General features: G+C 65.7%; 50 protein-coding genes, 1 tRNA gene and 1 pseudogene (2 of these 52 only partly in view). 21 read left to right on the top strand and 31 right to left on the bottom strand.

Annotated elements, in window-relative coordinates; genetic code table 11:
* Positions 1-319: the final stretch of a cellulase family glycosylhydrolase gene (locus I6F21_RS28375; RefSeq protein WP_225183856.1), read on the top strand. The gene continues 701 nt to the left of window position 1, outside the view; only the last 319 of its 1,020 coding nucleotides appear in the window; its start codon lies off the left edge, out of view; it ends in the stop codon at positions 317-319.
* A gap of 231 nt (positions 320-550) precedes the next feature.
* A complete protein-coding gene (locus I6F21_RS28370; RefSeq protein ID WP_225183855.1) occupies positions 551-1,390 on the top strand; it encodes an outer membrane beta-barrel protein in 840 nt (279 codons plus the stop codon).
* 36 nt (positions 1,391-1,426) lie between these two features.
* Here the strand turns inward: I6F21_RS28370 and I6F21_RS28365 are convergent, their stop codons facing one another.
* Complete coding sequence (locus I6F21_RS28365) at positions 1,427-2,053, bottom strand: GNAT family N-acetyltransferase (RefSeq protein ID WP_036009173.1); 627 nt, start codon at positions 2,051-2,053, stop codon at positions 1,427-1,429.
* A gap of 97 nt (positions 2,054-2,150) precedes the next feature.
* Complete coding sequence (locus I6F21_RS28360) at positions 2,151-2,786, bottom strand: TetR/AcrR family transcriptional regulator (protein WP_050991851.1); 636 nt, start codon at positions 2,784-2,786, stop codon at positions 2,151-2,153.
* Between the two features lie 317 nt (positions 2,787-3,103).
* On the opposite strand from I6F21_RS28360, the gene I6F21_RS28355 reads away from it, so the two are divergent.
* Genes I6F21_RS28355 through I6F21_RS28345 form a run of 3 tightly spaced genes read left to right on the top strand, consistent with a single transcriptional unit; the run spans position 3,104 to position 6,672 of the window.
* Positions 3,104-3,907, top strand: coding sequence for an SDR family oxidoreductase (locus I6F21_RS28355; protein ID WP_225183854.1), 804 nt, complete (start codon positions 3,104-3,106; stop codon positions 3,905-3,907).
* A gap of 38 nt (positions 3,908-3,945) precedes the next feature.
* The gene (locus I6F21_RS28350) at positions 3,946-5,076 is read left to right on the top strand and encodes a DUF5938 domain-containing protein (RefSeq protein ID WP_225183853.1); all 1,131 of its coding nucleotides are present in this window, start codon (positions 3,946-3,948) and stop codon (positions 5,074-5,076) included.
* A gap of 57 nt (positions 5,077-5,133) precedes the next feature.
* Positions 5,134-6,672, top strand: coding sequence for a long-chain fatty acid--CoA ligase (locus tag I6F21_RS28345; RefSeq protein ID WP_225183852.1), 1,539 nt, complete (start codon positions 5,134-5,136; stop codon positions 6,670-6,672).
* Between the two features lie 210 nt (positions 6,673-6,882).
* Here I6F21_RS28345 and I6F21_RS28340 read toward each other — a convergent pair whose 3' ends face one another.
* The 11 genes from I6F21_RS28340 to I6F21_RS28290 form a co-directional block, all read right to left on the bottom strand.
* Positions 6,883-7,803: an FAD binding domain-containing protein gene (locus I6F21_RS28340; protein WP_225183851.1), complete on the bottom strand. Its 921-nt coding sequence runs from the start codon at positions 7,801-7,803 to the stop codon at positions 6,883-6,885.
* Positions 7,800-10,487, bottom strand: coding sequence for a molybdopterin-dependent oxidoreductase (locus I6F21_RS28335; RefSeq protein ID WP_225183850.1), 2,688 nt, complete (start codon positions 10,485-10,487; stop codon positions 7,800-7,802). Before I6F21_RS28335 ends, I6F21_RS28340 begins: the two co-directional genes overlap by 4 nt.
* Positions 10,484-11,125: a TetR/AcrR family transcriptional regulator gene (locus I6F21_RS28330; RefSeq protein WP_225183849.1), complete on the bottom strand. Its 642-nt coding sequence runs from the start codon at positions 11,123-11,125 to the stop codon at positions 10,484-10,486. Before I6F21_RS28330 ends, I6F21_RS28335 begins: the two co-directional genes overlap by 4 nt.
* A 216-nt stretch (positions 11,126-11,341) precedes the next feature.
* Positions 11,342-11,614 carry a DUF1150 domain-containing protein gene (locus I6F21_RS28325; protein ID WP_011083553.1) on the bottom strand — a complete coding sequence of 91 codons (273 nt, stop codon included), beginning with the start codon at positions 11,612-11,614 and terminating at the stop codon, positions 11,342-11,344.
* Positions 11,615-11,664: 50 nt separating this feature from the next.
* Complete coding sequence (locus tag I6F21_RS28320; RefSeq protein ID WP_024338612.1) at positions 11,665-12,090, bottom strand: Hsp20 family protein; 426 nt, start codon at positions 12,088-12,090, stop codon at positions 11,665-11,667.
* 269 nt (positions 12,091-12,359) lie between these two features.
* Positions 12,360-13,448, bottom strand: coding sequence for a sn-glycerol-3-phosphate import ATP-binding protein UgpC (locus I6F21_RS28315; RefSeq protein ID WP_036009161.1), 1,089 nt, complete (start codon positions 13,446-13,448; stop codon positions 12,360-12,362).
* A 108-nt stretch (positions 13,449-13,556) separates the two neighbouring features.
* Positions 13,557-14,405, bottom strand: coding sequence for a sn-glycerol-3-phosphate ABC transporter permease UgpE (gene ugpE / locus I6F21_RS28310; protein WP_036024416.1), 849 nt, complete (start codon positions 14,403-14,405; stop codon positions 13,557-13,559).
* Positions 14,405-15,286 (bottom strand): sn-glycerol-3-phosphate ABC transporter permease UgpA, encoded by an 882-nt coding sequence (ugpA, locus tag I6F21_RS28305; RefSeq protein ID WP_036009149.1) that lies wholly within the window; start codon positions 15,284-15,286, stop codon positions 14,405-14,407. Before ugpA ends, ugpE begins: the two co-directional genes overlap by 1 nt.
* A 46-nt stretch (positions 15,287-15,332) precedes the next feature.
* Positions 15,333-16,649 (bottom strand): sn-glycerol-3-phosphate ABC transporter substrate-binding protein UgpB, encoded by a 1,317-nt coding sequence (gene ugpB, locus I6F21_RS28300; RefSeq protein ID WP_036009146.1) that lies wholly within the window; start codon positions 16,647-16,649, stop codon positions 15,333-15,335.
* A gap of 282 nt (positions 16,650-16,931) precedes the next feature.
* Entirely contained in the window at positions 16,932-18,134 is a 1,203-nt protein-coding gene (locus tag I6F21_RS28295) for a CaiB/BaiF CoA-transferase family protein (RefSeq protein WP_036009143.1), read from the bottom strand.
* Between the two features lie 180 nt (positions 18,135-18,314).
* A complete protein-coding gene (locus I6F21_RS28290; RefSeq protein ID WP_036009140.1) occupies positions 18,315-18,740 on the bottom strand; it encodes an organic hydroperoxide resistance protein in 426 nt (141 codons plus the stop codon).
* Positions 18,741-18,895: 155 nt separating this feature from the next.
* Here I6F21_RS28290 and I6F21_RS28285 point away from each other — a divergent pair, with 155 nt between their 5' ends.
* Positions 18,896-19,354, top strand: coding sequence for a MarR family transcriptional regulator (locus I6F21_RS28285; RefSeq protein ID WP_074447577.1), 459 nt, complete (start codon positions 18,896-18,898; stop codon positions 19,352-19,354).
* 4 nt (positions 19,355-19,358) lie between these two features.
* Here the strand turns inward: I6F21_RS28285 and I6F21_RS28280 are convergent.
* The 3 genes and pseudogenes from I6F21_RS28280 to I6F21_RS28270 all read right to left on the bottom strand — a co-directional run bounded on the left by I6F21_RS28280 (position 19,359) and on the right by I6F21_RS28270 (position 20,333).
* Positions 19,359-19,594, bottom strand: a pseudogene (locus I6F21_RS28280) (GIY-YIG nuclease family protein).
* A 158-nt stretch (positions 19,595-19,752) separates the two neighbouring features.
* Positions 19,753-19,828 (bottom strand) — tRNA-Ala (locus I6F21_RS28275).
* 97 nt (positions 19,829-19,925) lie between these two features.
* Positions 19,926-20,333, bottom strand: coding sequence for a TIGR02300 family protein (locus tag I6F21_RS28270; RefSeq protein WP_036009126.1), 408 nt, complete (start codon positions 20,331-20,333; stop codon positions 19,926-19,928).
* Positions 20,334-20,491: 158 nt separating this feature from the next.
* Between I6F21_RS28270 and aroA the strand changes: the two genes are divergently transcribed.
* From aroA to I6F21_RS28210, 12 genes are all read left to right on the top strand, one after another.
* A complete protein-coding gene (gene aroA, locus I6F21_RS28265; protein WP_225183848.1) occupies positions 20,492-21,829 on the top strand; it encodes a 3-phosphoshikimate 1-carboxyvinyltransferase in 1,338 nt (445 codons plus the stop codon).
* Positions 21,826-22,464 (top strand): (d)CMP kinase, encoded by a 639-nt coding sequence (gene cmk / locus I6F21_RS28260; protein ID WP_036024437.1) that lies wholly within the window; start codon positions 21,826-21,828, stop codon positions 22,462-22,464. The genes aroA and cmk overlap by 4 nt, the downstream gene beginning before the upstream one ends.
* Positions 22,465-22,730: 266 nt before the next feature.
* The gene (rpsA, locus tag I6F21_RS28255; protein WP_036009120.1) at positions 22,731-24,437 is read left to right on the top strand and encodes a 30S ribosomal protein S1; all 1,707 of its coding nucleotides are present in this window, start codon (positions 22,731-22,733) and stop codon (positions 24,435-24,437) included.
* Between the two features lie 377 nt (positions 24,438-24,814).
* Positions 24,815-25,795 carry a signal peptide peptidase SppA gene (sppA, locus tag I6F21_RS28250; protein ID WP_036024439.1) on the top strand — a complete coding sequence of 327 codons (981 nt, stop codon included), beginning with the start codon at positions 24,815-24,817 and terminating at the stop codon, positions 25,793-25,795.
* 172 nt (positions 25,796-25,967) lie between these two features.
* Positions 25,968-26,273, top strand: coding sequence for an integration host factor subunit beta (locus tag I6F21_RS28245; RefSeq protein ID WP_025032949.1), 306 nt, complete (start codon positions 25,968-25,970; stop codon positions 26,271-26,273).
* Between the two features lie 82 nt (positions 26,274-26,355).
* Complete coding sequence (locus I6F21_RS28240) at positions 26,356-26,748, top strand: lipopolysaccharide assembly protein LapA domain-containing protein (protein ID WP_036009133.1); 393 nt, start codon at positions 26,356-26,358, stop codon at positions 26,746-26,748.
* A gap of 67 nt (positions 26,749-26,815) precedes the next feature.
* The gene (locus I6F21_RS28235) at positions 26,816-27,487 is read left to right on the top strand and encodes a phosphoribosylanthranilate isomerase (RefSeq protein ID WP_225183847.1); all 672 of its coding nucleotides are present in this window, start codon (positions 26,816-26,818) and stop codon (positions 27,485-27,487) included.
* Positions 27,484-28,698, top strand: coding sequence for a tryptophan synthase subunit beta (gene trpB / locus I6F21_RS28230; RefSeq protein ID WP_036009112.1), 1,215 nt, complete (start codon positions 27,484-27,486; stop codon positions 28,696-28,698). The genes I6F21_RS28235 and trpB overlap by 4 nt, the downstream gene beginning before the upstream one ends.
* Complete coding sequence (trpA, locus tag I6F21_RS28225) at positions 28,695-29,531, top strand: tryptophan synthase subunit alpha (RefSeq protein WP_225113810.1); 837 nt, start codon at positions 28,695-28,697, stop codon at positions 29,529-29,531. The genes trpB and trpA overlap by 4 nt, the downstream gene beginning before the upstream one ends.
* A gap of 171 nt (positions 29,532-29,702) precedes the next feature.
* A complete protein-coding gene (gene accD / locus I6F21_RS28220) occupies positions 29,703-30,644 on the top strand; it encodes an acetyl-CoA carboxylase, carboxyltransferase subunit beta (protein WP_036009106.1) in 942 nt (313 codons plus the stop codon).
* The gene (locus tag I6F21_RS28215) at positions 30,641-31,984 is read left to right on the top strand and encodes a folylpolyglutamate synthase/dihydrofolate synthase family protein (protein ID WP_225183846.1); all 1,344 of its coding nucleotides are present in this window, start codon (positions 30,641-30,643) and stop codon (positions 31,982-31,984) included. Before accD ends, I6F21_RS28215 begins: the two co-directional genes overlap by 4 nt.
* Before the next feature lie 104 nt (positions 31,985-32,088).
* Positions 32,089-32,829, top strand: a complete 741-nt coding sequence (locus I6F21_RS28210) for a metallophosphoesterase family protein (RefSeq protein WP_225183845.1) — start codon at positions 32,089-32,091, stop codon at positions 32,827-32,829.
* A gap of 99 nt (positions 32,830-32,928) precedes the next feature.
* Here the strand turns inward: I6F21_RS28210 and I6F21_RS28205 are convergent, their stop codons facing one another.
* The 12 genes from I6F21_RS28205 to ubiE form a co-directional block, all read right to left on the bottom strand.
* Complete coding sequence (locus tag I6F21_RS28205) at positions 32,929-33,936, bottom strand: ATP-dependent DNA ligase (RefSeq protein ID WP_225183859.1); 1,008 nt, start codon at positions 33,934-33,936, stop codon at positions 32,929-32,931.
* 143 nt (positions 33,937-34,079) lie between these two features.
* Positions 34,080-34,400, bottom strand: coding sequence for a thioredoxin (trxA, locus tag I6F21_RS28200; protein ID WP_008540017.1), 321 nt, complete (start codon positions 34,398-34,400; stop codon positions 34,080-34,082).
* A gap of 70 nt (positions 34,401-34,470) precedes the next feature.
* Complete coding sequence (addA, locus tag I6F21_RS28195; RefSeq protein WP_225183844.1) at positions 34,471-37,980, bottom strand: double-strand break repair helicase AddA; 3,510 nt, start codon at positions 37,978-37,980, stop codon at positions 34,471-34,473.
* Complete coding sequence (gene addB / locus I6F21_RS28190) at positions 37,974-41,117, bottom strand: double-strand break repair protein AddB (protein ID WP_225183843.1); 3,144 nt, start codon at positions 41,115-41,117, stop codon at positions 37,974-37,976. Before addB ends, addA begins: the two co-directional genes overlap by 7 nt.
* 197 nt (positions 41,118-41,314) lie before the next feature.
* On the bottom strand, positions 41,315-42,037 hold the full coding sequence (locus tag I6F21_RS28185) for a nucleotidyltransferase family protein (RefSeq protein ID WP_225183842.1): 723 nt from the start codon (positions 42,035-42,037) through the stop codon (positions 41,315-41,317).
* A gap of 115 nt (positions 42,038-42,152) precedes the next feature.
* Positions 42,153-42,470: a PilZ domain-containing protein gene (locus I6F21_RS28180; RefSeq protein ID WP_036009083.1), complete on the bottom strand. Its 318-nt coding sequence runs from the start codon at positions 42,468-42,470 to the stop codon at positions 42,153-42,155.
* Positions 42,471-42,557: 87 nt separating this feature from the next.
* A complete protein-coding gene (tsaE, locus tag I6F21_RS28175) occupies positions 42,558-44,075 on the bottom strand; it encodes a tRNA (adenosine(37)-N6)-threonylcarbamoyltransferase complex ATPase subunit type 1 TsaE (RefSeq protein ID WP_225151980.1) in 1,518 nt (505 codons plus the stop codon).
* Positions 44,072-46,576 carry a PAS domain-containing sensor histidine kinase gene (locus I6F21_RS28170; protein WP_225183841.1) on the bottom strand — a complete coding sequence of 835 codons (2,505 nt, stop codon included), beginning with the start codon at positions 46,574-46,576 and terminating at the stop codon, positions 44,072-44,074. The genes tsaE and I6F21_RS28170 overlap by 4 nt, the downstream gene beginning before the upstream one ends.
* A 205-nt stretch (positions 46,577-46,781) precedes the next feature.
* Entirely contained in the window at positions 46,782-47,240 is a 459-nt protein-coding gene (gene dut / locus I6F21_RS28165) for a dUTP diphosphatase (protein ID WP_225183840.1), read from the bottom strand.
* Positions 47,237-48,679, bottom strand: coding sequence for a bifunctional phosphopantothenoylcysteine decarboxylase/phosphopantothenate--cysteine ligase CoaBC (gene coaBC / locus I6F21_RS28160; protein WP_225183839.1), 1,443 nt, complete (start codon positions 48,677-48,679; stop codon positions 47,237-47,239). The genes dut and coaBC overlap by 4 nt, the downstream gene beginning before the upstream one ends.
* 56 nt (positions 48,680-48,735) lie before the next feature.
* On the bottom strand, positions 48,736-50,310 hold the full coding sequence (gene ubiB, locus I6F21_RS28155; protein ID WP_225142412.1) for a 2-polyprenylphenol 6-hydroxylase: 1,575 nt from the start codon (positions 50,308-50,310) through the stop codon (positions 48,736-48,738).
* Positions 50,307-51,068 carry a bifunctional demethylmenaquinone methyltransferase/2-methoxy-6-polyprenyl-1,4-benzoquinol methylase UbiE gene (gene ubiE / locus I6F21_RS28150; protein ID WP_225113800.1) on the bottom strand — a complete coding sequence of 254 codons (762 nt, stop codon included), beginning with the start codon at positions 51,066-51,068 and terminating at the stop codon, positions 50,307-50,309. The genes ubiB and ubiE overlap by 4 nt, the downstream gene beginning before the upstream one ends.
* Positions 51,069-51,149: 81 nt before the next feature.
* On the opposite strand from ubiE, the gene mutM reads away from it, so the two are divergent.
* Positions 51,150-52,031, top strand: a complete 882-nt coding sequence (mutM, locus tag I6F21_RS28145) for a bifunctional DNA-formamidopyrimidine glycosylase/DNA-(apurinic or apyrimidinic site) lyase (protein WP_225183838.1) — start codon at positions 51,150-51,152, stop codon at positions 52,029-52,031.
* 234 nt (positions 52,032-52,265) lie between these two features.
* Here mutM and I6F21_RS28140 read toward each other — a convergent pair whose 3' ends face one another.
* Positions 52,266-53,009, bottom strand: a complete 744-nt coding sequence (locus I6F21_RS28140; protein ID WP_225183837.1) for a ParA family protein — start codon at positions 53,007-53,009, stop codon at positions 52,266-52,268.
* A 273-nt stretch (positions 53,010-53,282) separates the two neighbouring features.
* Positions 53,283-54,638, bottom strand: a complete 1,356-nt coding sequence (locus I6F21_RS28135) for a serine protease (protein ID WP_225183836.1) — start codon at positions 54,636-54,638, stop codon at positions 53,283-53,285.
* 261 nt (positions 54,639-54,899) lie between these two features.
* Between I6F21_RS28135 and moeB the strand changes: the two genes are divergently transcribed.
* Positions 54,900-55,703 carry a molybdopterin-synthase adenylyltransferase MoeB gene (moeB, locus tag I6F21_RS28130; RefSeq protein ID WP_225144095.1) on the top strand — a complete coding sequence of 268 codons (804 nt, stop codon included), beginning with the start codon at positions 54,900-54,902 and terminating at the stop codon, positions 55,701-55,703.
* Positions 55,704-55,712: 9 nt separating this feature from the next.
* On the opposite strand, the gene I6F21_RS28125 is transcribed toward moeB, so the two are convergent.
* Positions 55,713-56,720, bottom strand: coding sequence for an aldo/keto reductase (locus I6F21_RS28125; protein WP_225144094.1), 1,008 nt, complete (start codon positions 56,718-56,720; stop codon positions 55,713-55,715).
* A 112-nt stretch (positions 56,721-56,832) separates the two neighbouring features.
* On the opposite strand from I6F21_RS28125, the gene I6F21_RS28120 reads away from it, so the two are divergent.
* Positions 56,833-57,019 carry the 5' portion of a LysR family transcriptional regulator gene (locus I6F21_RS28120; protein ID WP_036040912.1) on the top strand. 725 nt of this gene lie beyond the right edge of the window, so 187 of the gene's 912 nt are visible here — the first part of the coding sequence; the start codon lies at positions 56,833-56,835; its stop codon lies off the right edge, out of view.

Genomic DNA, 57,019 nt, shown 5'->3' with positions numbered 1-57,019 from the left:
GTCGCCGACGTTCTCGCAAATAGGCCCGCTTGATTGGGGCACGCCGGAGGACGAACGGAAGGCGCGCGCCGATTTCGACAAGATCCGGTCCTGGTCCGAACGGGAAAAGCGTCCGATCTATCTCGGTGAGTTCGGCGTGTACGAGGCCGCGCCAGCCGAAGCACGGACGAGATATCTGTCGTTCGTGGCGCGAAGCGCGGAGCGGCTCGGCTGGGCCTGGGCCTATTGGCAATTCGATCATGATTTCGCAGCCTTCGACAGCGCGCGTCAAAGCTGGAAGCCGGAGATCATGCGGGCGCTGATTCCGGCGGGGCGCTGAGGCGGGGGCGTGACCTGAACTCAGCCGCGCCGGCGTGAAGCCATCCGACGATCGGATAGTTCAGCCTGGAGCGCCGTCATCAGGCTTAAGGCGCCGTGTTGCGGCGCGTTGTGATCAAACAGTATCGAAGTACCAAATGTATCGGAGTGTTGCTCCTCGAATACAGCGCGCGGAGGCCGGCCGATGTACCTTACCGGAGATTTCTATCGCTGATTGCTTCGGGGGTGACGAATGAAACGACTGCTGCTGGCGACGTCGGCTCTGATTGTCGCAGGCTCCGCTCAAGGTGCCGATCTGGGAGCTCGTCCCTACACGAAAGCGCCGGTTGCGGCGGCCGTGCCTTTCAGTTGGACCGGCTGCTATGTCGGGGGTCATGTCGGCGGCGGTGCGAGTCGAACGGGCTTCACGGATCCCGGCATCGGAACGGGGGCGGTCATCTCGCCTGCAATGACCATAGGCAATGTGCCTGGTGATCGCATTGGGGTGAACGGAGACGTCGGAATTGTAGGAGGCGTTCAGGTAGGTTGCGACTACCAATTTGCCAGCAATTGGGTGCTCGGGATTGCCGGCGATTTCACGGCCACCGATCTTCACGGCACCGCCAACGATCCCTTCTTCGCCGGAAAGACCGGCGCGCCCGCCACTCTATCGAGCCGCACCGACTGGGTCGCCAGCGTCACGGGTCGGGTCGGCTACACATGGGATCGCTTGCTCGTTTATGGCAAGGGCGGCGTCGGGTTTGCGCATGACCGATACAATCTGAACAATTTCTCGTCGATTGGCGGCTTCTTTTGTCCCGGTGTGGGATTCCTCGTTTTTGAGCCCTGCAATTCAAGCGCCAACACCGATCGTGTCGGCTGGGTGGCAGGTGCCGGTGTCGAGTGGGCCTTCGCCCCGAACTGGTCGGCCTTGGTCGAGTACACTCACTACGGCTTCGACAGCAAGCGCGTGGGATTCGCCAATCCAGCCGCCGCCACCACCGCGTTGATCGATATTCGTCAGGACATCGATATCGTGAAGGTAGGTATCAACTATCGGTTCGGCGGGTCACCCGTCGTCGCGAAGTACTGATTGATCGCTTAAGCAGACAAAGGGAGCGGCCGGGGCTCAACCTCGCGCCGCTTCCATGCGATTCACGATCCGCTGCCCGATCGGGCTCTTCAACCAGGCCTGGAAACCGGGCCGGTCCCAGATCATCCGACGCAATACCAGAAGCGATCCATCCGTATGCGATCGCACCGGTTTTTCGGGTTCGGGCTCGAGCGTCCATCCGAGCTTGGACAGATATTGAATGGTCGTCTGATTGCGCTCCAGCACGAACGCGCGGATGCGGCTCAGCTTGAGATCGTCGAACACGAACCTGAGCAGCGGAATGAAGGTGTTCACCGTCGCTCCGGCATTGCGGTGCTCCTTTTCTCCGATCACGGCGCTGACGAGCGCCTCGCTCGCCGCCGCGTTGATGTCGAGGCGGATGAAGCCGACATGGATGCGGCTGCCGCGCTCGAATATCCCGAGCAGGAGCCGTTCGCGCTGATCGAAGGATTTGATGTAGTCGGCGATCTCCGCCTTGGTCATCGCGCGCGGTGACGTGTTGAGGACATGCACCGTCCAGGGATCGGACAACCAGTCCGCCCAGCGCTGCGAGGCGTCATCGCGCTTGATGGTGCGCAGAAAATAGCGCCCGGCCGGAAACCACAATTGCTGCTTGGGCAGACGTTCGACTTTCGGCGGCATGCCGCATCTAAGCAGTTTCGAGACGGACGATCAATTTGGATGGCGCTAACGTGCAGGTCTCGTGCGGCGACGCCTTCGTGGGCGCCGCTTCCGCGCTTCAGCAGACCGTCGGCAGCAGGCGCCGGACTTCGTCGAGCAGTTCGGGGACCGCCCTCTTGTCACCCGCGAGGTGCTTGAGCAGCGCACTCTGGAACAGACCGTCGAACAGCGCGTAGAGCGCGCCTGGCGACGACGCCGGCCGCTTGCCGCCGAGCTCGGCATAGCGCGAGGCAATGCGCCAGATCATCGCTTCCAGGCTCTTGTCGATCTCGAGGACATCCTTGCGAAACGCCGCCTCGAACATCGCCTGCGAGCGCAAATCGTACCAAAGCCGGTGCATGCGGGCTTCGTTCTGCAGCGTTGCTGCGAGCTTGGCGAGGAAGCCCTCCGTCAATTCGTCGCGGCTCGTCGCTGTCGCGACGACCTCGTCATAGCGCGTCACGCACTTGGCCTTGTAGTGGCGAACGCAGCAGCAGATCAGGTCGAGCTTGTCGCTGAAATAATAGTGGAACACGCCGTGCGTGAACGCCGAGTTCTGCGCGATCTCCCGCAGGCTGGTCCGGGCGAAGCCGAGCTCTCCAAGCGTTTCGAGCGCGGCCTCGGCAAGCTCGATGCGTCGCGCGTTGAACTTGTCGTCCCGCACGATCTCCGCCACGGCCTCTCGCTTCGCCGCTCCTGTCGCTTGCCGCGCCATCTTCGCGCTGTCTCCCGTCTCTTGGTCACCACGATCACGTCGTCGGTCATCGTCTACAAACCATCCTCTTTGACAACTGTCAAATTTTTTCCTTGACAACTGTCAAGTTCCGGGAGGAGTGTGCGCGCCAAGAAATTTGGACAGTCGTCAAGACGTCAGCAAATGGAGGAAATGCACCCGCCGGCGCCGCGCCGCCGGAACGGACTCGCATGCCGTTGCGCAACCGCGCCGGCACCGTGCTGCCAATCGCAGCGCGCACCGATCATCAGCGAACAGATCAGTCCAAAAGATCAGTCCAAGCAAAGGGAGGACGTGCGATGAGTGAGAAGAGTCTTGATGGCCGCAAAGCCCTGGTCACCGGCGGAGCCCGCGGGATAGGAGCGGCTATTGCAGAAGCACTGGCGCGCTCCGGTGCGGCGGTCATGATCGGCGACATTCTCGATGACGCCGGCAAGGATAGCGCCGGCGAGATCGCCAGGCTCGGAGTGAAGACCGGCTTCGTGCATCTCGATGTCGCCGACGATGCGCAATGGGAGAAAGCGACTGCTGCGACGGTCGCCACCCTCGGCGGCTACGACATCCTCATCAACAATGCCGGCATTGAGATCACGTCGCTGGTCAGCGAGATCAGGGCCGAGGATGCGCGGCGGATGTGCGACGTCAACATCGTCGGCACCGTGCTCGGCATGAAGCACGCCTTCCGCGCGATGCGGCCGGGTGGAGCGGCGGGCAAAGGCGGCGCGGTCGTCAACATCGCGTCTGTCGCGGCGACGATCGCCTTCCCGAGCATCGCGGTCTATTCCGGCACCAAATCCGCGGTCGATCGCATGACACGGGTCGCTGCGATGGAGGCCGGCAAGCTCGGTTATGGCGTCCGCGTCAACTGCATCTATCCTGGCTTGATCCCGACCGACATGGGCCTGCAGCTGGCCAACGACATCGTCAAGATTGGTCTCGCGCCCGACGTCAACGCCGCGGTCGGCTCGGTGGTGGAGCAGACGCCTCTCGGCAAGCTCGCGGAGGTCGGCGACATCGCCAATGCTGCGGTGTTCCTGTGCTCGAACGAAGCCCGCTTCATCACCGGCATCGGACTGCCGGTCGATGGCGGCATGGGAATGTGAGCTGCAAACCCGACAACGAACATTTCGGAGGAACGACAATGAGCGCGAAGAAGCCCGTCATCGTCTATGGCGCGTCCGGCTACACCGGCCGCCTGGTCTGCGAATACTTACGCGAGTACAACATCCCCTTCATCGCCGCGGGGCGCAGCGCGGAGAAGCTCAACGCCGCAATGAAAGCGAACGTGGCCGGTATCGAGACCGCCGACTACGAGGTGGTGGAAGTGCCGCACACCGTGAGCGCACTGACGGAGCTGTTCAACGGCGCCTCGGTGGTGCTCAACACCGTGGGCCCCTTCGCCAGGTTCGGTGCCGAGGTGGTGCAGGCTTGCTGGGCGTCCCGATGCCACTACACCGACACGACAGGCGAGCAGGACTGGCTGATCACGCTCGAGCAGGAATGGGGCACGAAGTTCGCCAATGCCGGCCTGCTGCTCGCGCCGGGCATCGCGCAGATGTACACCACCGGCGAGATCGCCGCGCAGCTGTGCCTGGAGACGCCCGGCCTCGATACGCTAGATATCGCCGTGTTCTGGGGCGGTAGCCCGACCATCGCCTCGACGCAGACCATCCTGGTCAACGCCGCGATGGCAAAGGCCTACTATCTGGAGCAGAACAAGTATGTCGAGCATCAGGTGGATGCCGGCCTCTACAACCTCGCCATCCCCGGCCAGCATGAGCTCGCACTGGCGCTGCCCTGGGGCGGCACCTCGCATCCGGTGTGGTTCAAGCGCGATCCGCGTGTGGCCAACGTGAAGGTGCTGGGCGGCGTGTTCAACCGCGCGCTGATGCTGGGCGTGCCGCAGATCGTCGCCGCCGCGCTGGACGCGACCAAGAACATGAACCCCGATGACCGCTACGCCGCGTTGGCGCAGACCGCCGCCGGCGTGATGAACACCATGCCGCCGCGCGAGAACCCGCGCGTCAACAAGTCGCTGGATTCGGTGCATGCCTCCGGCCCGCTCGGACGCGCGCACTGCGTCATCAACGGCAACAGCAATTACAAGCAGACCGGCTTGTTGCAGGCCTATGCCGCGGCGCATCTGCTGCAGCAGCCGCCCAAGCGTGTGGGTTTCGCCTCCGGTTGCCAGGCGTTCGGTCATCACCAGCTGCTCGGCCAGCTGCGCAGCTTCGGGCTGGTCAGCAGACCGATCCTCACCGTGCACGACTGAGCAAGATCACGGGTGGCGCGGCCGCGCGCCACCCGCCAGCTGCTTCCGGGATTGATCATGCGCTTCATCGATTACCTCGACAAAGGTGCCTCGCTCGGCCCCGATGCGCCGTGCCTGACCATGGACGGGCGCGATCTCAGCTACCGCGAGGTGCAGTTGCTGAGCTATCGCGTCGCGCGCGGGCTCGCGCGATCGGGTATTGCTGCCGGCGAGAAGGTCGCAATCCTTTCCGGCAACGATCCGGTCGCGTTTGCATGCGTGTTCGGGATTTCCCGCGCGGGCTCGGTTTGGTGCCCGATCAATCCGCGCAACGAGGCGGCCGAGAACCGGCTCATCCTCGACCGATTCGACTGCAGCCTGCTGCTGTTTCACTCGAGCTTCGCGCCGATGGTCGAGGCGGTGCTTGCAGAGCTGCCGAAGCTGCGTGTCCTCGTCTGCCTCGATGCCGAGTTGCCCTTCGCGCCCTCGTTCGACGGCTGGCTCGCGGGCCTGTCCGCCGACCAATATCAACGCGAGACGGTCGACGATCTCGCGATGCTTCCCGGCACCGGCGGCACCACCGGAAAGCCGAAGGGAGTCATGCTGTCGGGTCGCAACATCGAGGCCATGACGGCACTGACGCTGATGGGCTATCCCTTCAAGGGTCGTCCGGTCTATCTCGCGCTCGCGCCGTTGACCCATGCGGCCGGTGTGCTGTGTTTCCCGATCATGGCGCTCGGCGGCCGCATCGTGATCATGCATCGCCCCGACATCGCCGAATTCCTCGAATTGATCGAGCGCTACCATGTCACGCACACCTTCCTGCCGCCGACATTGATCTACATGCTGCTCGATCATCCCAAGCTCGACTCGGCGAAGCTCGGGTCTCTGCAGTGCTTCTGGTACGGCGCGGCACCGATCTCGGCCGCACGGCTTGCGGAGGCGCTCCGGCGCATCGGGCCCATGGCGCAGTTATTCGGTCAGACTGAAGCGCCGATGATGATCTCGATGATGGCACCGGATGAGCATTACAATGCCGATGGCACGATCGCGATGGAGCGCCTCGCCTCGGCGGGGCGGATCAGCCCGTTGGTGCAGGCCGGCATCATGGATGGCGACGGCAATTTGCTGCCGACCGGCTCACGCGGCGAGATCGTGGTTCGCGGCTCGCTGGTGATGGAAGGCTACTACAAAAATCCCGAAGCCACGGCGGAGGCCTCCGCGCATGGCTGGCACCACACCGGCGACATCGGCTACATCGACGACGATGGCTACCTCTACATCGTCGATCGCGCCAAGGACATGATCATCACCGGCGGGTTCAACGTCTATTCGATCGAGGTCGAGAACGCGCTGCGGGCGCATGAGGCGGTACAGGATTGCGCCGTGATCGGCCTTCCGGACGAGAAATGGGGTGAGCGTATCGTTGCCGTGGTGCAGCCCCGTGCCGGCCAGAGCGTCGATGCGACGGCGCTGGCGGCCTTCGTCAAGCAGCGGATCGGCAGCGTCAAGACACCGAAGCAGATCGAAGTCTGGGACGATCTGCCGCGCTCCAAGGTCGGCAAGGTGCTGAAGCCGGATATCCGCGCGCGGCTGGCAGATCGCTCAGGCGGTTAGTTAGAGCGAAATGGCTTTAGGTTGAATCGATTGTCGCGGCTTGTTCACCTCTCCCGCTTGCGGGAGAGGTCGCGCCGAAGGCGCGGGTGAGGGCTTTCTCCTCTTGGGGATTGTCCCATTGCGGAAGCACCCTCTCCCCAACCCTCTCCCGCAAGCGGGAGAGGGAGCGCACCTCCGGCGTTGCGTGATCAAGCCACATCTCATCGCGCTTCAGCCCGAAAGCCGCTCCAGCACGTCGCGCACCAGCCCTTGCAGGAGATCGAGCTTGTAGGCCGTCATCGGCAATGGTTTGGCACCCGTGCTCGCCGCTTTCGCCGCTTCTGCGATCGATGCCGCATTGGCAAGCTTGCCGCTGAGCTGGACTTCCACGGCGGTGAGGCGAAGCGGCACGGGCGCGACGCCGCCGGCAGCGAGACGCACCAGCTGGAACTTGCCGCCGGCGATCACGACGCGGGCGCAGAGTTCCACCAGCGGCCATTCCGCATAGGTCCGGCTGATCGCCCGCTTGTAGGAAGCGCGCTCGCCCTCGAGCGGAGCAGGAAGCGCAATGTTCTTGATCATCTCGCCTGCTGCGAGTGTATGATCGGCGTGCGCGACCGAGCCGTCGCCGAGGAGACCGCTAATCGTCAATCCGCTGCGCCGGTCCGTGGTGATGGTCGCATCATAGGCGAGCAGAGCCGCCGCCATGGTCGAGGGATGCGGCGCGATGCACGGTCCGAGATCGAAGGCAACGCCATAGAGATGATTGCCGGAACGGGCAGGGCAGGTGCTGCCGCCTTTCTTCAGGCAATCGATGTCGGCCCGGCGGAAATACCAGCAGCGTGAACGCTGCGCGAGATTGCCGCCGAGCGTGGCAACGTTGCGCACCTGTGGCGTGGCGAGTCCCTGCGCGCTCGCCGCAATGCCGGGATAAGCGGCGAGGATGCGAGCGTCGGTCGCGATCGTGGCGATGGTGGCGAGCGCGCCGATCCGGGCCGCTCCATCGGCTCCCCAGCTGATCGTCTCGTCGCCGCTGGTCGAGATATCGATCAGCATTCCCTGCGACACCCCGCTGCGGCGGCGTTCGCTGAAGTCGGTGCCTCCGGCGCGGAATTCAGGCGTGGGATTGGCGGTGATGACGGCGACACTCATGCTGCATCCCTCCCTTTCAGCGCGGCCACAAGACGATCGGGCCGGAACGGAATTTCGGTCAGTCTCACGCCGATCGCATCGCGGATGGCGTTGGCGATCGCGGGCGAGGTCGGCACGGTGGCGACTTCGCCGATGCCGACGCTGCCGCCCGGCACATGCTCGAAACCGGCTTCGTCGAAATGCACGTCCAGTTTCGGCATGTCGGCGATCCCCGGAATGCGGTAATCCTCCATGCTGCCGCTCAAGATGTGGCCGCTCGAAGGATCGGCCTCCCGCGACTCATAGAGCGCGTAGCCGATGCCCTGGATCACCGCGCCCGCGGCTTGGCTTCGCGCCAGCGCCGGCGCGGCGAGCTTGCCGACCGCGAGGCCCGTATAGGCGTTGAGCACGCGCACATGGCCAAGCCAGGTATCGACCTCGACTTCCATCACCTGCACCGAGCTCGGCACGCCGGCGCCCACCACCATGTGATTCATCAGACGCAGCACCCAACCGAACACCCGGCCCATGATGCCCGCCTCGTGCAGCGCGGGCCTGACGCCGGGCGGCGGCTTGCCGTCCTCCTGGCGCTTGGCCGACACGGCGATATCAGGAGAAGCCGCGATCATCTCGCGCCACGGCGCGTTCGAGCCCGGAGCAGGTGTGCGAGAGGCGGTGCGCCTGATTTCCGCTTTCAGCTTGTCGATGGCGAGCAACGTCGGCGGCACCACTGAGGCGGTGACGCGGCTGCCGCCGGAACCCGGTCCGCGGGGCAGGCTGGAGCGGCCGATGCGAACGTCCACATCATGCGGTTCGAGATCGAACGCCTTCGCGACGGTGTTCGCGATCACGCTGCGTGTGCCCGTGCCGATATCCTGTACCGCGCAGCTTGCGACGATGCGGCCGCCCTTGATCGCGAGTTCGACCGAGGAGCCGGTCTGCCAGAGATAGAGCCAGTAACCGGTGGCGACGCCGACGCCGCGCCGGTAGCGGCCGGTCTGCGATGCGGCTGGCTTGCGGCTCTTCCAGACGTCGAGGCCGGCAGCCCAGTCGTACAGTCGCTGGCGGTTGGGATCGGGGTCCCAGAGCTTGCGCAGCTGAATCGGATCGACCTTCATGCGCAGTGCGGCTTCGTCGACCGCCTGCTCCAGCGCAAACGACATCGGCGGACCGCCGGGGCCGCGGAACGGTGCGCCGGGCGGCAAATTGCTGAGCACGTCGAAGTCGACGAGCTCCTTTGCTTCGGCCGGATAGATCAGCCGCGCCAGGCCCGCGATCAGCGAGTTCACGGCGGCGCCGGTATCGGCATGGGCGGTGAGCGACAGCGCCTTGAGGCGGCCTTCCGCAGAAGGCAGCAAGGACAGCTTCAGCTCGGCGGCCGGACGATAGCCGGTGACGGAAAGCTCCTCTTCACGATCGAAGGCGACGCGCACCGGCGCTTTCGCGGCGCGCGCAAGCTCGATCGCGGCGATGGTCTCCAGCCCAACGCTGCCCTTAGAGCCGAATCCGCCGCCGACATGATCGGCGATCACACGCACCTTGTCGTGCGGAAGGCCATAGCGCTTGGCGATCTTCTCCATGCTCTCGTGAATGGCCTGGGTCGAGAGGTGCACAATGAGCTGATCGCCATCGAACCTAGCCACGGCGGCATGTGGTTCGAGGCTTGCGTGCTGTTGCGTCGAGACGCGAAAGGTCTCCTCGACCAGCAGCGGATTGCGTTGCTGGCGCGCCTCGTCAAGCCAGCTCCTGGCGCGCTTGGCTTTCTGCGAGAACGGCGCCGAAGGCCCGCGCACATTGCCCTTCCACGACACCGGAGCGCCGCCGGCGCCCTCGGACACGTTGCCGGCACGCTTGCGGTCCTTCTTTTCGAACACGACGGGCGCATCGTCGCGTCGCGCTGCATCGAGCCCGATCACGGCGGGCAAAGGCTCGGGCTTGAAGCTGATCGCGGCGATGGCCTTCAGTGCGGTGCGGCGATCCGTGGCCGCGACGGCTGCAATCGGCGCGCCGACGAAGCGGACCATGTTGTCATCGTCGAGCAGCGGAACGACGGCGGCAACACCGGCAATGGCCCGCGCCGGCGCCAGATCAAGCCCGGTGATCCTCGCATGCGCGACGTGCGCGCGCAGGATGACGCCTTCGAGCTGGCCGTCATGGTGAACGTCGACCGTGTAGCGGGCCAGTCCCGTCACCTTGTCGCGGGCTTCCAGCCGCGGCGCGATGGGCTCGTTGCCGTCGAAGCGGCCCGAGCATGCTTCGGCGACGGCGCGATAGATGCCTTCATAGGCGCCGCATCGGCAGAGATGTCCCGATAGCGCGGCGGCGATCTCCTCGCGCGAGGGTGTCGCAGTGCCCTTGGTCGCGCGCCAGCCGTCATGGAAGGCGGCGGCTTCGACGACGAAGCCAGGCGTGCAGAAGCCGCATTGCAGGGCGTCGTGCGCCATGAACGCCTTCTGCACCGGATGCAGTCCGGCGGCTCCGACGCCCTCGATGGTCGTCAGCGATTTGTCGGTGGCCGCCTGCGCCGGCAACAGGCAGCTCACGACCGGCGTGCCGTCGAGCAGCACGGTGCAGGCGCCGCAGACGCCGGAGCCGCAGACGAGTTTGGTGCCGGTGAGGCCGCCATCGCGGATCACGTCGATCAAGAGCGCATCCGGATCGTCGGGCAGCACCAGAGGCCGTCCATTGATGGTCGTGCTGGTCATTTTCGAACTCCCGTTTTGCGGTGGGACTTCTTTGCGGACGGCGCCATCGCGCCGGCGATCAGCATGCGCAGCATGGTCTCGAGCTGTTTCAGGAACGCGTCGACCGGCTGCATGGCAGGGAAAGCGGATTTGGTGCCGTGGATCGCCATCTCGACGCAGCGCGCGAGCTCGCGCACGCTGACGCCGCTTTCGAGGTTAAGCTTTCGCTTGCGGCACACCCGCGCGATCGTGGTTGCGATCTCGTCGGCGAAACGGTTGGAATAGCTCTGGTAGAGGTCGCGCGCCTGTGCGAGGTGCTCGGAAAACAGCTCCTCGGTATGGGGCGAGTCCTTGAGCGAAGCGAGCAGCGACTGCATTCGCGCGCCGATCTCGGCGACCAGGATGTCGGCAAGCTCGAGGCCCGCTTCTTCCGCCGCCTTCGCGGCCGCGATTTCCGCAGCGAGGCCCTGCGCGTAGATCCGCTCGAGCACGGCGCGAAACAGCGCCTCCTTGGAGGCGAAGTGATGATAGAGCGCCTGCCGCGTCAGTCCGGCTTCCTCCGCCGCCTGCTCGATCGAGGAGCGGCGGAAGCCGTGGCGCCGGAACACGCGCAAGGCAGCGTCGAGGATCCGGTCCTGGGGAGGGGCCTTGGCCTGCATTTTGTCAGATTTGACAAACGCGAACGAAATGTCAAATCACGGATTGATGACGGTCTCGTGCGCGCAAGAGCCAAGGCCGCCCCGCGCGGGCGGGAACATCGCCGAATTCCCGTTGGCTGGCGATGGCGATGCGAAAACATCACGCTCAAATGAAAACGGGCACGCCTTCTTGCGAAGGCATGCCCGTTTGAAACCCTATTCGTGCGACGCGCGTGCTTAGTGCACGCTCACCGCTTGCAGCTCGTTGCTCCAGGCGTTGGCGACCGCGGCTTCGCGGCTGTCGGTCAGCATGATCGGCGTGCCGTCGGCGGCGTGGAGCGCGAAAAGCTTGAGGCCCGGCGCGATCTTGGGCGCCTCGGGGAACAGGCCCGGCACGTCCTCGGAGCGGATCTGCTTCACATAGGCGATATGGCCTTCGCCCAGGGTTGCCAGTGTCTCCGGAGAGACGTTCTTGGCTTCGTATTCGAACGCAACGTGACCTTCACTCATGGTCTCGACTCCTCTGGAACACTAAGCGGTCGAGTCCGCTACTCGTTCCATTATTCGTGCTCATTGATAGCGATTGTCTTAACGATCCGCTCCGGTTCAGGCCGGGCCAGATCGATCGACAACAACCCGTTCTTCAGATCCGCACCCAGCACCAGCATCCCCTCCGCCAGCACGAAGGTGCGCTGGAAGTGGCGCGCGGCGATGCCGCGATGGATGTATTGCCGGGTCTTGTCGTCCTGCTGCCGCCCGCGGATCACGAGCTGGTTTTCCTCAATGGTTACATCGAGTTGGTCGCGCGTAAATCCGGCGACCGCCAGCGTGATGCGCAAACGCTCGGGCTGGCCGTCCGTGCGGTCGCACCTCTCGATATTGTAGGGAGGATAACCGTCGGCGCCTTTGACGACCCGATCGAGCACGCGCTCGATCTCGTCAAAGCCCAGCAGGAAGGGACTGGAGAGCGTTGGAACACGAGACATAGTTTACAAAGTCCTCGCAGAAAGCGACTTTGGTGCATCAGGGCCCGCGAGCGGCGCCCCTTGATCAGCAATATGGGCATGTTCCCCTGTGGGTTCAAGCAGGTAGCGGGGGAGCTGTGGACGGGCCACTTTCCGCCATCGCCCGAATGCCTGGTTCGTCGTGGTTGGCATGACGCGTCGCGCGAGGCGATTTATCCCAACAAAAACAAACCCCCTTCTACTGTGCATGGGGTTGTTTTCGCACTTTTGTCGTCACGCCCCGGAGCCGCTCAGCCCTTGAGCCGCGTCCGCCCGTCGTCGCTGAACAGATGCAGCTTGGCCCGCACCGCCGCGACGCGGATTCTCGCGCCGATGGCGGGCGCTTGGGTTCCGGGAATGCGGACGATGACCTCGCCGGGCGGCAGCTCGCCGGGCGTGGCGGCGACGCGCTGGTCCTCCTGCTCGCGGGAGCCGTAGACGAAGGTCTCGGCGCCGACGCGCTCGATGGCTTCGACGGTGAGCGGCAGGACGAGGCCGCCGGCCGGCGTCTCGTCGGTGATGACGAAATCCTCCGGGCGGATTCCGACGATGCCGGCATCGGCCGCGGCGCTGCCGGCGAGCTGCGACCGGATCTCCTCGGGCCGCGTCGACATCAAGTTCATCGGCGGCGCGCCGATGAAGGAGGCGACGAAGGTCGTGGCCGGCTTCTCGTAGATATCAAGCGGATTGCCGACCTGCTCGACCTGGCCGCCATTCATCACCACGAGGATGTCGGCCAGCGTCATCGCCTCGAGCTGGTCATGGGTGACGTAGATCGACGTCGTGTTGAGCCGGCGCTGCAATTTGCGGATCTCGACCCGCATCGCGATGCGCAGCTTGGCGTCGAGGTTGGACAGCGGCTCGTCGAACAAAAACACCTTCGGCTGGCGCACGATGGCGCGGCCCATGGCGACGCGCTGGCGCTGGCCGCCGGAGAGCTGGCGCGGCTTGCGCTCTAGCATGGCGGAGAGCTCGAGCACGCGCGCGGCTTCCTCGACGCGGGTCTTGATCTCGGCCTCGGCCATGCCGCGGTTGCGCAGGCCATAGGCCATGTTGTTGTAGACGCTCATATGCGGATAGAGCGCGTAGTTCTGGAACACCATCGCGATGTCGCGATCGGCGGGCTCTACTCCGTTGACGACGCGGCCGCCGATGTCGATCTCGCCGCCGGTGACCGTCTCCAGCCCCGCGACCATGCGCAGCAGCGTGGACTTGCCGCAGCCGGAGGGGCCGACCAGCACGCAGAACTGTCCGTCGCCGACATCGACGTCGACGCCCTTGATGGCCTCGAAGCCGCCGGGATAGGTCTTGCGGACGCTGCGCAGGGTGACGTTAGCCATGGGTTGCACCGGCGAGTAGCGAGTAGGGAATGGCGAATGGGGACTTGTTAGCACGCAAGGCGGACGCAGCGACCCCATTCGCCACTCGCCATTCACTATTCGCCATCTTCACTTTTCCGTCTCGACCAGGCCGCGCACGAACAATTTCTGCATGGCGACGACGACGAACACCGGCGGCAGCATGGCCAGCACGGCGGTTGCCATCACGATCGGCCATTCGGTCAGCGCGTCGGTGGTGGTGATCATCTTGCGGATGCCGATCTGGATGGTCTGCATGTCGTCGCGCGTGGTGATCAAGAGCGGCCAGAGATATTGATTCCAACCGAGGATGAACAGGATCACGAACAGCGCCGCCATGTTGGTGCGCGACAGCGGCAAGAGCGTATCCCAGAAGAAGCGGAAGGGGCCGGCGCCGTCAATGCGCGAGGCCTCCAGCAGCTCGTCCGGCACGGTCATGAAGAACTGGCGGAACAGCAGCGTCGCGGTGGCCGATGCGATCAGCGGCAGCGACAGGCCGGCATAGCTGTCGAGCATGTGCAGGTCGGCGACGATCTTGTAGGTCGGATAGATGCGGACTTCGACCGGCAGCATCAGCGTGATGAAGATCAGCCAGAACAGCGCCATCCGGAACGGGAAGCGGAAATACACGATCGCATAGGCCGAGATGATCGAGACCGCGATCTTGCCCAGCGCGATCAGGAGCGCCATCACCAGCGAGTTCAGCATCATGTTGCCGACCGGCTCGCGGGTCGAGCCGCTCGTGCCGACGAAGATGGTCTGGTAGTAGGTCTGGAAGAAATGACCCCCGGGCAGCAACGACATCTGCCCGTTGGCGATCACCGCGTTGTCCTGGGTGGACGCCACGAAGGCGAGATAGACCGGGAAGGCGACGATCGCGATCCCGATCCAGAGGATAATATGGGCAATGTAGCGCCGAAAGCCTTCTTCCTCGACCATCAGTAGGTCACCTTGCGTTCGACGAAGCGGAACTGGATGCCCGTCAGCACGATCACCATGATCATCAGGATCACCGATTGCGCCGCGGAGCTGCCGAGGTTTCCGCCGAGCAGGCCGTCGGTATAGACCTTGTAGACCAGCGTCTCCGTCGACTTGCCCGGACCGCCGCGGGTCATCGTGTCGATGATGCCGAACGTGTCGAAGAAGGCGTAGACGATGTTGACGACCAGGAGGAAGAAGATGGTCGGCGACAGCAGCGGGAAGATCACGGTCCAGAACCTGCGCATCGGGCGGGCGCCGTCGATCGCAGCCGCCTCGATCACGCTTCTGGGGATGCTCTGCAGGCCGGCGAGGAAGAACAGGAAGTTGTAGGAGATCTGCTTCCAGGCGGCGGCCAGGATGATCAGCGCTGCGGCCTGGTCGCCGTCGAGCAGTGGATTCCAGTCGATGCCCAGCGCCCGCAGGTAGCGCGAGAGCACGCCGAGCGAGGGATGCAGCATGAAGATCCAGAGCACGCCGACGACCGGCGGCGCCACCGCATAGGGCCAGATCAGCAGCGTGCGGTAGAGCATCGAGCCGCGCAGCGGCTTGTCTGCCATCACGGCCAGCAGCAGCGCGAACGACAGCGACGACACCGCGATCGCGAACGAGAAGAAGAAGGTGCGCAGGATCGCCTCGAAATAGGCGGGCTCCTTGAACAGCTCGATGTAGTTCTCGAACCAGACGAAGCTGGTCGACAGGCCGAAGGCGTCCTGCAGCAGGAACGACTGGATCATCGCCTGCAAGGCCGGCCAGTAGAAGAAAATCAGAACGATCGCGAGTTGCGGCGCAACCAGCGCATAGGGCAACAGCTTCGATTGGAAAATGGCTTGCTTTTGCATGATGCCCAGCGCGGCAGGCCGGGGGACCGGCCTGCCGCTTGTCGCCTTACTTCACGGCGGTCTTTTCGAACTGGCGCAGCATGGTGTTGCCGCGCTCGACGGCCGCGTCCAGCGCCTGCTTGGCGGTCTTCTTGCCGGCCAGCGCCTGCTCGATCTCCTCCGCCCAGACGTCACGGAGCTGCACCATGTTGCCGAGGCGCAGGCCGCGCGAATTCTCGGTCGGCTCCTTGTTGGTCAGCTCGAGCAGCGGCGTCTCCAGATAGGGCTGATCCTTGTAGAAGCCATCCGCCTTGGCCTTCTCATAGGCTGCCTTGGTGATCGGCAGATAGCCCGAGGCCTTGTGGATGTAGACTTGGCGATCGGTGTCCGAGAGGAAGGAGAAGAATTTGGCGACGCCCTTGTAATCGTCCGCCGGTTTGCCGCCCATTACCCAGAGCGAGGCACCGCCGATGATCGAGTTCTGCGGCGCGCCCTTAGCGTCCGGGTAATAGGGCATCGGCACCGCGGTGAAGGCAAACTTGGCCTGCGCCTTGACGTTGCCGAAGAACGCGGACGAGGTCAGGTAGAGCGGACATTCGCCCGACGTGAAGCGGCCTTCGCCGGTGTTGGTGCGGCCGGCATAGTCGTAGGTCTTGTCCTTCTGGAGCTCGACCAGATTTTCGAGATGCTTGACCTGGAGCGGACCGTTGAAGGACAGCACGGTGTCGAAACCGTCGAGGCCGTTGGCCTTGCTGGCGAGCGGCACGTTGTGCCAGGCGGAGAGCTGCTCGAGATTGACCCAGGTGACCCAGGAGTTGGAGAAGCCGCAGGTGGCGTGGCCGGCCGCCTTCAGCTTCTTGGCGGCGTCGAACACTTCGGGCCAGGTCTTCGGCACCTCGACATTCGCTTTCTTCAGTGCGTCGAGGTTGACCCACATCACGGTCGAGGACGAGTTGAACGGGAAGGACAGCATCTCGCCCTTCGAGGTCGAGTAATAGCCGGTGATCGCAGGCAGATAGGCCTTCGGATCGAACTTCTCGCCGGTCTCGGCCATCAGCTTGTAGACCGGCTTCACGGCGCCGGTCGCGGCCATCATGGTGGCGGTGCCGACCTCGAACACCTGCATGATGTGCGGCGCGTTGCCGGCGCGGAACGCGGCGATGCCGGCGTTCATCGTGTCGGCGTAGTTGCCCTTGTAGGTCGGGATCACCTTGTAGTCGCTCTGCGTGGTGTTGAAATCGTTGGCGAGCCTGACGATGACGTCGTTGTTGGCGCCGGTCATCGCGTGCCACCACTGGATTTCGGTCACGGCAAGCGCCGGCGACGCGCCGAGACCAATTGTGAGTGCGACGGCCGCCGCCGTGCCAAAATGTCGAAGAGCCATCAAGAACCTCCCTTGCCCGTCACTAAAGAAGCGCTTGCGCTAGCAGCGCCATATGACGTTCACATGACTGTGTAAGCGGGAGAAACGAAAGCAGCAAGCGCGGCCAAATGGGAAGTTGTCAAATAGGCCAAGACGGAGCCGTCAGCCAACTCGTTCGCGCTGCACATGCGTGCGCGCGCCGCAGTGCGGCATTGAGATGAGGCACTATCGCGCCGCGGGCTCCGAACCTCTCCCACTTGCAAGCGGGAGAGGGAGCGCACCACCGTTGACGCTCGCCTTAGCTCAGCGTTTCCGCTCGGGACCGCAGACCGTGCCTTTTTCGACCATCGCGTCGATCTCGGCCTTGGAGTAGCCGAACTCGCCCAGCACCTCGGCCGCATGCTGGCTGAATTTCGGCGGCACGCGGCGCAGGCTCGGCTTGCTGCGGTCGAGCCGGATCGGCGAGGCAACGCCCTTGTACCAGTCCTTCTCGATAATATCGCCACGCGCGATCGTGTGCGGATTGGTCAACGCCTGGTCGATCTTCTGCACGGGACCTGCAGGCAGGCCGGCCGCGAGCAGGCGGTTGCACAGCGGCTCGGCCTCGTGCTGGCTGAACACGGCGGCAAGCTCGGCGCGCAGTGCCTCGCGATTGGCGATGCGGTCCTTGTTGCGGGCAAAGCGCGGATCGGTGCCGAGCTCGGGCTTGCCGATCTCCTTCGCCAGCTTGCGGAAGGTGCCGTCATTGCCGACGCCGATGAAGATGTTGTCGGTCTTGGTCGGGAAGATCGCGTAAGGCACGAGGTTCGGATGCTCGTTGCCGGTGAGACCAGGCGGCTTGCCATGCATGAAATAATTCGCGGTGTGCGGATGCATGATGGCAAGGCCGGTCTCGTACAGCGTCGTCTCCAGGAACTGGCCCTTGCCCGACCGCTGCCGCTCCGACAGCGCCATCAGGATGCCGATCGCCGCATAAAGTCCGGTGGTGATGTCGACCAGGGGCACGCCGATACGCATCGGCCCGCTCTCGGGCGAGCCGGTGGCTGCGATCATGCCGGTCATGGCCTGGATGATGGCATCATAGCCGGGGTTGCCGCCGCGCGGGCCGTCGGCGCCGAAGCCGCAGATCCGGCAATGCACGAGGCGGGGATATTTCTTGCTGAGGACGTCGTTGCCGATGCCCCATTTCTCCAGCGTGCCCGGCTTGAAATTCTCGATCAGGACGTCGGCGGTCTCCAGCATCTTGAGCAGCACGATTCGGCCGCCTTCGGAGGCGAGGTCGAGGCCGATCGAGCGCTTGTTGCGGTTGATGCCGACGAAATAGGCCGCATCCTCCTCGTGGAACGGAGGGCCCCATTCGCGCACCTCGTCGCCCGCGGGCGGCTCGACCTTGATCACGTCGGCGCCGTGGTCGGCGAGGATCTGGGTGCAGTAGGGACCGCCGAGCACGCGCGTGAGATCGATGACGCGCAATCCGCTCATGGCGCCCGTTGCTGCTTCAGTCATGCCTTCGCTTCCCTGTGTCGATCATTGGATCACAGGCCTAGCGAGGTTTGTTTGCGCCAGCAATGGCGCCGAGCGTGGAGCCGTATGCGCCGCCGAGCAGCCATGCCGCAGCATGGCAAATTCAGTCGGATGCGGCCGGCCCGAGGGGGGATTCCCGGGCCAGCCAATCCGCGCTGCCGATCAGACCACCGTCAGGCGAACGTCGACATTGCCGCGCGTGGCATTGGAGTACGGGCACACCTGATGCGCCTTCGCGACCAGCGCCTCGGCGTCTGCGCGGGCAAGGCCCGGCAGCGAGACCGCGAGGTCGATATCGAGGCCGAAGCCGCCCTCGGAGCGCGGGCCGATGCCGACGGTCGAGGTGACCGAGGCGTCGGCAGGCACTTTCGGGCCGCCCTGCGAGGCCACGAACTTCATCGCGCCGATGAAGCAGGCGGCATAGCCGGCCGCAAACAGCTGCTCGGGATTGTTGCCAGCGCCGCCGCCACCGCCGAGCTCCTTCGGCGTGGTGAGCTTGACGTCGAGCGCGCCGTCGAGGGTCGCAGCATGGCCGTCGCGGCCGCCGGTGGCCTTGGCGCTGGTCTTGTAGAGGACGTTCACGGACATTGTCGTCTCCTCGGGTCTTTCCGGGTTGGGGTGTAAGCTTTATCGCAGACAATTAGATTGCGCGCAATCTAATTCGTCGCGCCTCACATTTAATTGTTCGCAATTGAATGTGGCGCCGGCCGGGCCCAGAATGGGAGAAACGCGCAGGATTCTTCATGGCCCGGAAATCAACGGCGGTAGACCCGCTTCGTCTCGACAACCAGATCTGCTTCGCGGTCTATTCCGCTACGCACGCCTTTAACCGCGTCTACAAGCCGCTGCTCGATCGGCTCGGCCTGACCTATCCGCAATATCTGGTCATGCTGGTGCTGTGGGAGCGCGACGACGTGCCGGTCAAGGAGATCGGCGAGAAGCTGTTCCTGGATTCGGGCACGCTGACGCCGCTGCTGAAGCGGCTCGAGGCCGCCCATCTCGTCAGGCGCACCCGCTCGCGTGAGGACGAGCGTCAGGTTCTGATCGCCCTGACGCCGCAGGGCCATGCACTGAAGGAGAAGGCCCGCAGCGTGCCGCAATCGATCCTGGCGGCATCGGACTGCTCGGTGTCGGAGCTGGTCGCGATGAAAGACGAGATCGTCGCGCTAAGGGATCGGCTGAATGCGGTGATCGGGGAGTAGGGGGTTAGAGGCGATTCTTGGCGAAGGCGCGTCCGGATGCTGATTTCAGGTATCGCTCGAACCCGACGGCCTGCTTCTCGTCGCTGAATGCTATGTAGGTCTTGAGGCGCCAGGCCCGAATTTCGAAGTATGTGGTACCTCACCAGCATTGTGCTTTGCCAGTCGGGCGCGGAGGTCGTCAGTGATCCCGACATAGAAGTGGAGAGAATCAAGGCTCTCAAGGATGTAGACGTACTTCACGGGCACACTCCTCGGTAGGCGAGGAGAGCTTACACCCGCTCTTGTTTTGCTGAAGCCCGGCTTCGCCCTTCGGGCTTCGCCGCGGCAGCCTTCGCTAGCTTCGCCACGAGGGAGCGGAGCTGGCTTGCCGAGCCGTAGCTGGCGAAGCCAGCGAAGGCTGGTGGAGCCAGGCGGGATCGAACCGCCGACCTCTTGCATGCCATGCAAGCGCTCTCCCAGCTGAGCTATGGCCCCTTAGTCCAAATGGGAGGATCCTGGGGGACCCGTCCCGGCCGGCGAGCGCTCTAGGCGACTCGCGCGGTGCACCCTTTTTCACAGATCAGGGCTGATCTCAAGTCTCTTCATCACCGCCGACATCACCAATGATGTCGGTCACGTCCTCATCGCCCTCTTCCTCGTCGGCAATGAAGGTCGAATCGTCGTCATCATCGTCGTCGAGGGTCTCGTCGACCTCGATATCGTCCTCCGATTCGGGCACGACCGCCTTGACCTTGCCGGTGTTCTCCTCGGCATCGGCCTCCTCGAGCGAGACCAACTCCTCGGTCTCCGCCGGCTCCGGCGCGTTGTCCTGGGCCATGTTGCGGGCCTCGGCCGCACGGGGGCCGCGGGCAGGAGCGACCGGGGCGATCGGCACCACTTCGCCGGTATAGGGCGAGATCACCGGATTCTTGTTGAGGTCATAGAACTTCTTGCCCGTGGTCGGGCAAATACGTTTGGTTCCGAGTTCGGACTTGGCCACGGCAGGAATCCTGGGAATGTCTGAAAAGCGGTGCTTCACTTGGCTAGTTGGCGGCCCGCTGTCAATAGCGCATTACGGGAGAACGACATGCCCGTGACGGGGCGCGGACCATGTGGTACCTGCGCGCCAGCCCACCGGGCCTATTCAAGGACACAATCTTGACCCATTCCGATCAACCGAGGCCGCTCCAGTCTCGCGCCAGCGGTCCCCTGACCGGGAAAGTACGGGTGCCCGGCGACAAGTCGATCTCCCACCGCGCCCTCATCCTGGGCGCGCTCGCGGTCGGCGAGACCAGGATTTCGGGCCTGCTCGAGGGCGAGGACGTCCTCAACACCGCCAAATCGATGCAGGCGCTGGGCGCCAGCGTCGAGCGCACCGGCGATTTCGCCTGGACCGTCAACGGCGTCGGGGTCGGAGGCTTCGCCCAGCCCAAGGCAGCACTGGATTTCGGCAATTCCGGCACCGGCTGCCGGCTGGTCATGGGCGCCGTCGCCGGCTGCCCAATTTCGGCGGTGTTCGACGGCGACGCCTCGCTGCGCAGCCGTCCGATGCGCCGGATCCTCGATCCCCTGGAAAAGATGGGTGCCAGAGTCACCGCCGGCGGCGAGGGCGGGCGCCTGCCGCTGACCCTCCAGGGCGCGCGCGCCCCCCTGCCGATCGTCTACAAGACCCCGGTCGCCTCGGCCCAGATCAAATCGGCCGTGCTGCTGGCGGGCCTCGCCGCTCCCGGCACCACCACGGTCATCGAGACCGAGGCCAGCCGCGACCACACCGAGCTGATGCTGAAGCATTTCGGCGCCGACATCACCTCGGTCCAGGAAGGCCGGCACGGCCGCCGCATCACGCTGGTGGGCCAGCCCGAGTTGCATGGCGCCAATGTCGTGGTGCCCGCCGATCCCTCTTCGGCTGCCTTCCCGATCGTCGCGGCGCTGATCGTGGAGGGCTCCGATGTCGTGCTGTCCGACGTCATGACCAATCCGCTGCGCACTGGGCTGTTCACCACGCTGCGCGAAATGGGCGCCTCCATCGAGGAGAGCGAAGTGCGCGGCGATGCCGGCGAGCCGATGGCGCGCTTGCGCGTGCGGGCGTCGAAGCTGCGCGGCGTCGAGGTGCCGCCCGAGCGCGCGCCGTCGATGATCGACGAATATCTGGTGCTGGCGGTGGCGGCGTCGTTCGCCGAAGGCACCACGATCATGCGCGGCCTGCAGGAGCTGCGCGTCAAGGAATCCGACCGGCTTGAAGCCACCGCCGCCATGCTGCGCGTCAACGGCGTCAAGGTCGAGGTCTCCGGCGACGATCTGATCGTAAGGGGTCGCGGCCACGTCCCGGGCGGCGGCACTGTCGCCACCCATATGGACCATCGCATCGCGATGTCCGCGCTGGTGATGGGCTGCGCCTCCGATCAGCCTGTTACGGTCGACGACACCGCCTTCATCGCCACCAGCTTTCCGGATTTCATTCCGATGATGCGTTCGCTAGGGGCCGAGTTTTCATGATCATCGCCATCGACGGGCCCGCGGCTTCGGGCAAGGGGACGCTCGGCAAGCGTCTCGCCCACCATTACGGCTATCGTCATCTCGATACCGGCGTGATCTATCGCGCGGTTGCCTACGCCTTGATGCAGTCGGGGCACGATCTCAACGATGAGGCGGCCGCGGTGCAGGCCGCGTTGGAGCTCGATCCCGAAAAGTTCGGCAATCCTGCGCTGAAGACCCAGAAGGCCGGCGAGGGGGCCTCGATCGTCTCGGCAATCCCTCGGGTTCGCGAGGTCCTGGTCAATTTCCAGCGCCAGTTCGCCGCCGATCCGCCCGGCGCCGTGCTCGACGGCCGGGATATTGGAACCGTGATCTGCCCCCATGCCGACGTGAAGATCTTCGTGGTCGCCGACCCCAAGGTCCGCGCGCGGCGCCGCACCATGGAGGCCAAAGCGCGGGGCGAGGAGGCGGACGAGGCGGCCGTGCTCGCCGACATCCTCCAGCGTGACGAACGTGACAAGAATCGGCCGATTGCGCCTCTGAAACCGGCCCCGGATGCTTACTTGCTAGATAACTCCCAACTGGATATAGAAGGCGGCGTCCGGGCCGCCATCGACATTATCGAGGCTGTCCGAGCGGGCCGGTCGCGGGGTTAAGCCGCCGCCGTCATTGGAGGAAGTGCCCGCTCCCGCTCTTTGAGGTCGATACGCTTCGTCCCGGTTTTGGGACCGGCGCGATCCAGGTTCCGGACAAAGCTTTCAACGTATCGAACGCGCGGGCCTCAGCCGGCCCGCTTCCGCTGTTCTGGTCGCTAGATCGGGGCAACGAGCGGTCGCTCGAAGGTCTTGCGGACCTTCCGACACTGCGCGCGCGATGCGCCCATGAACCCAACGGCCGGCAGACATCCGCAACTGGAGAACAAATGGCTTCGACTTCTGCTGATACCTATAGCCCGTCGCGCGACGATTTCGCCGCGATGCTCGACGAGTCCTTCGCAGGTGGCAACCTGCAGGAAAGCTCCGTCGTCAAGGGCAAGGTGGTTGCAATTGAAAAGGACATGGCCGTCATCGACGTCGGCCTGAAGACCGAGGGCCGCGTCGCGCTGCGCGAATTTTCCGGCCCCGGCCGTGAGAGCGACCTCAAGGTCGGCGACGAGGTGGAAGTGTTCCTCGATCGCATTGAAAACGCCCTCGGCGAAGCCGTGCTGTCGCGCGACAAGGCGCGCCGCGAAGAGAGCTGGGGCAAGCTGGAGAAGGCGTTCCAGAACAACGAGAAGGTCAACGGCGTCATCTTCAACCAGGTCAAGGGCGGCTTCACCGTCGACCTCGACGGTGCCGTGGCCTTCCTGCCGCGCTCGCAGGTCGACATCCGGCCGATCCGCGACGTTGCGCCGCTGATGAACAACTCGCAGCCGTTCCAGATCCTGAAGATGGACCGCCGCCGCGGCAACATCGTCGTGTCCCGCCGCACGGTGTTGGAAGAGACCCGCGCCGAGCAGCGCCAGGAGCTGGTGCAGAACCTCGAAGAGGGTCAGGTCATCGACGGCGTGGTCAAGAACATCACCGATTACGGTGCGTTCGTCGACCTCGGCGGCATCGACGGCCTCCTGCACGTCACCGACATCGCGTGGCGCCGCGTCAACCACCCGACCGAGGTGCTCTCGATCGGCCAGACCGTGAAGGTCAAGATCATCAAGATCAACCACGAGACGCACCGCATCTCGCTGGGCATGAAGCAGCTGCTGGACGATCCGTGGCAGGGCATCGAAGCCAAGTACCCGCTGGGTGCCCGCTTCACCGGCCGCGTCACCAACATCACCGACTACGGTGCGTTCGTCGAGCTCGAGCCGGGCATCGAAGGCCTGATCCATGTCTCCGAGATGTCGTGGACCAAGAAGAACATGCACCCTGGCAAGATCGTGTCGACCTCGCAGGAAGTCGACGTGCAGGTGCTGGAAGTGGATTCCGTCAAGCGCCGCATCTCGCTCGGCCTCAAGCAGACCATGCGCAACCCCTGGGAGGTCTTCGTCGAGAAGCACCCGACCGGTTCGGTGGTCGAGGGCGAGGTCAAGAACAAGACCGAGTTCGGTCTGTTCCTGGGCCTCGAGGGCGACGTCGACGGCATGGTCCACCTCTCCGATCTCGACTGGAAGCTTCCGGGCGAGCAGGTGATCGACAACTACAAGAAGGGCGACATGGTGAAGGCCGTGGTGCTCGATGTGGACGTCGAGAAGGAGCGCATCTCGCTCGGCATCAAGCAGCTCGAAGGCGACCCCTTCGCCGAGCCGGGCGATGTCAAGAAGGGTGCGGTCGTGACCTGCGAAGTGCTCGAAGTGAAGGAAAGCGGTATCGAGGTGAAGATCGCCGGTACCGACTTCACCACCTTCATCAAGCGCTCCGAGCTCGCCCGTGACCGCAACGACCAGCGCGCCGAACGCTTCGCCGTCGGCGAGAAGGTCGATGCCCGCGTGATCCAGTTCGACAAGAAAGCCCGCAAGGTCCAGGTGTCGATCAAGGCGCTCGAAGTCGCCGAAGAGAAGGAAGCCATCGCGCAGTACGGCTCCTCGGATTCGGGTGCGACGCTGGGCGACATCCTCGGCACCGCGCTGAAGAACCGCGACAGCAAGTAAGCGAAACGTCCGTTTTGCGACATCAAGGCCCCGGCGCAAGCCGGGGCTTTTTTGTTGCTGTCTCCACGAACTCCGCTGTCGTCCCGGACAAGCGACGCGAAGCGGAGCGCCGATCCTGGACCCATAACCCCAGGGAGAAGTTTGACGAAGACTCGGAGTTGCCAGCTCGCTCGACGACTCCTCCTTGGGGTTGTGGGTCCCCGCCCCCGTGCGCAATTGCGCACTAGGCGGGGATGACGACCGAGTCTGCGACGACTTGCTTGCCCCACACGAGGCCTTGTTTTCTTCAAATTGCGCCGCAATTGATGTATCGAGATAGGCCAATGGTCACGCCGTGACGGCACAACGCGCCTGATCTTTCATTTGGAGATATTCCGATGTCGCTCGATTCGGACATCATCGTCGATCGCCGCAGGATCCGCCGCAAGCTGACGTTCTGGCGGGTGATGGCGGCGCTGATCGCGATCGCGGCGATTGCAAGCTTCGCGCTGATTGCGACGCCCGGTGCACGCGGCACCCTCGCATCCGCCGGCTCGATCGCGCGCGTCCAGATCGAGGGATTGATCCGCAGCGATTCCGACCGCACGCAGGCGCTGGAGCGGCTCGAGAATTCGCAGGCCGCCGCCGTCATCGTTCACATCAACTCGCCCGGCGGCACCACCGCCGGCTCCGAGCAGCTCTATGACTCGCTGGTCCGTCTCAAGGCGAAAAAGCCGCTGGTGGTGGTGGTGGAGGGGCTGGCCGCCTCCGGGGGCTACATCACCGCGATTGCGAGCGACCACATCGTCGCCCAGCAAAGCTCCCTGGTCGGCTCCATCGGCGTGCTGTTCCAGTACCCCAACCTCTCCGAGCTCATGAAGACGATCGGCGTCAAGGTCGAGGAGGTGAAGTCCTCGCCGCTGAAGGCGGCGCCCAACGGTTTTGAGCCGACCAGTCCCGAGGCGCGCGCCGCGCTCGATGCGCTGGTGAAGGATTCCTATGCCTGGTTCAAGGGGATGGTGAAGGAGCGGCGTGGCATGGATGACACGCAGCTCGAAAAAGTCGCCGACGGCCGCGTCTTCACCGGGCGCCAGGCGATCGATCTCAAGCTGATCGACCAGATCGGCGACGAGAAGACGGCCGTGACCTGGCTGGTCGAGCAGAAGGGCGTCAAGAAGGGGCTACCGGTGCGCGACTACAAGCTCCAGCCGCGCTTCGGCGACCTGCCGTTCCTGAAGACGGCGGCCGCATTGACGCTGGAAGCGCTCGGTTTGGGCTCGATCGCGCACCAGATCGGGCAAACCGGCGTCGCGCAGGCGGTGGATCGGCTCGGAATGGATGGAATGCTGGCCTTGTGGCAGCCGGCTGCGTCCAACTGACCGTCGGCAGGCGAGTTTCAGAGCTTTTTCGCGTCTGACGCGTGCTGGCGCAGCCTGCTTTTTCGGCATTTGTCACGCATTTTCACGACGCCCATCCTTGATTTAGCGTCTTGACAGATCACGGTATTTTCACGGAAATGGTCGTCCGCACGCTCCCGGGTCCTATCTCTCGATGATCAAATCCGAACTTGTTCAGCGTATCGCCGAGCACAACCCGCATCTGTACCAGCGGGATGTCGAGAACATTGTGAATGCGATTCTCGAAGAGATCGTAGCGGCGCTTGCACGCGGTGACCGCGTCGAGCTGCGCGGCTTCGGTGCCTTCTCGGTCAAGCATCGCCCTGCGCGCGCAGGGCGCAATCCACGCACCGGCGCCCATGTGCCCGTCGATCAGAAGAGCGTTCCGTTCTTCAAGACCGGCAAGGAAATGCGCGAGCGGCTGAACCGCGACCATCCGGATCCCGGCGGCGTAGACTAGAGCGCGATGTGAGCGCGCTTTGGGGTTTTTCGCGGTCGCACAGGATGCGGCCGCAAGCTTGATTCAAGGCGAGCGAAGCCAGATGCGAAAGTTCCTGACCGCGCTGATCGTACTTCCGCTGGGCCTGATCCTGGTGGCGTTCGCCGTCGCCAACAGGCATTTCGTCACGGTCTCCTTCGACCCCTTCATTGCCGACGACCCCTCGCTGTCGATCACCCTGCCGCTGTTCCTGTTGCTGATCCTGGCGGCGGCCCTGGGCGTTGTCGCGGGCGGCTCCGCCGTCTGGCTCGGCCAGCGGCGCTGGCGGCGCGCGGCGCGCCGGAATGACGCGGAGGCCCGGGCCGTCAGGGCCGAACTGGCCGATCTGCGGGCCCAGGCGACGGCAGCGAAGGCGGAGTCCCAGCGCCTTCCCGTTCCCTCCGGGATGGGCCTGTACGGGCCCGTCGGGCGAGACAAGCAGCGCGCGACGTTGTAGAAGCGGCCCCGACCGAAAAGCCCCGTTTTCCGGCCGCGGACCCGCGGCCTCTACCCGCTTTGAGACCATGTCCCTGCTCGTCAAGATCTGCGGCCTGTCCACGCCCGAGACGCTCGAAACGGCGCTCGAGGCGGGCGCCGACATGGTCGGGTTCGTGTTCTTTCCGCCGTCGCCCCGGCACCTGTCCCTGGAACTCGGCCGTGACCTCGGCCGTCAGGTCAAGCGGCGCGCGCTCAAGGTGGCGCTCACGGTCGATGCCGATGACGCAACGCTCGACAACATCATGGACGCGCTGTCGCCGGACATCTTCCAGCTCCACGGCGGGGAGAGCGTGGCGCGGCTGCGCGACCTCAAGCAACGCTTCGGCCGCCCGGTGATGAAGGCGGTCCCGGTCGCGACAGCGGCCGATCTCGCGGTGCTGCCCGGCTACGCCGCGGTCGCCGATCGCATCCTGTTCGATGCGCGCGCGCCGAAGGACGCGATGCGGCCCGGCGGCCTCGGGGAGCCCTTCGACTGGCACCTGCTCGAAAAGCTCGATCTGAAACTGCCCTATATGGTTTCGGGGGGGCTGCACGCCGAGAATCTCGCCGAGGCCCTTCGTGTCACCCGCGCCGGCGGCGTCGACGTGTCCTCGGGTGTCGAGAGCGCGCCCGGCGTGAAAGACCCAGAGATGATCAAGGCCTTCATCCGCGCCGCGCGCGCAAGCAAAGATGCCAGTCAAGAGTTGAGCGTCCGATGAACATTGCCAAGCCAAACTCCTACCGCAGCGGCCCCGACGATCGCGGCCATTTCGGCATTTTCGGCGGACGCTTCGTCGCCGAAACTTTGATGCCGCTGATCCTCGACCTGGAGAAGGCCTACACCGAGGCCAAGGCCGATCCGGCGTTTCAGGCCGAGATGAACGGCTACCTCAAGAACTATGTCGGCCGGCCCTCGCCGCTCTATTTCGCCGAGCGCCTGACCGAGCATCTCCGCGGCGCCAAGATCTACCTCAAGCGTGAAGAGCTCAACCACACCGGCTCGCACAAGGTGAACAACGTGCTCGGCCAGATCATGCTGGCACGGCGCATGGGCAAGAAGCGCATCATCGCCGAGACCGGCGCGGGCCAGCACGGCGTTGCCACCGCGACGCTGTGCGCGCGCTTTGGCCTCGAATGCGTGGTCTATATGGGCGCCGTCGACGTCGAGCGGCAGCAGCCCAACGTCATCCGCATGGAGATGCTGGGCGCCAAGGTGATGCCGGTGCAGTCGGGCACGCGCACGCTGAAGGATGCCATGAACGAGGCGCTGCGCGACTGGGTCACCAACGTGCATAACACCTTCTATTGCATCGGCACGGTGGCCGGTCCGCATCCCTATCCGACCTTGGTGCGCGATTTCCAGTCGGTCATCGGCGACGAGACCAAGGCGCAGATGCAGGAGATCGAGGGGCGCCTGCCGGATTCGCTGGTGGCCTGCATCGGCGGCGGCTCCAACGCGATGGGCTTGTTCCATCCGTTCCTCGATGATTCCTCCGTGGAGATCTTCGGCGTCGAAGCCGCCGGCCATGGCCTGACGCAGCTGCATGCGGCCTCGATCGCGGGCGGCCGCCCCGGCGTGCTTCACGGCAACCGCACCTATCTCTTGATGGATGCCGACGGCCAGATCCAGGACGCGCATTCGATCTCGGCCGGTCTCGATTATCCCGGCATCGGCCCTGAGCATTCCTGGCTGCACGAGGTCGGCCGCGTCAATTATCTCTCCGCGACCGATGACGAGGCGCTCGCCGCGTTCCAGCTGCTGTCAAAGCTCGAAGGCATCATCCCCGCGCTCGAGCCCGCGCATGCCATCGCCAAGGTGATGGAGCTCGCGCCGAAGCGGCCGCGGGACCACCTGATGGTCGTCAATCTCTCCGGCCGCGGCGACAAGGACGTCCCGCAGGTCGGCGACATCCTGAGGGGCAAGAAGTGACCACGCGTATCGATACCCGTTTTGCCGAGCTGAAAAGCCAAGGCCGCGCGGCCTTTGTCACCTATGTGATGGCCGGCGATCCCGATCTCGCGACCTCGCTCGAGATCGTCAAGGCGCTGCCGAAGTCCGGCGCCGACGTCATCGAACTCGGCATTCCCTTCACCGATCCGATGGCGGACGGTCCTTCGATCCAGGCTGCAGGCCTGCGTGCGCTCAAGGTAGGCATGACCTTGAAGAAGACGCTGGAGCTGGTGCGCGACTTCCGCAAGGACGACAAGGTCACGCCGCTGGTGCTGATGGGCTATTACAATCCGATCTACATCTACGGCGTCGACAAGTTCTTGGCTGATGCCAAGACGGCCGGCGTCGACGGCCTGATCATCGTCGATTTGCCGCCGGAGGAAGACGACGAGCTCTGCATTCCCGCGCTGAAGGCGGGGCTCAACTTCATTCGCCTGGCGACGCCGACCACCGACGACAAGCGCCTGCCTGCGGTGCTCGCGAACACATCAGGCTTTGTCTATTACGTCTCGATCGCCGGCATCACTGGTGCGGCGGCGGCGGACGCCAATGCCGTCGGCGAAGCTGTCGCGCGCATCAAGCGGCATACCAGGCTGCCGATCTGCGTCGGTTTCGGCATCCGCACGCCGGAGGCGGCGCGCGCCATTGCCGAGAAGGCCGATGGGTCGGTGGTCGGCACCGCGCTGGTGGACGCCCTCAAGAACAGCCTCGATGCCGAGGGACGGGCGACCGCCAAGACCGTTAACGCCGTCGCCGAATTGACGGCCGCTCTGGCCCAGGGCGTCAAGGGCGCGCAGCAGGCGGCGGAATAGGCTATAATTCCGCTGTAGCTCTTTAGTTTGAGCATGATCTGGTCGGAAAACCGCTTCACACTTTTCCGGATCATGCTCTAACGCGGGCGACACGGCGGCTTGCCGGGCAGATGTCCGGCCGCCATATATCCTTCAGGCGATTCCCGGCGGGATCGCACATCGGAGCAAACCATGAACTGGCTTACCAACGTGGTCCGGCCGAAGATCCGCAACATGCTGCGGCGGGAGACGCCGGAGAACCTGTGGATCAAGTGCCCGGATTCCGGACAGCTCGTGTTCTACAAGGACGTCGAGGCCAACCAGTTCGTCATCCCCGGCTCGAACTATCACATGCGCATGGGCGCGGTCGCGCGGCTCAAGTCGATCTTCGACAACGAGACCTGGTTCGACGTGGCGCTGCCCGAGGTCACCCCTGACCCGCTCAAGTTCCGCGACGAGAAGAAATATGTCGACCGCGTCAAGGATGCGCGGGCGCGGACCAATCTGAACGATGCGGTCAAGGTCGGCTACGGCAAGCTCGAAGGCTCCGCGGTCGTCGTCGCCGTGCAGGATTTCGACTTCATGGGCGGCTCGCTCGGCATGGCTGCGGGCGAGGCCATCGTGCGCGGGATGGAGCTTGCGGTCGAGAAGAAGTCGCCGTTCATCGTGTTCGCCGCGAGCGGCGGCGCACGCATGCAGGAAGGCATTTTGTCCCTGATGCAGATGCCGCGCACCACCGTTGCGGTGCAGATGCTGCGCGAGGCAAAGCTGCCCTACATCGTCGTGCTGACCAATCCGACCACCGGCGGCGTCACCGCGTCGTATGCGATGCTCGGCGACGTGCAGATCGCCGAGCCCGGCGCGCTGATCGGCTTCGCCGGCGCGCGCGTGATCGAGCAAACCATCCGCGAGAAGCTGCCTGAAGGCTTTCAGCGCGCCGAGTACCTCAAGGAGCACGGCATGGTCGACATGGTCGTGCATCGCCACGAACTGCGGCCGACGCTGGCGCGGCTCTGCCGCCTCTTGACCAAGGCGCCGGCGCAGGAAGGTGCATCGAAGTCCGTGCAGCCGGTCGCGAGCCCGGCACAGATCGTATCCGCCGCCGAGACGGCGCCGGCAGCGCCGCACGCGTGAACGTCTCCCCTGACAGTGCAAAGACACCGCTCGACGAAGTGATCGGGCGGCTGTCGGCCCTGCATCAGAAGCGAATCGATCTCGGGCTGGAGCGGATGCACCGCCTGCTCGCTCGGCTCGGCCACCCCGAGCGCAAGCTGCCGCCGGTGATCCACATCGCCGGCACCAACGGCAAGGGCTCGACGCTCGCTTACCTGCGCGCGACGCTGGAGGCTTCAGGTCTGCGCGTCCACGCCTATACGTCCCCTTATCTCGTCCGCATCAACGAATGCTTCCGGCTCGGCCGCCTCAGTGGCGGTGTGCTCGTCGGCGACGACGAGCTGCGCGCGGCGTTGGAAGAGGTCGAGCGCGTCAATGCCGGCGAGGCCGCGACATTGTTCGAGCTGAAGACGGCGGCCGCTTTCCTGCTGTTCGCGCAGAACCCGGCCGACATCGTGCTGCTCGAGGTCGGCCTCGGCGGCCGGCTGGATTCGACCAACGTGGTCGATCAACCGGCGGCCTCTGTGATCACGCCTGTTAGCATGGATCACATGGATTTCCTCGGCGATACGTTGGCGTCGATTGCCGGCGAGAAGGCCGCGATCATCAAGCGCGGCGTGCCCGTGATTTGCGCCGAGCAGATGCCGGAGGCGATGGCCGTGATCGAAGCGCTGGCGAGGCGCATGCGTGCGCCGCTGTTCGCCGCAGGCGAGAGCTGGCACGTCAATGTCGAGCGCGGACGTCTGGTCTATTCCGACGATCGCGGCTTGATGGACCTGCCGGCGCCGCGTCTGTTCGGGCGCCACCAGTTCGCCAATGCCGGGCTCGCGATCGCGACGCTACGCGCGCTGCCGACCATCAAGGTCAATCACGCCGCGTTCGAGGCCGGCATCGTCGGTGCCGACTGGCCGGCGCGGATGCAGCGCCTCACCTCGGGCGAGTTGCTGTCCTGGGGTCCGCAGGGCTCGGAGATCTGGCTCGATGGCGGCCACAATGCCGAGGGCGGGCGCGTTGCGGCGGCCGCGCTCGGCGACCTCGAGGAGCGGGTGTCGCGGCCGCTGGTGATCATCGCCGGCATGATGGCCAACAAGGATGCGCACGCCTTCCTCGCCAATTTCGCCGGCCTCACCCGTCACATCATCGCAGTGCCGATTCCCGACACGGAGAATGCGATGCCGGTCGACCGTCTCGCCGATGCCGCGCGCAGCCTCGGCATGCGCGTCGAGCCCGCCCCCGGCGTCGAGGCCGCCCTGCGCGCGCTGGCGCAGCTCGCCTACGAGTTGCCGCCGCGGATCCTGATCACCGGCTCGCTGTATCTCGCCGGCCACGTGCTGGCCATCAACGGCACGCCGCCTGCATAGAGGTTGCCGTAGCTCGGATGGAGCGAAGCGCAATCCGGAATCGTGCCACAAGCAAGGAAGGTCCCGGATTACGCTGCGCTCCATCCGGGCTACAGGAAATGCCAATGCGCTTCGCCGCGATTGCCGATGTCCACGGAAACTATCTCGCGCTGGAGGCCGTGCTCGCCGACATCCGCGCGCTCGGTATTGCCGACATCGTCAATCTCGGCGACATGCTGAGTGGCCCGCTCAATGCGCGCCGCACCATCGAGATCCTGATGCCGCTCGACGCCGTGCACGTGCTTGGCAATCACGACCGTTATTTGCTCGACCGTCCGCCGGAGAGAATGGGTTCGTGGGATCGTCCTGCCTACGAACAGCTCGATGCCGCCCACCTCGACTGGCTGCGCGCGCAGCCGATGACGCGTGTCTTCCGTGAGCAGGTGTTCTTCTGCCACGCGACGCCCAGCAGCGATGAGGTGTACTGGCTCGACACCGTTCATCCCGACGGCACGGTGGCGCTGTCGCCGCTCGACCGCATCGAGCAGCTCGCGGACGGCATCACGCAATCGCTGATCCTGTGCGCCCACACCCACCTCGCCCGCGCGGTGCGCCTGCGCGACGGCCGGCTGATCGTCAATCCCGGCAGCGTCGGTAGCCCTGGTTTTCGCGACAAGCATCCGTACGCGCATGTGGTCGAGGCCGGCACGCCGCACGCGCGCTATGCGATCCTCGAACGTGCCGATGCTGCCTGGCAGGTGACGTTCCGCCACGTCGCCTACGATCACGAGGCCATGGCCGCGCTGGCGCGCCGCAACGGTCAGCCGGAGCTTGCGAACGCGCTGGCGACGGGGTGGATCAAGTAGGTGTTGCTGCGTAGCCCGGAGGGAGCGGAGCGCAATCCGGGGCCATCGTTGCTTGGGGCATGATTCCCGGATTACGCTCCGCTCCATCCGGGCTACGGGCTACTTCAACAGCTTCATCGGATCGGCCGCCTTCTGCTTCAGCTGCTCGAACGTGCATTGCCGCGGCGCCTTGTCCGGGCGCCAGCGCAGGATCGAGGTGCCGTGGCGAAAACGTTCGCCGCTGAAATGGTCGTAGCAGACCTCGATCACCAGCTTCGGCTTCAGCGGACACCACTTTGCGGAACGCTCCGTCGACCAGCGGCTCGGCCCGCCCGGCGCGTTGCCGGTGAAGCCGGGCTCGCCGATCAGTGCTTCGAGCCGATCGGTCAGATCAGGCTTCGCCTCCGCCTTGATCGCCGAGGTGAAGCCGACATGGTGCAGCAGGCCGTCATCGTCGTAGAGCCCGAGCAGCAGCGAGCCGACGACGTTCCGGCCGGCGATCTTGTTGGTGGCATAGCGGAAGCCACCGACCACGCAATCGGCGCTGCGGAATTTCTTGATCTTCTGCATGCCGTCGCGATTTCCCGCCTGATAGGGCAGATCGATCCGCTTGGCGATGACGCCGTCCGAGCCGCCGCCGGATTGCGCGAGCCACTTTTTGGCTGTGGCGTAGCTCGTCGTCGTCGGCGAAAGACGGAAGAGGCTGCCCTTGAGGTTGGCTTTCGCGAAGGCTTCCAGCGCCGGCCGCCGTTCGCGCAGCGTCTTCTCAGCCAGGCCCTTCTGTCCGGATGTCGCGAGCAGATCGAAGACGAGGTAGAGCGCCGGTGTCTCCACCGAGAGCTTCTTCACGCGGCTTGCCGCCGGATGAATGCGTTGCAGCAGCGCGTCGAAGGAAAAGCTCTTGCCGTGCGACACGACGATTTCGCCGTCGAGCGTGAAACGGTCGGCCTTCAGCTCCAAGGCAGCAGTGACGATTTCCGGGAAGTAGCGCGCGAGGTCTTCGCCGGATTTGGAGCGCAGGTCGACGTTGCTGCCGTTGCGCGCCAGCAGGCAGCGGAAGCCGTCCCACTTGGGTTCATATTGCCATTCACCGCCGCGCGGGATCGCGTCGACCGACCGCGCCTCCATTGCGGCGAGAGAGGTGGGCTTGCGATCGCGCTTTCGGGGAGGAGCAGGCAAGGGCAGGACTCGTCATACGCTGAACACGTCCCATCAACGCCAAACGGCCGGCTTTCGCCGGCCGTTGTCGAAAATAATCTTGCGCCAGTGGATCAGACCGCGGAGGTGATCCACTGCTGCAGCTTCGCCTTCGGCGCGGCGCCGACTTGGCGCGAGGCCATTTCGCCGCCCTTGAAGATCATCAGAGTCGGGATCGACATCACGCCATACTTCGAGGCGGTCTTCGGGCTCTCGTCGACATTGAGCTTCACGATCTTGACCTTGTCGCCCATCGCGCCGGCGATCTCGTCGAGAGCGGGTGCGATCATGCGGCAGGGGCCACACCATTCGGCCCAGAAATCGACGACCACGGGGCCGTTCGCCTTGAGCACTTCGGCTTCGAAATCGGCGTCGGAAACCTTGCTAACGGCCATTGGGAGTACCTCACTCGGTTGAAAGAGAATCGGCGCGACCTGGAATCGCGCCCGGGATCATGTGGTCAACCTATGAACGGCCCCTTGCCGGGTCAAGGACGCTCACACCGAGATGAAGGGATGCCAGCGCCGCGTCCAGCGCGGGGGGCGAAATCTCCATATATTCAAGGGCCTCGGTCCAGAGCAGGACGGCCCTGACGGACCTTTGGGGATAAAGCCGCGACAGCACCGCCCGGTACAGCGCAAGCTGGTGGACATAGGTCGCCGGCGCCTCGGCCGCGCTTTTGGGCGCTGCCTGGTTGGTCTTGAAGTCGACGATCAGGACCTCCTCAGGGCGCACGACCAGTCGGTCGATCTGCCCCGACACCAGGGCCGGCGTGCGGCCCGGCCGCTCCAGCCGGCCGGCGATCGCGACCTCTGCCCGGCTGCCGGCGGCAAAGACGGGCGCAAAACGCGGCTCCGTGATCAGGGCGCGCACCTTGTCGGCCAGTGCGATGCGATCGGCCTCCGGCCAGTCCGCGGCGTTGCGCGCCATGAAGCCGAGCGCGGCCTCGCGCCGGCGCTCGCCGGCGATGTCGGGCAGCGATTGCAACAGCCGATGCACCAGCGTGCCCCGTTGCAACGCCAGCGCGCGCGACTGCACCGATTCGCCCGATCGGACGCTGCGGCCCTCCTCGGCAGGCTGGCCCGAGGGGCGCACGGGATCCTCGTCGATGGTCTCGCGCGGGGCCGGTGTCCGCAGCCACTCCGGCAGCGCGATGGTCTGGTGCACGGAGGCCGCCGGCGCGCCCAGCGCCGCGACGTCCTCAGGACGGGCGAACCGGGTGACCTTGCCGAGCGGCGTCTCGATCACCTGCTTGTCGAGGCCCGAGCCTTTGAGCCCGGTGTCGACGAGGTCGTACCAGCTCAGCTTGCGCACCGTCTTCATGTTGCCGGGCATGCAGCCGCCGACGATCAGCCGATCGGCCGCGCGCGTCATCGCGACGTAGAGCAGGCGGCGATATTCGTCCTCGGTCTCCTCCAGCATCGCCTTGCGCGCCTCGGCGACAGGCCTGGGATCGTCGGCCTTGCGGCCGGCCCAGACCACGACCTCGCCGCCATTGCCGCGCGGTACCTGGATCAGCCGCAGCCGCTGCGAGTCCGCGGGCGAGGACGTGGTGTCGACCATGAACACGACCGAGGCCTCCAGGCCCTTGGCGCCGTGCACGGTCATCACCCGCACCTCGTCGCGCGAGATCTCCATGTCGCGCTTCACTTCGGTGTCGGCCGAGCGCAGCCAGGCCATGAAGCCCTGCAGCGAAGCCGGCGCCTTGCGCTCGGAGTTCAGCGCGAGCTCCAGGAATTCGTCGAGCGCGTCGTTGGCCTCATGGCCGAGCCGGCGCAGGATGCGCGCACGCCCGCCATCGCCGCCCAACAGCCAGGCGTAGAACGCGAACGGCGTCTCCTCGCGGGCGCGGATCTCGCAGGCTTCCAGGCGACGCAGCACGGTCGTGAATTTCTCGTTGCCAGCCGCGTGTTCGCCGAGCGCGCGGCGCAGCGAGCCCTTGCGGTCCCAGGCAAGAGTGAACAAATCGTCGTCATCGAGCCCGAACAGCGGGCTCTTCAGCGCCACCGCGAGCGCGAGATCGTCCTGTGGCAGCAGCAGCGCGTCGGCCAGGTTCATCAGGTCGATGATGGCGATGTGCTCGGTGAGCTTGAGGCGGTCGGCACCGGCGACCGGAATGCCGGCGTGCTTCAGCGCCTGGATCACGGCGTCGAATGCGTTGCCGCGCCGGCGCACCAGGATCAGCATGTCGCCATAGCGAAGAGGACGACGCTCGCCCTCGTGCCCGGTCAGCGTGCCGCTCTCGACCAGCCGCTTGATCTCGGCCTGGATGCGTCGGGAAAGCTTGACCTCGGGGCTGGTGACGGCGACGCCGTCGAATGGCGCACGCCAGCCCTCGATGTCCTGCCGATCGTCGGCCTCGGCGAGATCCCACAGCTCGATCACGCTCGGGCCGGCATCGCTCAGCGAATTGTGCAGGGGATGGCCGATCTCGACCGAATGGATGCTCTTGTAGATCGCGGGATCGCGGAAGACGTGGTCGACCGAATGCAGGATCGTCGCGCCCGAGCGGAACGAATAGGTGAAGGCGACCGGATCGAATTTCAGGCCGGCGGCGGTGAACTTGCGATGCAGCTCGCGCCTGCGCGCGTCGAACTCGTGGGGAGCTGCGCCCTGGAACGAGAAGATCGACTGCTTCTCGTCGCCGACAGCGAAGATGGTGCGGTTCAGCCCCTCGCGCGCACCTTCGCCGGCGGTGAACTCGGAGATGATGTGCGCGATGATGTCCCATTGCCGCGGGCTGGTATCCTGCGCCTCGTCAATCAACACGTGATCGACGCCGCGGTCGAGCTTGTAATGCACCCAGCCCGAGGCGATACGGTCCAGCATCGCCAGCGTCTTGTCGATGAGGTCGTCGTAGTCGAGCAGGCCGCGCTCCTGCTTCTCGCGGCGGTAATTCGCGGCGGCCGCTGTCGCGATATGCAGCAGGGCCGCGGTGCGGTCCCGAACCGTCACGGCACGGCGCTTTTCGATCAGCCCTGCAAGGCGCTGCGCCTCGGCTTCGAACAGGCGGGCCACGGAGGGATTGTGATCGCAGAACTTCTTGGTCAGCACCGCCTTGCGCGGCAGCTTGTCGTCGGTGAGGAAGACGGACAGATAGGCGTCGACCTGATCGCTGCCGGAAAACACCTTTGCCGCGCGCAGCCGCCCTGCCTGGTCATTGTCGGATTTGCTGCCGTCCTCCAGCGCGAAGGCAATGTCGTCCCAGCACGCGCGCGGCAGGAACGGGCCGTCGAGAATTTCCGTCTCGACGGCTTCGATACGGTCGCCGATGTCAACGCCCAGCACCGCAGCCATCTGCGCCGCTGCGGCTTCCGCATTGCCGGCCTGGTCGGTCCAGGCCATGAAATGATCGCGGCTGAGGCACGCCTCGCGCACGACCTCCTTGAAGGTGACATCCGCGGCGCTCGCCATCGCCGTCAGCAGCGCGCGGCCGGTGACGCTCTCCGGATCGCGTGCGGCTTCCAGCAGCACCTTCAAATTGGCGCGTTCCATCATGTCGGTCTGGTCGCGCTCGTCGATCACGGCGAAGCGTGCGGGAACGTTGGCCTCGAACGGAAATTGCTGGAGCAGGCGGGTACACAGTGCGTGGATGGTCTGCACCTTCAGCCCGCCCGGCGTCTCCAGCGCGCAGGCGAACAGTTTTCTCGCGTCGCGGCGCAGCTTTGCGCCGGGATGCGGGATGCCGACCGCGCGGATCGCCGCGTCGAGCGCGTCATCGTCCAGCGTCACCCAATGACCAAGCGTGGTGAACACGCGCTCGGCCATGTTGGCGGCGGCAGCTTTTGTGAAGGTGATGCAGAGAATCTTCTCCGGTGGCACGCCCGAGAGCAGCAGGCGGATCACGCGCTGCACCAGCACATGCGTCTTGCCCGAGCCGGCATTGGCCGAGACGAAGGCCGATGCAGTCGGATCGGAGGCGCGCGCCTGCCGCGCTCGCACCTCGTCAGGGATGGGACGCGGCGCCTTCACCATTCCTCGATTCCCAACCCGCCGGCCGCGGACCATTCCTTGATCCGGGCAAGGTCGTCATAGGTGCCGTAGCGATTCGCCCACATCGGCAGGTTCAGCGATATATAGGCCTGGTTCTCGTCCTCGAAGGCGCGGATCAGCGCTTCCAGCTTGGCTCTTGCCTCGGCCGCCGCGGTGTCCGGCGGCTGCGGCTCGTCGCCGGGCTTGTACTTGAGCTCGAGGATGCGCTCCTCGCCGGGCGGATTGTTGCCGCTGAGGCGGACATAGACGAGCTGGTTCACGGAGGCACCGGCATCGATGTCGGGAAAACCACCCTCGCGCAGGATCGCGGCTTCCAACGTCAGCTGCGGCGACAGGCCCATGCGCACCTGCTTGCCGGTGGGCGGCTGGCCGGTCTTGTAGTCGAGGATGGCGTAGCCGCCGCCCTGGCGGCGTTCGATGCGGTCGGCGCGCGCGGAAAGGCGGAAGCTGCGCTGAGGATCGAGCATGATCGAGATCTCGCCACGGGTCTCCGCGACGATCGCCGCGATCGCCTCGCGCCGCGCCGTCTCCCATTCGCCGAACCAGCGCGCGATGCGCTGGAAGCGCGGCCACCACAGCGCCCGTGCTTCGGGCCGCTCCATCAGCGGTGCAAAGTGCTTCTCGCCGATCGCGCGCAGCACCCGCGCGGGATCGTCGGGCAGACGCGCCGCATAGCTTTCCGTGAATTCGCCGATGGCGTCGTGAATCGCCGATCCGCGGTCGGCGGCCGAGAGCGGCATGTCGACGGGATCGAGCGCATCGAGCCGCAAGATGCGTTTGGCGTAGATCGTGTAGGGGTCGCGCAGCCAGTCTTCGATCTCGGTGACGGACATTTTGAGCGGGCGTGTCGCGCGCGGCGGCCGTGGTTCCGGCTGCTTGATCGGCTTGACCTCGTCGGGCTGGTCGAGCGCCGAAGCGAACTGCACATATGTCTCGCCGGCGCGAACCGCCGCCTGCCAGAGCTCATCGCCGGCCACCGCCTCCAGCCGATGAAGGAAGCGCGAGGCCACCGCCGGCGCGCCGCCGGCCTTTGCGGAATGAGTGAGAATGACCTCGTCGCCGCCGAGCAATTGCGCGAAGTCATGGGCGGACAGGCCGATGCGGCGCTCCGGCAGATCGAGCCCGAGCTCGTGCCGCATCGGCCGGCTCAGCCAGGGATCGATGCGCGGCGCCGGCGGCCAGACACCTTCGATCAGGCCGCCGACGATGATGCGGTCGGCCTGCATCAGGCGCGATTCCAGCGGGCCGTAGATTTGCAACCGTGCGCCCGGCCTGTCGCGCCGCCGCACCGCGCGGTCCCCGAAGGCGGTCTGGAACACGCCCGCGTAGTCCGCTAGCTGCACCATCAATCCGCTGGTCGTGCCGCCGCGCAAGAGATCGTCGAAGGCGCCGGCGAGCGCGAGTCCATCGCGATCCTCGAAGGCGAGCGGAATGCCCTGATCGTCGCGCGACAGCTCGATCATGATCTCGCGATGCCGATGCGCAAGCTCCGCGAAATCATACGGCTTCGCCGGCGGCAGGCTCTCGATCGACGCCAATGCCTTTTGCAGGGCGTCGATCAGAGCCTGGATGCGATCGAGATCCTCGGCCTTGAGACGCGCCCGCGGCTCGGCGCGATGCAGTGCGGAGACCTCGCTGCGCCACAGCTTTGCCAGCTCCTCGCGGAAGCGGTTGAACTCGCGCAGGAGGCCCGCGGTGCCTGCCGGCGGACGCGTGCCGCGCAGCACCGCAAGCTCCAGGCTCTCGATCGCCATCTTCCACGCCCCCGGCGCGCGGCCGAGCCGGCACAGCGGATGCTTCAGCATCGCCAGCAGCGTCGGCGGCTCCAGGCCCTTGGTCGCCGCCTCCGCCGCAAGGCGCGCAAACGTGCCAGCGGATGTCTCCATCAAGACGTCGCCGCCGGAATCATCGAAGGCGAGATCCCATCGGGTCAGCGCCGCCATCACCCGCCGCGCCAAGGCGCGGTCGGGCGTGACCAGCGCCGCGGATTTGTCCAGGTGTCTGGCCTCGCGCATGGCGATGGCGATGGCGAGCGCTTCCATTTCAGGATTGGGCGCTTCGACCACCGCGAGGTTCTTCATGCCGCCCGCGATCTTCGCGGCAACATCGGGCTGCTTCAGCCGGTCGTGCCAGACCTCGGTCTTGGCGGACGGCCGCATCGATTCCGACGCGAGCAGGTCGCGGCCGTCTTCCGCCGGCGGCTGCAAAATCTCGACATCGCTGCGCTTGATGCCGAAGCGATCGAGCAGCGCATGCATCGCATATTGCGGATGGTTCGACGCCGGATTCTCGGTGATGCCCAAGAGGTCCCTGCTGCCGCCGATGCTGCGCCAGGCATCCTCGTCGAGATCGGTGTCCAGACCGGGCAGCACCACGGCGCCATGCGGCAGCGAGGCGACCGCATGCAGGAACTTTGCGGTGGCCGGCATCGAGCCGGTCGAGCCCGCCGCGACCACGGGTCCACTTGGATGCGCGGTCAAGCGCCTCGCTTCCGCTGCGATCAGAAGATCGCGCCGCGCGGCCGGCTCGATCCGGTTGATCTCGGCGAGGTGATTGGGCCAGGTGATGCGGGCAATGCGCAGGAATTCGAGCGAGTGCTGCCAGTAGCGGTCGAGGTTGTCAGGCACGAGGCCGTCGAGCGCGCTCCAGTCGACGCCGCGCGTCACCATGTCGTCGATCAGGCGCGCGAGATCGGACGCCAGCGCCAGCGTCGAGGCGGGGCCGCCGACGACCAGCGGCGCCAGGACCGGACCCTTGGCCCAGGCGGCGACGAGCTGCGCCAGCGTCAGGCGCCGCTCGAGCTCGCCCAGGCGTGGCGGAATGTCGAGCGGCGCGGTCCCGGAGAACTGCTCGCTCTCGCCCGCGAAAGCGAGCTCGTCCTCGTCGATGTCGCCGAGCGCAACGATGCGCGGCAGCACGACGGCATCCGCCTTCATCTCGTCGAGGAAGATCTCGCGCACGACCCGCATGGCGCGCCGCGTCGGAAGATACAGCGTAGCGTCCGCCAGCCGCGCCGGTTCCTTGCGCGCCTCGAATCCCTCCACCAGCCGGCCGTCGAGCAGGGCCGTGACGACCGTGCGCAGGAACGGAACTGAGATGGGAACGCTGAAGACGCGCATGGGCTGCCTGATTCGAAGGATCAGGCAATATAGGGAGGCGGGGTCAAATGGTCATGGGTGGCGGAGGAGTCGTCCCCGCTGTTCGCCGAGGTTCGTAGCCCGGATGGAGCGCAGCGCAATCCGGGATGCTGCTCCGCGGCGAGAGGCCCCGGATTACGCTACGCTCCATCCGGGCTACGGCCTCTTCGAGGCAGCCCCTAAGCCACGCTCTCCAAAAAAGCCTCTTCCGCGGCGTGCACGGCGTCGGGCGTGCCGACATGCATCCAGACGCCGTCGAGGCGCAGGCCGAACAGCCGTTCCTGCTCGTTGGCACGGTCGAACATTTTCGTCAGCGAGAATTCGCCCCGGGGTGCGTCCACGAAGATCGCGGGCGACATGATCGCCGCGCCGGCATAGACGAACGGAACGACCTCCTTCTCCTTGCGCTTGCGCAAGGCGCCGTCGGGCAGCATGCCGTAATCGCCGCGGCCGCCATAGCCGATGCTGGTCGCGGTCGGCGCCATCAGGAGCAGGATGTCCATTCGATCGGGATCGAAATTTTCGGCGAGCCGCGTCAGGTTCGAGCGCACGCCGTCGATCCACAGCGTGTCGGAATTGACGTGGAAGAACGGCGCATCGCCGAGCAGCGGCAGCGCCTTGACGACGCCGCCGCCGGTGCCGAGCACCTGGTCGCGCTCGTCGGAGATCGTCACGCGCGGAAGCTGGCGTGATGCGACGTGGTCGATGATCTGGTCCGGCAGGTAGTGCACGTTGACCACCGCCTCGGTCACGCCGGCCTGGCCGAGCTTGTCGAGCACGTGGTCGAGCAACGGCTGGCCTGCGACCGGCACCATCGGCTTCGGCATCTTGTCCGTCAGGGGGCGCATGCGCAGGCCAAACCCTGCGGCGAGCACCATGGCTTTGGTCGGCTTGACGGACATCCTTCCCCTTCTCAGACCTTTTCGCGTCGCAATCCTAACACGAGGCTCGATCTGCCGCACCGCATCTCGACCGCCTTAACCACCCGCCGTGACGGTTGTACGACGGGTGTTGCCGTCACGCCCCAACGGCTGTGGAACGTACCTTCTTCTTCTTGTCGCCCACTTTCAGGAAATTGACGCCGATCTGGTCGCCATTGACCCAGGCCAGCTCGCAACGCCGGTAGGCGAGCCCCGTGGACGACAGCAGGAGAAAGAATTCCTTCAGATGCAGACCTTCGACCGAGCCGTCGATGGTCAGCTTGGCGCCGGTCTCGGAGACGTCCTCCATGGTGCAGTCGCGCCGCCAGGTGCCGTCGATTCCCATCATCTGGGCCGAAAACCCGCGCTCGAAAATGACCCGGCTATTTCCGCGCTGATCCGCTTTCGCTGCCATCTGCCCCGCTCCAGCCCCGCAATGTTCCGGCTCCCTCGGCGCCAGAATAGCGACATCTTGGCTAACGGCCGGTAAATCGGTCCTGAATCAGCCCGGCGGCGGGACGTTGGCGAGATACCAGTCGCGCAGATGGGCGAGCGCGGGATGCGCCAGCGAGCGCTGGAGATAGGTCCAGATCCGCGGCTGATGGCGCAGGTAATGCGGCTTGCCATCGCGGCGGTTGAGCCGGGCGAAGGTGCCGAGCAGGCGCGTGTTCCGCTGCGCCGACATGATCGCGTAGAGCTCGGCGAAGCCGGCGGCGTCGAAGCTCGTGTCCTGCGCCCGCCGCGCCTTGATGTAGCGCGACAGCAGCGTCAGCTCGATAGTCTCGGGTACGTCGATGCGGGCATCCTGCAGCAGCGACACCACGTCGTAGGATTGCGGCCCCAGCACGGCGTCCTGGAAATCGATCACGCCGACGCGTTCGACACCGTTGCGCTCGCCGAGCCAGATCAGATTGGGCGAGTGATAGTCGCGGATGATCCACGTCCTCGGCGCCGCCAGCGGTCTCTTCAGCAATTCGCGCCACATCGCAAAAAATTCCGCGCGCGCCTCATCGCTCAGCGGCGCGTTGCGATCGGGCAAATACCATTCCGGCATCAACCCGATCTCGATCAGCAGCGCCTCGACGTCGAAGACGGGGATCGCGTAGGTCTGCCCGTCCAGCGGCAGCGTCTCCGGTAGCGTCTTGCCGTGCAGCATCGCCAGCACGTCGGTGGCGGCTTCGTAGCGCCCGAGAATCGGCCGCGGCGGATCGCCCTCGATCACGCCCTCGCTGCCGAAATCCTCGGAGATCAGAAAGCCCTGGTCGAGATCGAAATGATGGATCGCAGGCGCGGAGATCCCCTGCGCCCGGAGGCCTTCGTCGATGGCGACGAAGGGTTTTACGTTCTCGGCCAGATGCACCGCGGCGCTGTAGGATTTTCCGTTGTAGAGCGCCGCGCCGTCGGGCCGCTGTGGGAAGTTCATGAGGATGACGATGTCCTCATCGCGCACCAGCCGCGCGTAGGAGCGTGTCGAGGCGTCGCCCGGCATGCGCTTGCGCGTCGCATCGATGTAACCGGATGCGTCGAGGAAGTCGCGCAGCGCCTTCAGCCGCGCAACTATAGCTGCGCTCTTGCCATGGCCTGTGATGTCGGCGGCACGTGCGCTCGCGCCCAGCGCCGGCCGATGCGTCAGCGCGATGTCGATGCGGTTCTCGGGCATCGCCGACGGGGCGCGCTCCGGCCATTCGATCAGCACCAGCGTGGCATCGGGCAGCGGCGACAGCCCGATCTCCTCGAGCTCGCTCTCCTCCTCGACACGGTAGAGATCGGCATGCAGCACCGGGAAGGGCGGCAGCTCGTAGCCCTGCACCAGCGTGAAGGTCGGGCTCGGCACTTCCAGCGCATCGTCACCGGCGAGATAGCGGATCAGGCTGCGCGCCGCCGCGGTCTTGCCGGCGCCGAGATCGCCGGTCAGCGTAATGACGTCACCGGGACCGACCAGCAGCGCGAGGTCGGCCATTAATTGCGCCGTGGCCGTCTCGTTGTGAAGCGCGACGGAGAATGTGGTTGTTTCCGTCATTCGGCGGCGTCGCGATGCGCCGCCTGGTCGGTCGGGAAATCGCAGATCACGACCGTGCCGCGGCCGACGATCGAATCCACCCGCACCTTGCCGCCATGCAGCTCGACGAAGGAGCGCACCAGCGACAGGCCGAGCCCGGCGCCGCGGTGACGCGAGCCCTGCGAGCGGCTTTCGAACCAGTTGAACACCTTGTCTTTCATGTCGGCAGGTATTCCAGGGCCCGAATCTGTCACGGTGAAGACCACGCTGCGGTCCGTGCGCCGCGCGCTGATGCCGACGGTGGAATCCTGTGGAGAAAACCCGACCGCGTTGGCGAGGAGGTTATAGAGCACCTGCACCACGCGCTTCTCGTCGCCGACGAAGCTGCCGACGTCGGGCGCGATCTCGACCTTGAGGCGGATGCGGTCGGTGGCGAGCCGGTCCTGGATGCCCTCGGCGGCAAGCTCGATGGCCTTGCTGACGTCGACCTGCCCGAGTTCCAGCTTCATCGCGCCGGCGTCGATGGTGGCGAGATCCAGGATGTTGTTGGTGAGCGCGAGCAGAGCGTTGGTCGATTTGGTGACGTAGTCGAGATATTCGGCCTGCTTCGGCGTCAGCGGTCCGGTCGAGGGATCGCTGAGGAAATGCGCAAAGCCGATGATAGTGGTGAGCGGCGAGCGCAGCTCGTAGGAGACGTGGTGGACGAAATCCACCTTCATCTGGTCGGCCGCCTCCAGCGCCTCGTTGCGCTCGCGCAGCGCGCGCTCGACATTCTCGGTGTCGGTGATGTCCTGGAAGGTCAGCATGGTGGCGCCGTCCGGCAGCGGCCGGATCATGCCGTCGAGCACGCTGCCGTCCTTGCGCTCCAGCTTCAGCGGCAGGTCGGCGCGGTTCTCGATCGCGGTGATGGCCTCGCGGATCTGGCGCCAGACTTGCGGATCGTCGAACAGCTGATGGCACCAGCCTTCGACGGTCTGGATATGCGGCTCGTCGCGCATGGCATCGCTCGACAGCTTCCACATCCGCACGAAGGCCGGATTGAACAGCTGCGCCTTGCCGTTGCTGCCGAACACCGCGACCCCCTCGGCGAGGCTGTCCAGCGTCTCGCGCTGGACGCGGATCAGGCCGTCGAAGCGGCGGGCGAGGTCGAGGCTTTCAGTGACATCGTCGAACAGATAGGTGACGCCTCCTTCCGGGTTCGGCGTGGTGACGACCGAAAGCGCGCGTCCGTCAGGCAGGAACCAAGTGTCCTTGGCGGTCTCGACCGCGCGATAGGCCTCGTGCAGCTTGGCCTTCCAGGCGCGGAAATCCGGCTGCTCCGGCAATTTGCGCGCGGCGCGGAGCTGGTCGAGCACGCTGGAATCGTCCGGATGGGCGTCGAGGAAGTTGCGATCGAGATCCCACAGCCGGCGATAGGAATCGTTGTAGAAGGCAAGGCGCCGCTGGCCGTCGAACACGGCAACGCCGGAGGAGAGCTGGTCGAGCGTGCGGCGGTGCGCCTCCGCCATGCGCACCAGCGCCGAGCTCAGCGCATCCGCCTCGCTGGCATCGATGGCGACGCCGACGCTGCCGCTGCCGACATTGACGGCGCGCACGTCGTAGATGCGCCGTTCGCCGCCGACCACGATCGGCAGCCGCGAGGTGAAATTGGCGGCGTCCTTCAGCCCCCGCTCCATCGCATTGCGGTCGTCGCTGTCGAGCAGCTCGAGCTTGCGCTCCTGGGCATCGATGGCGCTGGTCGCCTCGGTGGCGCGCACATAGGCCGGGTTGGCGTAGGTCAGCGCGCCGTTCTCGCCCTTCGCCCAGATCGGCCACGGTGCGGCCGCGGCAAAGCCGCGAAGCATCTCGGTCTCGTCGGAGAGCGCCTTGTAGCGCAGATTGGTTTCGGCCAGATCACGGCGCAGGCCCGAGAGCTCGCGAATGCGGACGATGGCCTGGCCGCCGATGGCGCGCCCGATCGCTTCCAGCATATGGCCGTGCGCGGTGGTCAGCGTCAGCTGGAACCCGTCGCCGCGCTCGCGCAGCGCATCGACCGCATGGTCCATCAGCAGCGCCGGTTCCGGCGGCAGCCAGGTTCCGAACGCCAGCACGCGCTGCGGCGAGGAATCGCGCGGCAGCACCAGCGCGATATCGCCGGAAATCTGCGCGCGGTTGTCGCCCGCCGGCCATGAGATCAGGATCTGCGGCTCGGCGAACAACAGTGCGCCGAAGCGGTCGGCCTGGAGCTGAAGTTCCCCGATCCGCGCGCGCAGCCGCGCCTCGTTCTTCGCCGTGCGCACCCGCGTCCGCATCAACAGGATCGCGGCCATCACCGAGAAGCCGAGCAGGGCCAGCGCGGTGGCGAGCACCGCGAGTTCCTGCCGGTTGAGATCCATCACGAGGGCGAGGGTGTCGATGAGGTCGGCGGCCTTGGCCGGCGCAGCCGGCAGCAGCGCTGCGAGAGCGCCTCCCACCAAGCCGTTGCGCGCCAGCGATGTGCACGACAACAGCGTCCGACGCATCGACACGATCACGCCTGACATAGTTGCCCCAAGACGCGGAAATTCAAGACCGCACGAATCTGCGCGCGGCGACCCCCGTCGCGCGCGAATCAAAAGACAATACCCTCACCGCGACTCCGCCGGTAAGAGTCCAGATCGTGAACGCAAAGGCGGCCCCAAAAAAATGCGGGCCGCGCGGTTCCAAGGCGCGTGATTCTGCGGATGATTCGGCTGGAGTTGTCTTGGGTTAGCGCCCGGTCGAGCCAAAACCGCCGGCGCCGCGATCGGTCGCCGACAAGGTGACGACGGGAACCAGCGCGGCCTGCAGCACCGGCGCGATCACCATCTGGGCGATGCGCTCGCCGCGCTTGATCACGAAAGGCGCGCTGCCGTGATTGATCAGGATCACCTTGATCTCGCCGCGGTAGTCCGCATCGATCGTGCCCGGCGAATTCAGCACGGTGACGCCGTGCTTGGCTGCCAGCCCCGAACGTGGCCGCACCTGCGCCTCGTGTCCGGGCGGCAAGGCGATGGCAAGACCGGTCGGCACCAGCGCATACTGGCCCGGTGCGAGCGCCATGGGCGCGTCGTCCGGCACCGCCGCCATCAGATCGAGGCCGGCGGCCTCGCTGGTTTGATAGGCCGGCAGCGGCAGGCCTTCGGCGTGGGCGAGGCGTTGCAGCTCGACGGTAACCTCGGTGCTCAAGACGCGGTCTCCAGGGATTTGCCGGTCACGCTTTTCGCGATCTGCGCGACCAGTTCGATGGCGACCTGTTCCTTGGTCATCGCCGGCCAGGAATCAACTGCAATCTCGCCGTCCGGCGCACCGGTCTTGCGGCTGAGCAGGTGGACCGTGTTGCGGTCGCCGCCCATCACGCCGGTGGCGGGCGAGACGTCGTTGGCGACGATCCAGTCGCAGCCCTTGCGCGCAAATTTTGCTTTGGCGTTGTCGATGAGGTGCTCGGTCTCGGCGGCAAAGCCGATCACGAGCCTCGGGCGCTTGTCGGCGAGCTTGGAGATGGTGGCGAGAATGTCGGGGTTCTCGACCAATTGCAGCGGCGGCATGCCGGCCGCGGTTTTCTTCAGCTTCTGCTCGCCTTCATTGGCGACGCGCCAGTCGGCGACTGCGGCGGCGAAGATCGCGACGTCGGTGGGAAGCGCGGCCTTGACCTGCTCCAGCATCTGCCGCGCCGATTCGACATGCTTCACCGTCACGCCCGGGGGATCGTCGAGGTCGACCGGACCGCTCACCAGAGTAACCTCGGCGCCCGCGGCCTGTGCAGCGGCGGCAATGGCAAAGCCCTGCTTGCCGGAGGAACGGTTAGCGATATAGCGCACCGGGTCGATCGCCTCATGGGTGGGACCGGCGGTGATCAGCACGCGCGTGCCCGCGAGCGGCTTCGGCGTCGGCGGCCGCAGCAGGCGCTCGGCGGCATTGGCGATCTCGATGGCTTCCGACATGCGGCCCGTTCCGGCTTCGCCGGCCTCGGCCATCTCGCCCGCATTCGGGCCGATCAGCACAACGCCGTCGCGCTGGAGCTGGGCGACGTTGCGTCGGGTCGCCGCGTTGCTCCACATCAGCGGATTCATCGCCGGCGCCAGCAGCACCTTGCGGTTGCTCGCGAGCAGGATGGCGCTGGCGAGGTCGTCGGCATGGCCGTTCGCCATCTTCGCCATCAGGTCGGCCGTGGCCGGCGCCACCACGATCAGGTCGCAGTCGCGCGCGAGGCGTATATGGCCGGCATCGAACTCGCTCTGCGGGTCGAACAGGTCGGTATAGACGCGCTCATGCGACAGGGCGCTCGCGGCCAGCGGCGTCACGAATTGCTGCGCCGCATTGGTCAGCACGCAGCGGACCTCGATGCGGCGCTCCTTCAGCCTGCGGATCAGGTCGAGCGACTTATAGGCCGCGATCCCGCCGCCGATGATCAGGGTGACGCTGACCTCGGGAACGGCGCCGCTGCGCTGCGGCGTCGGGGCGGCGGAGGGCACCGCAAACGGCGTCAGCGGCTCCTCGCGGCCCTCGATCAGCTCCCGCAGGATGACCCGGACCTCCTCCTCGACCGACCTGTGGTTCTTGGCCGAGCGCAGCCGCAAATAGGTTTTGACGGCGTCGTCGAGCTTGCGGATGGTCAGGCTTGCCATGACGCCCTCCGGCACGGAATGATAGCGATGCTATCACCCATGTGATTGCAGTGCAATCACAGATTTCGGACGGCGATCAGAATCCCGATGAAGGTCGCGGCGATGATCCAGAGCGCCACGGTGCGCCAGCGGTTCTTGCGGCCCTCGCTGCGTCCCATCGCCGCGATGCTCTCCGGCGAAAGCCTGATGCCCTCCCGCGTCATGGTCTCGAGCTGCTCGAGCACCTTCACCGACCGCTCGGCGATCTCAGGCAGGCGCATCAAGACCCGCGCGATGTCCCCGGTCCCTGTGAGGGCGCCCTCGATGCGGCCGATGGGTCCGAGGTTGCGCTCGATCCATTCGCGCACCACGGGATCGGCGATCCGCCAGATGTCGAGCTTGGGATCGAAGCCGCGCGCCACGCCCTCGACCACCACCATGGTCTTCTGCAGCAGGATCAGCTCGGGCCGCGTCGTCATGTCGAACAGGCCGGTGACCTCGAGCAGCAGCGTGAGCAGCCGCGCCATCGAGATCTCTTCCGCCGTGCGGTTGTGGATCGGCTCGCCGATGGCGCGGATGGCTTGGGCAAAATTCTCGACCGAATGATGCGCGGGCACATAGCCGGCCTCGAAATGCACTTCGGCCACGCGGCGATAATCGCGGGTGATGAAGCCGAGCAGGATCTCGGCGAGGAAGCGCCGCTCCTTCATGCCGAGCCGGCCCATGATGCCGAAATCGACCGCGACGAGGCGGCCGGCGTCATCCAGGAACAGATTGCCCGGATGCATGTCGGCGTGGAAGAAGCCGTCGCGCAGCGCGTGGCGCAGGAAGCTCTGGATCACCTTGCGGCCGAGATCGGGCAGGTCGACCCGCGCCTCGGCGAGGCGCTTGTGATCGTTCAGCGCGATGCCGTCGATCCATTCCATCGTCAGCACGTTGTGCGTGGTGCGGTCCCAGTCGACGGCGGGCACGCGGAAATCGGGATCGTCGCGCGTGTTCTCCGCCATCTCCGACAGCGCGGCAGCCTCTAACCGTAGGTCCATCTCCATCGCGACCGAGCGCGACATGGTGTTGATGACCTCGATCAGGCGCAGGCGCCGCGCCTCGGCCGAATAGGCCTCAGCCTTGTGCGCGACGTAGAAGAAATCGGAGAGATCGCGGCGGAAGCGCGCGGCAACGTTGGGTCTCAGCACCTTGATCGCGACGGACTTGCGGATGCCGTCGCGCACCACCTCGCCGCGATGCACTTGCGCGATCGAGGCCGCCGCGACCGGCGGGCCGAAGCTCACAAAGATGTCCGTCAGCGGCCGTTCCAGCGAGGTCGCGATCGTGGCCTCGGCTTCCTGCTGCGGAAAAGGCGGCAGGCGGTCCTGCAGGCTTTCGAGGTCGCGCGCCATGATGACGCCGACCACGTCGGGGCGCGTGGCCAGGAACTGGCCGAGCTTGAGATAGGCCGGGCCCATCCGCGTCAGCGCGCGCGAGATCCGCGGTCCCTGCTTGGCGCCACGGCGCTCGATGATGCGCGCCAGCTTCAGCGCGAGCTGTCCCGGCGGCGGCACCAGGCTCGGATCGACCGCGCCGAACACGCCTTCGTGCGCAAACACGAACGCGGCGCGGATCAGGCGCGCAATGTGGGTGACGGCAGAGATCACAAACGCCAGCCCGAATGCAATGCGACGATGCCGCCGGAGAGTGTCTGCCAGCTGACGCGGGCAAAGCCGGCCTCGCGGATCATGTCGGCGAAGGCGGCGGGCTTCGGAAATTTGCGGATGGACTCGACGAGATACTGGTACGATTCGGCGTCGCCCGTGACCATGCGCCCGAGCGGGGGGATCACCTTGAACGAGAACAGATCATAGAGCTTGTCGAGGCCGGGCATCTCGACAGTGGAGAATTCCAGGCACAGGAAGCGGCTGCCGGGTCTCAGCACGCGATAGGCCTCGCGCAGCGCAAGGTCGATCCGGGGCACGTTGCGGATGCCGAAAGCGATCGTATAGGCATCGAAGCTGCGGTCGGCGAAGCCGAGCGATTCGGCATTGCCTTCGACGAAATCGACCTGGGTGTCCAGATGACGCTTGGCGGCGCGTTCGCGCCCCACGGCCAGCATGTCCGCATTGATGTCGCACACCGTGGCGTGGAAGCCGGGGCCGGCGGACTTGGCGGCACGGAACGAGATGTCGCCGGTGCCGCCGGCGACGTCAAGCAGCGCGAACGGCCGGTCGCCCCTCGGCGGATCCAGCGCGGTGATCATGATGTCCTTCCAGACCCGGTGCAGGCCACCGGACATCAAATCGTTCATCAGGTCATAGCGCGACGCCACGCTGCGAAACACATCGTTCACCAGCGTCTGCTTGTCCCCGAGGGGAACGTCCCTGAAGCCAAAATGCGTGGTTTCGCCCGGCCGATCCATTACTCTACTCCACTCGGCGGACCATAGCCCGCCCGCCGCAATGGCGCTATCACACCGCATTCATAAGGTGAATGCCCGACCATGCCTGAATTGCCCGAAGTCGAGACCGTCCGCCGCGGCCTTCAGCCCGTGATGGAGGGCGCGAAAATCCTCGATGCGGAGGCCCGCCGGCCAGATTTGCGCTTTCCGTTCCAGCCCGACTTCGTGGCCCGGCTCAGGGGACAAGTCGTCACGGGCCTCGGGCGCCGTGCAAAATATCTCATGGCCGATCTCGCCTCCGGCGACGTGCTCTTGATGCATCTGGGCATGTCGGGCTCGTTCCGCGTCATCAAGCCGGACAACGAGGCTCAGCCAGGCGAGTTTCATTATCCGAAGGCCAAGGATTCCGCCCACGACCACGTGCTGTTTCGGATGTCCTCGGGCGCCGACATCGTCTTCAACGATCCGCGCCGCTTCGGATACATGAAAGTGATTGCGCGTGGCGCGCTCGAAGACGAGCCGCTGCTGCGCGGGCTCGGCCCCGAGCCGCTCGGCAACGAATTCGACGCCGCGATGCTGGCGCGCTCCTGCCAAGGCAAGACCACGAGCCTGAAGGCCGCGCTGCTCGACCAGCGCGTGGTGGCCGGGCTCGGCAACATCTATGTCTGCGAGGCGCTGCACCGCTCGCATCTGTCGCCGCGGCGCATTGCTGCGACGCTATCCACCAGGAAGGGCGAGCCGACGGATCATGCGCAGCGCTTGGTCGGCGCGATCCACACCGTGCTGAACGATGCCATCAAGGCCGGCGGCTCCAGCTTGCGCGATCACCGCCAGACCACCGGCGAGCTCGGCTATTTCCAGCACTCGTTCAAGGTCTATGACCGCGAAGGCGAAAAATGCACGACGCCGCGCTGCGGCGGCACGATCAAGCGGTTCGTGCAGAACGGTCGTTCGACCTTCTGGTGCCCGAAATGTCAAAAGTGACCGTCGGGATTGCCGCAGCGTCGTAGCCCGGATGGAGCGCAGCGTAATCCGGGGCCGGCCTCTCCGCGGAGAGACCTTCCTGGATTGCGCTTCGCTTCATCCAGGCTACGGGAGCCCTCGCTACAACGCGCGAGGCGAAGCAATCCGGCCGGGCTGGTGGCCGAACTGCTTCGTCGCTTGGGCCCGTTCACCGGATGGCGAAGAGCCCGACTGTCGTCCGAGCGATCGCCCCGCTCAGGACGCCAGTGCCGTGGTCTCGTCCGCCGCCTGTTCCGCAGCGATCTGCAGCATGCCGTGCGCAGCCGAGATGACCTGGTCGATCAGGACATTGGTGGTGGCTTCGAGCTCGAGCCGGGTCTCGAACCAGCGCCAGAGGCCGCGGATCTCGTCCGCCGACTTTCCGTTCGGCGCGAATTCACTCACGGCAAGGCCGCTCGCAAGCGAGTCCTGGTGATCGTTGCGCATCACGATCAGCGGACGCGCGAGCACCTCGGCAAGATCGAGCGCGGCTTCCTCGGCGAGCGCGGTCGCGGCGTTGTCGATGCGCTGTCCGCGGATCGGCGTCTGGTTGAGCACGAAGCTGTAAGGCCGCTTCCAGGCGCGGGCGACGCTGAGCGTCGAGACGGTCGCCTCGATGTCGGCGACGCTGGGACGGGCCGGGATCAGGCAGAGGTCGGAATGGCGGATCGCGGCGGTGGTGGCGGCGCTGAGGCCGGCGGCGGTGTCGACGATCGCGAGCTGGAGGCCGCTGTCGGCGAGCATCTTGAGACGCGGCGCGATATCGGCGGCGTGATAGATCGGCTCGACGACGAGATCGTCGGTAGAGCGGCGGCGCTGCCAGTTGGAGAGGGTGCCCTGCGGGTCGGTCTCGATCAGGCGGACGGTGAAGCCGGCCTGCTTGGCGGCCAAGGCGAGGCCGATGGCGAGCGTGCTCTTGCCGCTGCCGCCCTTTTGGGTGGCCATTACGATCGTATGCATTGAAGGTCAATCCTTTGGAGTGCTGGGTCAGGGATACGCCACGCGAACGTGCATCGCTTCTGGATGCTGAGCGCTTCTCGCTCAGGACGTGCCGGCCCGATCCAAAGGGGATCGCGGAGGTCCGAATCAACGGCAACGATGATGGCGGAATCGCGAATGCCAGCGAATCCGTACCATTACCGGCTCCGTAATCGTACGTAAGGTGGCCCGCACGGCCGTGCCCCGGCTCTGCGCGGCAGCGCAAGCGCTGCAACGCGTCCAGGGGCACGAGACCTACTTGCGCACGCAGATCACGCGCACGACGGCGGCTTTGGCGTCCGTCGACGTGCCATTCGGGCTGACGCCCTTCGCCTTGAGAAACCCGCGCACCGCCTCGGCAGAGACCATCATCGCCTGTGATGCCGGCACCGACGTCGCGGGTCCCGCGACCACCGCCGGCTTCAGCAGCGCGATGCCGGCGAACTTGCCGTCGCCGTCGACGGCTGGGCTGCCGGAGAAGCCGACCGCTGGCGGCGGCGAGAGCGCGGAATTGCTGCTCATCGCCGGCGTCAACGCGGCCTTGAGGTTCGACACGGCGGCGGCGCCGCCCTGGCTTTGCGGATCGGCGATGCCGACGACATCGACATTGGTCTTCGCGGCCCCTCCGGCGAGGCTGAGCGGCCTCAGGTCGCGCGCGCCGTAGATGCGCAGCAGCGCGAGATCGTGCTCCTTGTCCTCGGCGAGACGGTCGGCGCTGCCATGGCCGGCGATCGTGATCGCAAGGCAGCCATCGGTGACGAGGCGGTCGGTGACGATCGCGCCGTCCTCGCTGACGACGATGCCGGTGCCGTATTCAACGGTCTTGCGCGGCGGCGGCCCGGCCAGCGGTCCCGACGGAAACGCGTTGAACGCGCTCGACATCGCGATCACGACCGGCTCGACCGTATTCTCTGTCGCCTGGTCGTAGAGGATCGTCATGGTGCGGACCTCGTCACCCTTGAAGGTGCCGCGGACGTAGAACTTCTTCTGGCCCTGCAAGCCCGACAGCACGAAGAAATCCGGCTTCACCACGGTGTAATCGACCTTGCGGCCGGACGGCTCCTTCTCGAGATCGGCGAGCTTGGCCGAGGTCGGGCTCACTTCCTTGCGGCGGCTGAGAACCACCTGCACCGTCCCTGTCGGCGAGGTCCATTTCGAGCCGTTGGCGTCGCTTGCCTGCTGCGGCACCAGCTTGCCGGGAATGCCGAGCCGGGCGCCGCTGGTCGGCTCCGTCACGATCTTCCAGCCGACGCTCTCCTGCTTCTTGCGTGCCGCCTCAGTGAGCGCGGTGCGCTCCTGCGGATTGAGCACGCCGGTCGGCTTGCCGCCCTTGGCCTTCTGGTACTCCTTGATGGCGTTGACCATGCGCTCGCTGACGTCGCCGGTGATGGCGCCGTTATATTGTCCGACCCAGGCGAGGTCGGACTGGAGCGCCAGCCGCTCGGCTTTGGCCATGCCATCGGCCGTCGCGGACGGCGTCTGCATCGCAGGGGGCTTGACCGGAACGGTCTGGATCGTTTTCGGGGCGCCTGGCACTTGGGGCGTCGTCATCTGGGCGTGCGCGCCCGTGGCAGCCGCCAACATCAGTGTTGCCGCAAGCATCGATCTCATGACAAATCCAGCCAGCCCGTTGAACGCCAAAACATTGAAAAGCATGCGATTGAAGCACATCTCGTTGGTCGCGAACAATGTTGCGGTGGTTCAGTGGCGTAGAGGCTGCGAGCTGAGATCCTCATCCTGAGGAGCGGCCTCGAGGCCGCGTCTCGAAGGATGGCCGCGGCGAAATCGGGACCTGCATGGTTCGAGACGGCGCTTTGCGCCTCCTCACCATGAGGGTTGAGAGCGGCGGCTTGGTAGGAGAGGCGTACGACGATGCTGAGCCCGGACGAACTCGAACGCTATGCCCGCCACATCGTGTTGCGCGACGTCGGCGGCCCCGGCCAGGCGGCGCTGAAGCGGGCCTCGGTCCTGGTGATCGGCGCCGGCGGGCTCGGCGCGCCCGCGCTGATGTATCTGGCCGCCGCCGGCGTTGGCACGCTCGGCGTGGTCGACGACGACGTGGTGTCGCTGTCCAACCTGCAGCGCCAGGTGATCCATACGACGCCCGATATCGGGCGGCACAAGGTCGAGAGTGCCGCCGAGCGGATCGCGGCGCTCAACCCACATGTCCGCTTCATCGGTCACGCCACCTGGCTCAACGCGGATAACGCGCTCGGCCTGATCGGCGATTACGACCTGGTGCTCGACGGCTCCGACAATTTCTCGACGCGCTATCTCGTTTCCGATGCCTGCTTCTTCGCCAAGCGGCCGCTGATATCAGCGGCGCTCGGCACCTTCGACGGCTCGCTGACCACCATCCGCGCGCATGAGACGAACGAGCAGGGCGAGTTCAATCCGACCTACCGCTGCCTGTTTCCGGAAGCGCCGCCGCCCGGCACGGTGCCGGCCTGTGCAGAGGCCGGCGTCATGGGCGCGCTCGCGGGCGTGCTCGGCTCGATGATGGCGCTGGAGGCCATCCGCGAGATCGTCGGCTTCGGCGACGGCCTCGTCGGCCGCCTCCTGATGATCGATGCGCGCGCGATGCGCTTCGAGACGCTGCGCTATTCACGCGATCCCGCCAATCCGCTCAACGGCGACGGGCCCGTGTTCGAGGATCTCAGCGTCCATCGCACCTGATCGCCGCGGTTACGCCGTCGCCGGCTTCTCGCTGTCGAGATGCGCCATATGCTCGGCCGGGTAGCGCGTGCCGGCCGCGATATTGGGTGGAAACGCCTTGGCCAGCGCCGCGACATGCACCGGCGTCAGCGTCACCTTCGTTGTGCCAAGCGCTTCGCTGAGGCGGTTGCGGGTGCGGGCGCCAACCAGCGGCACGATCGCGTTGTTCTGTGCAGCGACCCAGGCGATCGCAACCTGTGCCGGCGTTGCGCCGATCTCGTTCGCGATTGCGCGCAGCTGCTCCACCAGCGCGAGATTGGTATCGAGGTTCGCACCCTGGAAGCGCGGCGTCATCAGCCGGTAGTCACGGCCGGCCCTGCCTGAGTCCTTCGACCAGTGACCGCTGATCAGGCCGCGCGCGAGCACGCCGTAAGCGGTGATGCCAATGCCGAGCTCGCGGCAGGTCTTCAGGATATCGCGTTCGATGCCGCGCTCGATCAGCGAATATTCGATCTGGAGATCGGCGATCGGATGCACCGCATGCGCGCGGCGGATGGTGTCGGAGCCGACCTCGGACAGGCCGATATGCCTGACATAACCGGCCTTCACGAGATCGGCGAGACCGCCGATGGTCTCCTCGATCGGCACATTGGGATCGAGACGCGCGGGACGGTAGATGTCGACATAGTCGGTGCCGAGGCGCTGCAGCGAATAGGCGAGGAAGTTCTTTGTCGCCGCCGGCCTCGTGTCCATTCCCGCGAATTCACCGGCGGGGCCGCGCAGCGCGCCGTACTTGACGCTGAGCTGCACTTTGTCGCGCGGCACGTCCTTCAGCGCGTCCCGCAACAGCATCTCGTTGTGCCCCATGGCGTAGAAATCGCCGGTGTCGAGCAGGGTGATGCCGCCGTCGAGCGCCGCGTGCACCGTGGCGATGGCCTCGCCGCGATCGGCGGCGCCGTAGACCTCCGACATGCCCATGCAGCCGAGGCCGAATGTGGAGACGGTCGGGCCGGTTGAACCGAGTTTGCGCTGTTCCATGATGATCATCCTCGAAAAGGCGGCTGCGCCGCGTCACGAGGCCAGATATGAGCCAGAGCGATTGCGCTGATAAGCTGGACAATCCAGAACGCCTTGTTCACATTGACGAACAATGGCCGAGCCCGATTTGCGCGATCTCGATGTCTTCGTGGCAGTTGCCCGCACCCGGAATTTCCGGCGCGCGGCGGTCGAAATTCGCGTGTCCGTATCGAGCCTTAGCCAGCGGCTGCGGGACCTGGAGGAACGTCTCGGCGTCCGCCTGATGAACCGCACGACCCGCAGCGTCGCGCTGACCGAGG

Origin of the sequence: Bradyrhizobium sp. NBAIM03 (assembly GCF_020194055.1) — a bacterium.
GTDB classification, from domain to species: Bacteria; Pseudomonadota; Alphaproteobacteria; order Rhizobiales; family Xanthobacteraceae; genus Bradyrhizobium; species Bradyrhizobium yuanmingense.
This window is presented reverse-complemented; position numbering and strand designations above follow the sequence as displayed.

Bases quoted from the DNA above. Each gene is read 5' to 3' on its own strand.
- addB (WP_225183843.1), bottom strand. From the start codon at position 41,117: ATGCGCGTCTTCAGCGTTCCCATCTCAGTTCCGTTCCTGCGCACGGTC.
- I6F21_RS28235 (WP_225183847.1), top strand. From the start codon at position 26,816: ATGTCCCTGCTCGTCAAGATCTGCGGCCTGTCCACGCCCGAGACGCTC.
- I6F21_RS28285 (WP_074447577.1), top strand. From the start codon at position 18,896: ATGGCCCGGAAATCAACGGCGGTAGACCCGCTTCGTCTCGACAACCAG.
- I6F21_RS28290 (WP_036009140.1), bottom strand. From the start codon at position 18,740: ATGTCCGTGAACGTCCTCTACAAGACCAGCGCCAAGGCCACCGGCGGC.
- I6F21_RS28180 (WP_036009083.1), bottom strand. From the start codon at position 42,470: ATGGCAGCGAAAGCGGATCAGCGCGGAAATAGCCGGGTCATTTTCGAG.
- ugpA (WP_036009149.1), bottom strand. From the start codon at position 15,286: ATGCAAAAGCAAGCCATTTTCCAATCGAAGCTGTTGCCCTATGCGCTG.
- tsaE (WP_225151980.1), bottom strand. From the start codon at position 44,075: ATGACGGAAACAACCACATTCTCCGTCGCGCTTCACAACGAGACGGCC.
- I6F21_RS28315 (WP_036009161.1), bottom strand. From the start codon at position 13,448: ATGGCTAACGTCACCCTGCGCAGCGTCCGCAAGACCTATCCCGGCGGC.
- I6F21_RS28295 (WP_036009143.1), bottom strand. From the start codon at position 18,134: ATGACTGAAGCAGCAACGGGCGCCATGAGCGGATTGCGCGTCATCGAT.
- I6F21_RS28335 (WP_225183850.1), bottom strand. From the start codon at position 10,487: ATGACCAGCACGACCATCAATGGACGGCCTCTGGTGCTGCCCGACGAT.
- I6F21_RS28350 (WP_225183853.1), top strand. From the start codon at position 3,946: ATGAGCGCGAAGAAGCCCGTCATCGTCTATGGCGCGTCCGGCTACACC.
- I6F21_RS28365 (WP_036009173.1), bottom strand. From the start codon at position 2,053: ATGCCGCCGAAAGTCGAACGTCTGCCCAAGCAGCAATTGTGGTTTCCG.
- ugpE (WP_036024416.1), bottom strand. From the start codon at position 14,405: ATGGTCGAGGAAGAAGGCTTTCGGCGCTACATTGCCCATATTATCCTC.
- moeB (WP_225144095.1), top strand. From the start codon at position 54,900: ATGCTGAGCCCGGACGAACTCGAACGCTATGCCCGCCACATCGTGTTG.
- rpsA (WP_036009120.1), top strand. From the start codon at position 22,731: ATGGCTTCGACTTCTGCTGATACCTATAGCCCGTCGCGCGACGATTTC.
- I6F21_RS28370 (WP_225183855.1), top strand. From the start codon at position 551: ATGAAACGACTGCTGCTGGCGACGTCGGCTCTGATTGTCGCAGGCTCC.
- I6F21_RS28140 (WP_225183837.1), bottom strand. From the start codon at position 53,009: ATGCATACGATCGTAATGGCCACCCAAAAGGGCGGCAGCGGCAAGAGC.
- I6F21_RS28205 (WP_225183859.1), bottom strand. From the start codon at position 33,936: ATGGAGGCGCGGTCGGTCGACGCGATCCCGCGCGGCGGTGAATGGCAA.
- sppA (WP_036024439.1), top strand. From the start codon at position 24,815: ATGTCGCTCGATTCGGACATCATCGTCGATCGCCGCAGGATCCGCCGC.
- I6F21_RS28345 (WP_225183852.1), top strand. From the start codon at position 5,134: ATGCGCTTCATCGATTACCTCGACAAAGGTGCCTCGCTCGGCCCCGAT.
- trxA (WP_008540017.1), bottom strand. From the start codon at position 34,400: ATGGCCGTTAGCAAGGTTTCCGACGCCGATTTCGAAGCCGAAGTGCTC.
- cmk (WP_036024437.1), top strand. From the start codon at position 21,826: ATGATCATCGCCATCGACGGGCCCGCGGCTTCGGGCAAGGGGACGCTC.
- I6F21_RS28330 (WP_225183849.1), bottom strand. From the start codon at position 11,125: ATGCAGGCCAAGGCCCCTCCCCAGGACCGGATCCTCGACGCTGCCTTG.
- I6F21_RS28240 (WP_036009133.1), top strand. From the start codon at position 26,356: ATGCGAAAGTTCCTGACCGCGCTGATCGTACTTCCGCTGGGCCTGATC.
- ubiE (WP_225113800.1), bottom strand. From the start codon at position 51,068: ATGGATCGGCCGGGCGAAACCACGCATTTTGGCTTCAGGGACGTTCCC.
- mutM (WP_225183838.1), top strand. From the start codon at position 51,150: ATGCCTGAATTGCCCGAAGTCGAGACCGTCCGCCGCGGCCTTCAGCCC.
- I6F21_RS28210 (WP_225183845.1), top strand. From the start codon at position 32,089: ATGCGCTTCGCCGCGATTGCCGATGTCCACGGAAACTATCTCGCGCTG.
- I6F21_RS28355 (WP_225183854.1), top strand. From the start codon at position 3,104: ATGAGTGAGAAGAGTCTTGATGGCCGCAAAGCCCTGGTCACCGGCGGA.
- trpB (WP_036009112.1), top strand. From the start codon at position 27,484: ATGAACATTGCCAAGCCAAACTCCTACCGCAGCGGCCCCGACGATCGC.
- I6F21_RS28325 (WP_011083553.1), bottom strand. From the start codon at position 11,614: ATGAGTGAAGGTCACGTTGCGTTCGAATACGAAGCCAAGAACGTCTCT.
- addA (WP_225183844.1), bottom strand. From the start codon at position 37,980: ATGGTGAAGGCGCCGCGTCCCATCCCTGACGAGGTGCGAGCGCGGCAG.
- I6F21_RS28320 (WP_024338612.1), bottom strand. From the start codon at position 12,090: ATGTCTCGTGTTCCAACGCTCTCCAGTCCCTTCCTGCTGGGCTTTGAC.
- I6F21_RS28135 (WP_225183836.1), bottom strand. From the start codon at position 54,638: ATGAGATCGATGCTTGCGGCAACACTGATGTTGGCGGCTGCCACGGGC.
- I6F21_RS28360 (WP_050991851.1), bottom strand. From the start codon at position 2,786: ATGGCGCGGCAAGCGACAGGAGCGGCGAAGCGAGAGGCCGTGGCGGAG.
- I6F21_RS28245 (WP_025032949.1), top strand. From the start codon at position 25,968: ATGATCAAATCCGAACTTGTTCAGCGTATCGCCGAGCACAACCCGCAT.
- I6F21_RS28170 (WP_225183841.1), bottom strand. From the start codon at position 46,576: ATGTCAGGCGTGATCGTGTCGATGCGTCGGACGCTGTTGTCGTGCACA.
- accD (WP_036009106.1), top strand. From the start codon at position 29,703: ATGAACTGGCTTACCAACGTGGTCCGGCCGAAGATCCGCAACATGCTG.
- ugpB (WP_036009146.1), bottom strand. From the start codon at position 16,649: ATGGCTCTTCGACATTTTGGCACGGCGGCGGCCGTCGCACTCACAATT.
- I6F21_RS28125 (WP_225144094.1), bottom strand. From the start codon at position 56,720: ATGGAACAGCGCAAACTCGGTTCAACCGGCCCGACCGTCTCCACATTC.
- I6F21_RS28340 (WP_225183851.1), bottom strand. From the start codon at position 7,803: ATGAGTGTCGCCGTCATCACCGCCAATCCCACGCCTGAATTCCGCGCC.
- coaBC (WP_225183839.1), bottom strand. From the start codon at position 48,679: ATGGCAAGCCTGACCATCCGCAAGCTCGACGACGCCGTCAAAACCTAT.
- I6F21_RS28185 (WP_225183842.1), bottom strand. From the start codon at position 42,037: ATGTCCGTCAAGCCGACCAAAGCCATGGTGCTCGCCGCAGGGTTTGGC.